60 protein-coding genes and 1 tRNA gene (1 of these 61 cut by a window edge) are annotated in these 54310 nt (G+C 67.3%); 27 read left to right on the forward strand and 34 right to left on the reverse strand.

The genetic code is table 11. The features are described from left to right. Positions 1-74: 74 nt before the first annotated feature. Complete coding sequence (locus IFT63_RS13540) at positions 75-827, reverse strand: SDR family NAD(P)-dependent oxidoreductase (protein WP_192084623.1); 753 nt, start codon at positions 825-827, stop codon at positions 75-77. 79 nt (positions 828-906) lie between these two features. Continuing rightward, the gene (locus IFT63_RS13545) at positions 907-1389 is read right to left on the reverse strand and encodes a hypothetical protein (RefSeq protein ID WP_192084624.1); all 483 of its coding nucleotides are present in this window, start codon (positions 1387-1389) and stop codon (positions 907-909) included. Positions 1390-1513: 124 nt separating this feature from the next. Here IFT63_RS13545 and IFT63_RS13550 point away from each other — a divergent pair, with 124 nt between their 5' ends. After that, on the forward strand, positions 1514-1996 hold the full coding sequence (locus IFT63_RS13550; RefSeq protein WP_042613327.1) for a DUF1456 family protein: 483 nt from the start codon (positions 1514-1516) through the stop codon (positions 1994-1996). Positions 1997-2216: 220 nt separating this feature from the next. Here the strand turns inward: IFT63_RS13550 and IFT63_RS13555 are convergent, their stop codons facing one another. After that, complete coding sequence (locus tag IFT63_RS13555) at positions 2217-2915, reverse strand: TorF family putative porin (RefSeq protein WP_342450498.1); 699 nt, start codon at positions 2913-2915, stop codon at positions 2217-2219. 177 nt (positions 2916-3092) lie between these two features. Here IFT63_RS13555 and IFT63_RS13560 point away from each other — a divergent pair, with 177 nt between their 5' ends. Beyond that, positions 3093-3482 carry a DUF6165 family protein gene (locus IFT63_RS13560; protein WP_042613325.1) on the forward strand — a complete coding sequence of 130 codons (390 nt, stop codon included), beginning with the start codon at positions 3093-3095 and terminating at the stop codon, positions 3480-3482. A 101-nt stretch (positions 3483-3583) separates the two neighbouring features. Here the strand turns inward: IFT63_RS13560 and IFT63_RS13565 are convergent, their stop codons facing one another. After that, positions 3584-4156, reverse strand: a complete 573-nt coding sequence (locus tag IFT63_RS13565) for an Ax21 family protein (protein WP_192084626.1) — start codon at positions 4154-4156, stop codon at positions 3584-3586. A gap of 317 nt (positions 4157-4473) precedes the next feature. On the opposite strand from IFT63_RS13565, the gene IFT63_RS13570 reads away from it, so the two are divergent. Further along, on the forward strand, positions 4474-4830 hold the full coding sequence (locus IFT63_RS13570; RefSeq protein ID WP_192084628.1) for a DUF1428 domain-containing protein: 357 nt from the start codon (positions 4474-4476) through the stop codon (positions 4828-4830). Between the two features lie 4 nt (positions 4831-4834). Here the strand turns inward: IFT63_RS13570 and IFT63_RS13575 are convergent, their stop codons facing one another. Next, positions 4835-5512 (reverse strand): hypothetical protein, encoded by a 678-nt coding sequence (locus IFT63_RS13575; protein WP_192084630.1) that lies wholly within the window; start codon positions 5510-5512, stop codon positions 4835-4837. A gap of 108 nt (positions 5513-5620) precedes the next feature. Beyond that, entirely contained in the window at positions 5621-6544 is a 924-nt protein-coding gene (locus IFT63_RS13580) for a histone (RefSeq protein ID WP_192084632.1), read from the reverse strand. 424 nt (positions 6545-6968) lie between these two features. Between IFT63_RS13580 and IFT63_RS13585 the strand changes: the two genes are divergently transcribed. The 9 genes from IFT63_RS13585 to IFT63_RS13625 all read left to right on the forward strand — a co-directional run bounded on the left by IFT63_RS13585 (position 6969) and on the right by IFT63_RS13625 (position 14937). Then, entirely contained in the window at positions 6969-8396 is a 1428-nt protein-coding gene (locus tag IFT63_RS13585) for a Do family serine endopeptidase (protein ID WP_042613321.1), read from the forward strand. Positions 8397-8509: 113 nt separating this feature from the next. Further along, positions 8510-8875 (forward strand): hypothetical protein, encoded by a 366-nt coding sequence (locus tag IFT63_RS13590; RefSeq protein WP_191770559.1) that lies wholly within the window; start codon positions 8510-8512, stop codon positions 8873-8875. 8 nt (positions 8876-8883) lie between these two features. Then, a complete protein-coding gene (locus IFT63_RS13595) occupies positions 8884-9363 on the forward strand; it encodes a phage holin family protein (protein ID WP_042613319.1) in 480 nt (159 codons plus the stop codon). Further along, the gene (locus tag IFT63_RS13600) at positions 9360-9872 is read left to right on the forward strand and encodes a protein sip-5 (RefSeq protein ID WP_192084634.1); all 513 of its coding nucleotides are present in this window, start codon (positions 9360-9362) and stop codon (positions 9870-9872) included. Before IFT63_RS13595 ends, IFT63_RS13600 begins: the two co-directional genes overlap by 4 nt. A gap of 68 nt (positions 9873-9940) precedes the next feature. Next, positions 9941-11038, forward strand: coding sequence for an AI-2E family transporter (locus IFT63_RS13605; protein ID WP_042613317.1), 1098 nt, complete (start codon positions 9941-9943; stop codon positions 11036-11038). A 31-nt stretch (positions 11039-11069) separates the two neighbouring features. Next, positions 11070-11789 (forward strand): HAD-IA family hydrolase, encoded by a 720-nt coding sequence (locus IFT63_RS13610; protein ID WP_192084636.1) that lies wholly within the window; start codon positions 11070-11072, stop codon positions 11787-11789. A gap of 4 nt (positions 11790-11793) precedes the next feature. Then, the gene (locus tag IFT63_RS13615; protein WP_192084638.1) at positions 11794-13161 is read left to right on the forward strand and encodes a leucyl aminopeptidase family protein; all 1368 of its coding nucleotides are present in this window, start codon (positions 11794-11796) and stop codon (positions 13159-13161) included. A 133-nt stretch (positions 13162-13294) separates the two neighbouring features. Beyond that, the gene (locus tag IFT63_RS13620; protein ID WP_042613314.1) at positions 13295-14401 is read left to right on the forward strand and encodes a catalase family peroxidase; all 1107 of its coding nucleotides are present in this window, start codon (positions 13295-13297) and stop codon (positions 14399-14401) included. Further along, positions 14398-14937, forward strand: coding sequence for a cytochrome b (locus tag IFT63_RS13625; RefSeq protein WP_192084640.1), 540 nt, complete (start codon positions 14398-14400; stop codon positions 14935-14937). Before IFT63_RS13620 ends, IFT63_RS13625 begins: the two co-directional genes overlap by 4 nt. Positions 14938-14943: 6 nt before the next feature. On the opposite strand, the gene IFT63_RS13630 is transcribed toward IFT63_RS13625, so the two are convergent. The 4 genes from IFT63_RS13630 to IFT63_RS13645 are packed head-to-tail and all read right to left on the reverse strand — an operon-like array spanning position 14944 to position 18446. Continuing rightward, entirely contained in the window at positions 14944-15546 is a 603-nt protein-coding gene (locus IFT63_RS13630; protein WP_042613312.1) for a response regulator transcription factor, read from the reverse strand. Then, a complete protein-coding gene (locus IFT63_RS13635) occupies positions 15543-16772 on the reverse strand; it encodes a sensor histidine kinase (protein WP_192084642.1) in 1230 nt (409 codons plus the stop codon). The genes IFT63_RS13630 and IFT63_RS13635 overlap by 4 nt, the downstream gene beginning before the upstream one ends. 4 nt (positions 16773-16776) lie before the next feature. After that, on the reverse strand, positions 16777-17553 hold the full coding sequence (locus tag IFT63_RS13640) for an ABC transporter permease (RefSeq protein WP_042613310.1): 777 nt from the start codon (positions 17551-17553) through the stop codon (positions 16777-16779). Next, positions 17550-18446, reverse strand: coding sequence for an ABC transporter ATP-binding protein (locus IFT63_RS13645; protein WP_192084644.1), 897 nt, complete (start codon positions 18444-18446; stop codon positions 17550-17552). Before IFT63_RS13645 ends, IFT63_RS13640 begins: the two co-directional genes overlap by 4 nt. Positions 18447-18644: 198 nt before the next feature. Here IFT63_RS13645 and IFT63_RS13650 point away from each other — a divergent pair, with 198 nt between their 5' ends. The 4 genes from IFT63_RS13650 (at position 18645) to IFT63_RS13665 (ending at position 23136) form a co-directional block, all read left to right on the forward strand. After that, a complete protein-coding gene (locus tag IFT63_RS13650; protein WP_192084646.1) occupies positions 18645-19868 on the forward strand; it encodes an efflux RND transporter periplasmic adaptor subunit in 1224 nt (407 codons plus the stop codon). A 76-nt stretch (positions 19869-19944) separates the two neighbouring features. Next, positions 19945-20634: an ABC transporter ATP-binding protein gene (locus IFT63_RS13655; RefSeq protein WP_042613307.1), complete on the forward strand. Its 690-nt coding sequence runs from the start codon at positions 19945-19947 to the stop codon at positions 20632-20634. Positions 20635-20648: 14 nt separating this feature from the next. Then, entirely contained in the window at positions 20649-21806 is a 1158-nt protein-coding gene (locus IFT63_RS13660; protein ID WP_042613306.1) for an ABC transporter permease, read from the forward strand. Between the two features lie 10 nt (positions 21807-21816). Continuing rightward, positions 21817-23136 (forward strand): ABC transporter permease, encoded by a 1320-nt coding sequence (locus IFT63_RS13665; protein WP_042613305.1) that lies wholly within the window; start codon positions 21817-21819, stop codon positions 23134-23136. Here the strand turns inward: IFT63_RS13665 and rarD are convergent, their stop codons facing one another. Together rarD and yedA are read right to left on the reverse strand one after the other, a co-directional pair. Then, complete coding sequence (rarD, locus tag IFT63_RS13670) at positions 23137-24042, reverse strand: EamA family transporter RarD (protein WP_042613304.1); 906 nt, start codon at positions 24040-24042, stop codon at positions 23137-23139. It abuts the gene before it with no gap. Further along, on the reverse strand, positions 24039-24938 hold the full coding sequence (gene yedA / locus IFT63_RS13675; RefSeq protein WP_192084648.1) for a drug/metabolite exporter YedA: 900 nt from the start codon (positions 24936-24938) through the stop codon (positions 24039-24041). Before yedA ends, rarD begins: the two co-directional genes overlap by 4 nt. Before the next feature lie 196 nt (positions 24939-25134). Here yedA and IFT63_RS13680 point away from each other — a divergent pair, with 196 nt between their 5' ends. Beyond that, a complete protein-coding gene (locus tag IFT63_RS13680; protein WP_192084650.1) occupies positions 25135-26403 on the forward strand; it encodes a uracil-xanthine permease family protein in 1269 nt (422 codons plus the stop codon). A gap of 45 nt (positions 26404-26448) precedes the next feature. Here the strand turns inward: IFT63_RS13680 and IFT63_RS13685 are convergent, their stop codons facing one another. From IFT63_RS13685 to IFT63_RS13700, 4 genes are all read right to left on the reverse strand, one after another. Then, the gene (locus IFT63_RS13685) at positions 26449-28101 is read right to left on the reverse strand and encodes a M28 family metallopeptidase (protein ID WP_192084950.1); all 1653 of its coding nucleotides are present in this window, start codon (positions 28099-28101) and stop codon (positions 26449-26451) included. Positions 28102-28178: 77 nt separating this feature from the next. Further along, complete coding sequence (locus IFT63_RS13690) at positions 28179-29111, reverse strand: MBL fold metallo-hydrolase (RefSeq protein ID WP_192084652.1); 933 nt, start codon at positions 29109-29111, stop codon at positions 28179-28181. Between the two features lie 87 nt (positions 29112-29198). Next, positions 29199-29501: a hypothetical protein gene (locus IFT63_RS13695; RefSeq protein WP_042613297.1), complete on the reverse strand. Its 303-nt coding sequence runs from the start codon at positions 29499-29501 to the stop codon at positions 29199-29201. Positions 29502-29601: 100 nt separating this feature from the next. Then, positions 29602-30891: a tryptophan--tRNA ligase gene (locus tag IFT63_RS13700; RefSeq protein WP_192084654.1), complete on the reverse strand. Its 1290-nt coding sequence runs from the start codon at positions 30889-30891 to the stop codon at positions 29602-29604. A gap of 111 nt (positions 30892-31002) precedes the next feature. Here IFT63_RS13700 and IFT63_RS13705 point away from each other — a divergent pair, with 111 nt between their 5' ends. Then, complete coding sequence (locus IFT63_RS13705) at positions 31003-31821, forward strand: hypothetical protein (protein WP_192084655.1); 819 nt, start codon at positions 31003-31005, stop codon at positions 31819-31821. A 65-nt stretch (positions 31822-31886) separates the two neighbouring features. On the opposite strand, the gene IFT63_RS13710 is transcribed toward IFT63_RS13705, so the two are convergent. The 4 genes from IFT63_RS13710 to rocF form a co-directional block, all read right to left on the reverse strand. Then, entirely contained in the window at positions 31887-32108 is a 222-nt protein-coding gene (locus IFT63_RS13710) for a CsbD family protein (protein ID WP_042613761.1), read from the reverse strand. A gap of 185 nt (positions 32109-32293) precedes the next feature. After that, a complete protein-coding gene (locus IFT63_RS13715) occupies positions 32294-32431 on the reverse strand; it encodes an entericidin A/B family lipoprotein (RefSeq protein WP_042613760.1) in 138 nt (45 codons plus the stop codon). A gap of 66 nt (positions 32432-32497) precedes the next feature. Continuing rightward, a complete protein-coding gene (locus IFT63_RS13720; RefSeq protein ID WP_192084657.1) occupies positions 32498-32650 on the reverse strand; it encodes an entericidin A/B family lipoprotein in 153 nt (50 codons plus the stop codon). 141 nt (positions 32651-32791) lie between these two features. Beyond that, positions 32792-33709, reverse strand: coding sequence for an arginase (gene rocF / locus IFT63_RS13725; protein WP_042613758.1), 918 nt, complete (start codon positions 33707-33709; stop codon positions 32792-32794). Positions 33710-33981: 272 nt separating this feature from the next. On the opposite strand from rocF, the gene IFT63_RS13730 reads away from it, so the two are divergent. The 5 genes from IFT63_RS13730 to IFT63_RS13750 all read left to right on the forward strand — a co-directional run bounded on the left by IFT63_RS13730 (position 33982) and on the right by IFT63_RS13750 (position 38446). Then, positions 33982-34434: a roadblock/LC7 domain-containing protein gene (locus tag IFT63_RS13730; protein WP_152620633.1), complete on the forward strand. Its 453-nt coding sequence runs from the start codon at positions 33982-33984 to the stop codon at positions 34432-34434. 75 nt (positions 34435-34509) lie between these two features. Further along, positions 34510-34869, forward strand: a complete 360-nt coding sequence (locus IFT63_RS13735) for a roadblock/LC7 domain-containing protein (RefSeq protein ID WP_042613756.1) — start codon at positions 34510-34512, stop codon at positions 34867-34869. 69 nt (positions 34870-34938) lie between these two features. Continuing rightward, the gene (locus tag IFT63_RS13740) at positions 34939-35904 is read left to right on the forward strand and encodes a hypothetical protein (protein ID WP_192084659.1); all 966 of its coding nucleotides are present in this window, start codon (positions 34939-34941) and stop codon (positions 35902-35904) included. After that, positions 35901-36437, forward strand: coding sequence for a GTPase (locus tag IFT63_RS13745; RefSeq protein WP_192084661.1), 537 nt, complete (start codon positions 35901-35903; stop codon positions 36435-36437). The genes IFT63_RS13740 and IFT63_RS13745 overlap by 4 nt, the downstream gene beginning before the upstream one ends. 164 nt (positions 36438-36601) lie before the next feature. Next, positions 36602-38446: a peptidase gene (locus IFT63_RS13750; protein WP_192084663.1), complete on the forward strand. Its 1845-nt coding sequence runs from the start codon at positions 36602-36604 to the stop codon at positions 38444-38446. A gap of 32 nt (positions 38447-38478) precedes the next feature. On the opposite strand, the gene IFT63_RS13755 is transcribed toward IFT63_RS13750, so the two are convergent. The 4 genes from IFT63_RS13755 to birA form a co-directional block, all read right to left on the reverse strand. Beyond that, positions 38479-38554, reverse strand: a tRNA-Thr gene (locus IFT63_RS13755). 45 nt (positions 38555-38599) lie between these two features. Further along, complete coding sequence (locus IFT63_RS13760) at positions 38600-39406, reverse strand: SPOR domain-containing protein (protein WP_192084665.1); 807 nt, start codon at positions 39404-39406, stop codon at positions 38600-38602. A 9-nt stretch (positions 39407-39415) separates the two neighbouring features. Next, the gene (locus IFT63_RS13765) at positions 39416-40156 is read right to left on the reverse strand and encodes a type III pantothenate kinase (protein WP_192084666.1); all 741 of its coding nucleotides are present in this window, start codon (positions 40154-40156) and stop codon (positions 39416-39418) included. Next, positions 40153-41118 (reverse strand): bifunctional biotin--[acetyl-CoA-carboxylase] ligase/biotin operon repressor BirA, encoded by a 966-nt coding sequence (birA, locus tag IFT63_RS13770; protein ID WP_192084668.1) that lies wholly within the window; start codon positions 41116-41118, stop codon positions 40153-40155. Before birA ends, IFT63_RS13765 begins: the two co-directional genes overlap by 4 nt. Positions 41119-41249: 131 nt before the next feature. On the opposite strand from birA, the gene IFT63_RS13775 reads away from it, so the two are divergent. Next, on the forward strand, positions 41250-41528 hold the full coding sequence (locus tag IFT63_RS13775; RefSeq protein WP_192084670.1) for a hypothetical protein: 279 nt from the start codon (positions 41250-41252) through the stop codon (positions 41526-41528). Beyond that, entirely contained in the window at positions 41495-42301 is an 807-nt protein-coding gene (locus IFT63_RS13780; RefSeq protein WP_192084672.1) for a zinc-dependent peptidase, read from the forward strand. The genes IFT63_RS13775 and IFT63_RS13780 overlap by 34 nt, the downstream gene beginning before the upstream one ends. Positions 42302-42378: 77 nt before the next feature. Here the strand turns inward: IFT63_RS13780 and IFT63_RS13785 are convergent, their stop codons facing one another. From IFT63_RS13785 to IFT63_RS13805, 5 genes are all read right to left on the reverse strand, one after another. Next, positions 42379-43803, reverse strand: coding sequence for a sensor histidine kinase (locus IFT63_RS13785; RefSeq protein ID WP_192084951.1), 1425 nt, complete (start codon positions 43801-43803; stop codon positions 42379-42381). 22 nt (positions 43804-43825) lie between these two features. Further along, positions 43826-44509 (reverse strand): response regulator transcription factor, encoded by a 684-nt coding sequence (locus IFT63_RS13790; protein WP_004136763.1) that lies wholly within the window; start codon positions 44507-44509, stop codon positions 43826-43828. A 74-nt stretch (positions 44510-44583) separates the two neighbouring features. Continuing rightward, the gene (locus tag IFT63_RS13795) at positions 44584-44985 is read right to left on the reverse strand and encodes a hypothetical protein (RefSeq protein WP_042613748.1); all 402 of its coding nucleotides are present in this window, start codon (positions 44983-44985) and stop codon (positions 44584-44586) included. A gap of 210 nt (positions 44986-45195) precedes the next feature. Then, positions 45196-46212 (reverse strand): tRNA dihydrouridine(20/20a) synthase DusA, encoded by a 1017-nt coding sequence (gene dusA / locus IFT63_RS13800; protein ID WP_042613747.1) that lies wholly within the window; start codon positions 46210-46212, stop codon positions 45196-45198. 154 nt (positions 46213-46366) lie between these two features. Continuing rightward, positions 46367-47830, reverse strand: a complete 1464-nt coding sequence (locus IFT63_RS13805) for a SulP family inorganic anion transporter (protein ID WP_042613746.1) — start codon at positions 47828-47830, stop codon at positions 46367-46369. Between the two features lie 282 nt (positions 47831-48112). Here IFT63_RS13805 and IFT63_RS13810 point away from each other — a divergent pair, with 282 nt between their 5' ends. After that, positions 48113-49069 (forward strand): cation transporter, encoded by a 957-nt coding sequence (locus IFT63_RS13810; protein WP_235306051.1) that lies wholly within the window; start codon positions 48113-48115, stop codon positions 49067-49069. Positions 49070-49212: 143 nt separating this feature from the next. Here the strand turns inward: IFT63_RS13810 and IFT63_RS13815 are convergent, their stop codons facing one another. Next, positions 49213-50037, reverse strand: a complete 825-nt coding sequence (locus tag IFT63_RS13815) for an AraC family transcriptional regulator (RefSeq protein WP_042613744.1) — start codon at positions 50035-50037, stop codon at positions 49213-49215. 109 nt (positions 50038-50146) lie between these two features. On the opposite strand from IFT63_RS13815, the gene IFT63_RS13820 reads away from it, so the two are divergent. Beyond that, positions 50147-50572, forward strand: coding sequence for an organic hydroperoxide resistance protein (locus IFT63_RS13820; RefSeq protein ID WP_192084674.1), 426 nt, complete (start codon positions 50147-50149; stop codon positions 50570-50572). A 62-nt stretch (positions 50573-50634) separates the two neighbouring features. Here IFT63_RS13820 and mmsB read toward each other — a convergent pair whose 3' ends face one another. The 4 genes in view from mmsB to IFT63_RS13840 are tightly spaced (each overlapping or abutting the next) and all read right to left on the reverse strand, a layout consistent with a single transcriptional unit that may run on beyond the window. Beyond that, positions 50635-51525, reverse strand: coding sequence for a 3-hydroxyisobutyrate dehydrogenase (mmsB, locus tag IFT63_RS13825; RefSeq protein ID WP_192084676.1), 891 nt, complete (start codon positions 51523-51525; stop codon positions 50635-50637). After that, positions 51522-52703: an enoyl-CoA hydratase/isomerase family protein gene (locus IFT63_RS13830; protein WP_192084678.1), complete on the reverse strand. Its 1182-nt coding sequence runs from the start codon at positions 52701-52703 to the stop codon at positions 51522-51524. The genes mmsB and IFT63_RS13830 overlap by 4 nt, the downstream gene beginning before the upstream one ends. Continuing rightward, on the reverse strand, positions 52700-53497 hold the full coding sequence (locus tag IFT63_RS13835) for an enoyl-CoA hydratase (RefSeq protein WP_192084680.1): 798 nt from the start codon (positions 53495-53497) through the stop codon (positions 52700-52702). The genes IFT63_RS13830 and IFT63_RS13835 overlap by 4 nt, the downstream gene beginning before the upstream one ends. After that, positions 53494-54310: the 3' portion of an acyl-CoA dehydrogenase family protein gene (locus IFT63_RS13840; protein ID WP_042613739.1), read on the reverse strand. 350 nt of this gene lie beyond the right edge of the window; only the last 817 of its 1167 coding nucleotides appear in the window; its start codon lies off the right edge, out of view; it ends in the stop codon at positions 53494-53496. The genes IFT63_RS13835 and IFT63_RS13840 overlap by 4 nt, the downstream gene beginning before the upstream one ends.

Genomic DNA, 54310 nt, shown 5'->3' on the forward strand with positions numbered 1-54310 from the left:
GACGACGGCCGGATCATCCACCCCATAGGTGTCAACCTATGGCAGGACGGGTCAGCCAGCGGTGACCGCCCGCCTCAGCCTTCGCGTGCCACCTGGAAACCGGCATACGACTGGCTGACCGGCATCAGTTCGAGGCGATTGATGTTCAGGTGCGCAGGCAGGCTGGCCACCCAGTAGATCTGCTCGGCGATATCTTCGGCAGTCATCGGGTTGGCGCCGGTGTACAGCTTGTTCGACGCGGCCTGGTCGCCATGTGTACGCACCACGGTGAATTCGGTTTCAGCCATGCCCGGTTCGATGGTGGTCACCCGCACGCCGGTACCGTGCAGGTCCGAACGCAGCCCCAGCGAGAACTGGCTGACGAAGGCCTTGGTGCCGCCGTAGGCATTGCCGCCCGGATACGGGTAGACGCCGGCCACCGAAGAAATGTTGATGATCGCTCCCTTGCGCTCCACCAACTGCGGCAGCAGGCGGTGGGTGAGCGTGACCAGCGCGGTGACGTTGGTGTCGATCATCGTGCGCCAATCCTCCAGCTTGGCGTGCTGGGCCGGCAGCGTGCCCTGCGCAAGGCCAGCATTGTTGACCAGCAGGTCGATCTGCCCGAACGCCGGCGGCAACGCCAGCAGTGCCGCTTCCATGGCAACCGCATCACGGACATCGAACACCGCCGCGTGCACCTGGCCGGCACCATAGGCGTCCACCAGGGACTGCAGGCGCTCACCGCGACGGCCGGTGGCGATCACCTTCCAGCCCGCTTTGGCGAAGCGGTGGACGGCGGCAGCGCCGAAGCCGGAGGTGGCGCCGGTGATCAGGACGGTACGGGTCATCAGGCAACTCCAGAAAGATCCAGGCCGATATTCTGGCACTGTCAGCGTCCACCTGCCTTGCCGGATCGGTCGCCCGCGATCAGCGCACGCGGAACACGCGCGCCTTCGGCAGGTCCGGATCCACCTGCAGGAACCAGCGGCCGGCGATGCCGGGCACCACCTCGATGGGCGGATCCTGCAGCGGTCGGCGCAGGGTCATTTCGCCCTTCAGCACCTGCCATTGCTGGCCGTTGTCGAGGGTGAACAGCATGCCCGGCTGCCAGCCGCTGATGGTGCCGGTGGCATGCGCCTTGATCGGGCCGTCGTCGAAGCCGATGAACATCGGCGCGGCGGCGGTCGCCGTGGCGCGGTCGGTGGACGGCGGCGCGTCGGCTGCCGTCGGCGCCGGTGGCTGGGTTTCGCGCAGCAGGCGGTTCAGTTGCTGCAGCTGGTCCGGGGTCAGGCCGACGTCGGCCAGCCGCGCCGCGTCGATGCGCTGCTCCAGCGGCACATAGCGGTCCTGCGCCACCGCCGGGTAGGCGACCGGCAAGACGGCCAGCAGCAAGGGAATCCAGGGACGCATGGCGGGCAATCCTGCTTCAGGGGTCGAGGGGCGCACTGTGCTGCAGTTCGATGACCGCAGGATGACAGCGGCGCGGGCGGTACAATACGGGTCCCGGCGCTCCCTGCCGGCGGTGTGGAAGACAATGATCAACAACGATGTGCTGCGCAGCCTGCGCTTTGCCCTGGACCTGAGCGACAACCACATAGTGGTGCTGTGCGAGCTGGCCGACCCTGCCTTCCCGGTCACCGCCGAGCAGGTCAATGCCTGGCTGAAGCCGGACAACGAAGCCGGTGCCGAGCCCTGCAGCGACGAGGCGCTGGCCCATGTGCTGGATGGCCTGATCGTGCACCTGCGCGGTCGCGATGAGAGCCAGCCGCAGCGCGCGATCGAGACGCGCATCGACAACAACCTGATCCTGAAGAAGCTGCGCGTGGCCTTCCAGCTGCGTGACGTGGACCTGCAGGAGATCTTCCAGGCGGCGGGCTTCGCAGTCTCCAAGCCGGAGCTGAGCGCGGTGTTCCGCCAGCGCGACCACAAGCACTTCCGCAAGGCGGGTGACCAGTTGATGCGTTACTTCCTGAAGGGCCTGGTGCTGCGCGTGCGCGGTTCGTCTTCGAACGGCTGATTCGCTCGCTTCTGGTTCCAGAGCGACAGCTGCATACGGCGCAGGGGTCGGGCGGGATGGGCTTGGCGGGACACGCCGCAAGTACGTCCTTGTAGGCTGCGTCGCCGCATCCATGCGGCTCAGCGTCCCGCCAAGCCCACCCCGCCCGACCCCCGGACGGTTTCCCGGCGGCCTGCAGAGGTGCGGTAGCGCCGAGCCATGCTCGGCGGCTGTGCCGGGATCAGAAGCTGGCCTGCAGGGCCACCTCCAGCCGGGTGCCGGCGTTGCCGGGGAACAGCTGGCGGGCGGCGCTGTCAGTGGCGTGGCCGGTGGCACGCAGTTCCCACTTCGGGGCGATGGCGTGGATCACGCTGAGCTGCACGTGTTGGTAATCGCGGGCCTGTGCGCTGGCCAGCCGGTAATGGCCGTAGGCCGCTTCCAGACGCGTCGCCTCTGACAAGGGCAGGCGCATGCCCATCTGCACGTAGGTGCCGGGGTGGCCGCCAGCCAGCGCGTCGCGCGAGTGCGCCAACTGCAGCCAGGCGCGCTGCTTGAAGGTCGCAGTGGCCGACAGCTCGGTCCAGTCCAGGGCGCGTCCCGTTCCCGGATACAGATAGCGCGCGGCGTTGGCATCCAGGCTCCAGTCCGGCACCAGCTCGCCACTCCAGCCGAGCACCGCATCGAACTCGCTGCGTGCGCCGCTGTCCGGTTCGAACGATACGTTGGATCCCCACAGGCTGGCATACAGCCGGCTGCCATGCGTGGCACGCACGCCTGCCTGCACGGCGGCCTCTTCGCCGGTCTGGGAGCTGCCACGCCAGAGGTAATCGCTGGCAAGCGCGAGGGTGCCGGTGACATCGGCCTTGGCCTCCCCCACAGCCACCAGGTTCATTGCCATCACGCCGGCCATGCCCACGCCGCCCATTGCTTGCCACTTCATCCCATCACCATTGTCTGCTGGGTGGCCCTGCCACCGGAGCTGCGCAGTGTGGGAGCCGGCGGCGTAAACGATCGAGGGCGGCGGCGGCGGTTGCGCGCAAAACCCGCGTAAAGCGTGGCGTCGCATCGGCATGGCGGGTGCGCGCTATCATGCAGGCCTGTTGAACGGAGCACCTGCGTGGACGCGATCCTGACCCCTGTATCGATCGGTGAGCTGATCGACAAGATCACCATCCTGGAAATCAAGGCCGAGCGTATCGACGATGCGGCCAAGCTGGCCAACGTGCGCACCGAACTGGACGGCCTGCTGCCGCTGTACGCGACGCAGCGCAGCAACCAGCCGGCGTTGGAGGCACTCAAGCAGCAGTTGAAGGTGATCAACGAACGCATGTGGGACATCCAGGACCAGCTGCGCGACAAGGAAGCAGCGCAGGTGTTCGACGATGCCTTCGTGCAGCTGGCGCGCGGGGTGTACCGCACCAACGGCGAGCGCGTGCAGGTCAAGAACGAGATCAACCGGTTGGCCGGCTCGGCGCTGGTGGAAGAGAAGCAGTACCAGGGCCAGTAACCTGGCGTACGCGCCGGGCGGTATCGGAAACCAGACAGGCCCGGCAATGCCGGGCCTGTCTGTTCAAGCAGGCTGCATGCGCGGGGCATGCGGCGACGGTATTACCAGCTGAAGCGCGGGCCGACCGACCATTCCTTGTCGCCATCACGGTTCATCTTGATGTCGCCGTTGATGCCCCAGTTCTGGTTCAACTTGACCTGCGCACCCAGGCGACCGTACCACTCGCCTTCCGGATTGACGCCGTGCTTCTTGCTGTAGTCTTCGTAGCCGGCCAGTGCGTAGACTTCGGCGTGCTGGCCGAATGCGGTGCGGACACCGGCTTCAGCGCTGTAGCCGTTGAAATCCAGGCCGTGCTTGGCGTCGAACTTGTTGTATGCAGCGCGCGCGACGAAGTCGGTCGACGGTGCGATCTCAACGTTGTAGCCCACGCCCACGCGCCACTGGTCGACGTCCTGCTTGGTCGCGTCCACTTCCTGCTGGTTGAACTCACCGAACACGTGCATGTTCGGCAGCACGCCGTAGGAACCCTTGACGCCCCAACCGTCTGCCTTGCCACCATCGGCATCGGTCTTTACATAGTTGCCTTCGGCGTAGTTGTAGGACAGGTTTTCGGCGGCCGAAGCAGCGAACGGCAGCGCGGAAGCCAGGGCCAGGGCAATCAGGGACATCTTCATGGGTACAACCTCTTGTCTTTCTGGTTTGTTGCAGCAGCGCCGGAACGCCGCCGCATCGGGGGATGTAAAGTTTCCGTTTTTTGACCTAACCCCATCCTGAAAGCAGGAAAGCGATTTTTGGCTGCTATTCAGCTCTTTTCAGGCATACGCGCGCGCTTTTCATCTTCTGGTGTGCAAGTGGTGTTCACGCGCAGGCACGGGGTGCGGGCGTAAACAGCCGGGACGAGGGCGGATGGGTTGGAGGATGTCGTTCTGGGCCCCACTCGTTCGTCATACCCATGAAGGTCCTGCATCCGCAGGCCATCCGGAGCACAGGCATGAGCTACATCGACGGATTCGTTCTGGCCGTACCCACCGCCAACAAGCAGTCCTTCATCGACCACGCGCGCAGCATGGATCCGGTATTCCTGGAGCTGGGCGCGACGCGGGTGGTCGAGTGCTGGGCCGACGACGTACCGCACGGCAAGACCACGGATTTCTACGGGGCAGTGAAAGCCAAGGACGACGAAACCGTGGTGTTTTCATGGGTGGAGTGGCCGGACAAAGCCACCCGCGACAGCGGCATGGCCAGGATGATGGACGATCCACGGATGGATCCAACCAACAATCCCATGCCGTTCGACGGACAACGGATGATCTTCGGCGGCTTTGCCCCCATCGTCGAACTGCCGTAACCGGTCAGAGCGATTCCGGCGCCTCGCTGGCGCCCTGGGTGCCGACCGCCATGCCGGCGCCCAGTCCGCCCATCGCGCCCATGCCGGCGCCACCGCCTCCGCCACCACCGGCCTTGCCGCCGCGCTCGCCTGCATCGGCGCGGCCCTTGGCAGCGCCGCCGGATGCGGGACGTGTCGGGCCTTGGTGCGGAATCTCCAATCCGCTGGGAATGGGCGCCAGGTCCAGCGCGCCACGGATGAAGTCGCGCAGCGAAACCACCAGTGCATGGGTGTGCACGGGCCGCCCCTGGGACAGTTCGGTGGCGGCATGCGCAGCCAACCGCACCTGGTCGTCGGTGCCCAGCAGCAGGATGTCCGACAACGCCGCTTCCACGGCATCGCGGATGCGCCGCGCCCGATCCGAACCGGGCTCGCTGATGCCGTGCTGGTGTGCGCGTTCGCGCAGCTGGCGCAGGTGCGAAGGATCGACATCGAGATCGCCGGTGAACGATCCGCCCAGCACCTTGTAGGCCGCCATCAAGGTGCGCAGCCGTTCATTGATCTGGCGGTTTTCGCGCTCGCGTCGCGCTTGCAGGGTCTGCATCACCAGCAGGCGGATACCCACACCCAGCAGGGTGATGATGGCCAGTCCACCGAGAGTGGACAGCACGGCCTGCCATGAACTGAAATCGAGACCACGCATGAGGGGGCACTCCTTGGCGAGGCCTCCATGATGCCCTGCCACGTGTGTGCAGGCGCATCATCATCGACATCCCCTGCCGCCCGTCGGCGACAGGGGCGCCCGGCGCGCTTACTTGCCGCGCTTGGTCACAGCCTTGCGGGTGGCGACCTTCTTGGCCGGCGCCTTGCGGGCGGCCTTCTTCACCGGCGCTGCCTTCCTGGCAACGGCCTTGCGGGCGACAGCGGTCTTCTTGCCGACGGCCTTCTTGCCGACGGCCTTCTTGCCGACGGCCTTCTTGGCGACAGCCTTCTTGGTAACGGCGGTCTTCTTGCCGACGGTCTTCTTGGCGACAGCCTTCTTGGTAACGGCGGTCTTCTTGCCGACGGTCTTCCTGGCGACAGCCTTCTTGGCAACGGCGGTCTTCTTGCCGACGGTCTTCTTGGCAACGGCGGTCTTCTTGCCGACGGTCTTCTTGGCAACCGCGGTCTTCTTGCCGACGGTCTTCCTGGCAACGGCGATCTTCTTGCCGACGGTCTTCTTGGCAACCGCGGTCTTCCTGCCGACGGCCTTCTTGGCAACGGCGGCCTTCTTGCCGACGGTCTTCTTGGCAACCGCAGCCTTCTTGGTAGCGGGCTTCTTGGCCACGGCAGCTTTCTTGGTTGTGGTCTTCTTCACTGCGGCAGCCTTCTTGGCAACGGTCTTGGTGGCGGCGGCCTTCTTCTTGGCGACGACCTTCTTCAGCGCGGCCGATTCGGCCTGTGCGTTCTGCTTGGCGGCTTCCAGCTTCTGCTTGGCCTTGGAGATCGACTTGCCCACCGACTTGGCGGCCTTGTCAGCCTGCTTGGCGACGGTCTTCTCGACGTTGGCAACGGCCTTCTTGGCGGCATCCACGCGGGTGGTGGCAGCCTTGCGCACGCGCTTGGCGGTGGTCTTGACCGCAGCCACCGCGTCTTCGGCGGTGTGGGCGATGGTCTCGCCAACGTTGGTTGCAGCTTCCTTTACAGTCTCGACGGTCTCGCTCAATGTCGTCGTCACACCATTACCGTTGCTCATGATTTGCCCTCCTGAGGGGCTGGAATGTCAAAACGGAGGCGATGCTATACCGGCAAGGTGCATCGTGGAACGGGAAACTGCGCAGGCGCAAGCGCGCGCCACCACGATGGCTGCGACCAGGCACGACCATCGATGCGCACGGCAACTGGAAAACCCGCGTTTTCAAGTGGTTTGGCGTCAGGCGTCCTGCACGGCCGGCATCACCGTGGGCAGCCGCCGCGATCCTGCAGGACCGCTTGCCGATACGACACCGGCAGCGGAGTTTGCGCGGAACTGCGCAAGTTCCCATGTGCCGGACCGCATCTTTCATGGCATGTTTATCCAGCGCGGGAGACACTTCTGCGGCCCTGCCGCAGCTCCCTGCAGGCCTCGCCTGCAGCATCGAGCGCGCTCTACTCCACTTCCTGCCCGGACACCGATTCCCATGCGACCGATTCCGACCCTGCTTACGCTCGCACTGGCCGCAGCCTTCGGCGGCTTTGTCGCCAGCGGCATCAATGCACACCTGGACAACCGCGCCGAAGCAGCGCCGGCGCCGATCACCATCCCGGCCACCAGCGCGCTGCCCGCTGCGGTCGCCGGGCAGCCGGTTCCCTCGCTGGCACCGATGCTGGAGAAGGTCACCCCGGCCGTGGTCAGCGTCAACACCAAGCAGGTGGTGCGCGTGCGCAATCCGTTTTTCGAAGACCCGTTCTTCCGCCGCCTGTTCCCGGACGTGCCGCAGGAACGCATCAACGAATCGCTGGGTTCGGGCGTGATCATCGATGCCGCCGAGGGCCTGGTACTGACCAACCACCACGTCATCGACAACGCCGACGACGTGCAGGTCACCCTGTCCGATGGACGCACGGTGAAGGCCGAATTCCTCGGCTCGGATGCGGACACCGACATCGCGCTGATCCGCATCCCCGCGCAGGGCCTGACCGGTATCACCCTGGGCAACAGCGACCAGTTGCGCGTCGGTGACTTCGTGGTCGCCATCGGCAATCCATTCGGTTTCACCCAGACCGTGACCTCGGGCATCGTGTCGGCCGTGGGCCGCAGCGGCATCCGCGGGCTGGGCTACCAGAACTTCATCCAGACCGATGCGTCGATCAACCCCGGCAACTCCGGCGGCGCGCTGGTCAACCTGCAGGGGCAGCTGGTGGGCATCAACACCGCCAGCTTCAACCCGCAGGGCAGCATGGCCGGCAACATCGGCCTGGGCCTGGCCATTCCGTCCAACCTGGCGCGCAACGTGGTCGACCAGCTGGTCAAGCATGGGGTGGTGGTGCGCGGCACGCTGGGCATCGAAAGCCAGAACCTGACCCCGCAGCTGGCGCAGGGCCTGGGGCTGAGCGAAGCGCGCGGTGCGCTGGTCACCCGGGTATTGGCCGGATCGGCCGCAGCGGCGGCCGGCGTGCGTGCCGGCGACGTGGTGGTGACCGCCAACGGCCAGCGCGTGGACAGCGCGCAGGCGCTGCACAACATCGAAGGGCTCGCGGCGGTCGGCAGCACGATGACCCTGGAACTGCGTCGCGATGGCAAGCCGGTGCAGGTCAGGGCCACACTGAAGGAGCAGGCGCGCGCGATCAGCGGCGACACGCTGGATCCGCGCCTGGGCGGTGCCACCTTCGTTGACCTGCCCGAGTCGCTGCGCCAGTCAGGGCTCAGCGGCGTGCTGGTCAACGAGGTCACCCGCGGCAGCCGCGCTGCCGCTTCCGGCCTTGCCAAGGGCGACATCGTGACCGAGGCCAGCGCAGGTGAATTCGCCGACCTCGCCAGCTGGCGGGCCAACTTCCAGCAGCCTCCCCAGCAATTGGTGCTGCGCATCGTGCGGGGCAATGCCAGGGGGCAGTTGGTCATGCGCTGATGGCGTGACGTACCGTAACGCCCCCTATACCCGGGCGATGGTATCCATGTCGTCCGTGGCCATCCCGCATGTCCGGATGGCGGCCGCCTTATTCACTGAAGCAGGAGATTGCGATGAGCCCCACCAATACCGAAAACCTGAAGGACCACCTGGGCGAAGCCTCCACCCACCTGAAGTCGGCCGCCAACGCGGCAGGCAGCGCCATCAAGGGCGCCACGGGTGCTGCTGGCGATGAACTTCGTATCGGCAAGGCCAACGTCAAGGCTGAACTGTCCGATACCGCCCTGTCCGGCCTGGCTGCTGCCGAGTTCGGCGGTGCCGCTGCCAAGGAACAGGTCGATGCGCTGATGGACAAGGGCAAGGACCTGGTCGACAGCGCCGCTGAGCTGATCCGCGAGCGTCCCCTGGCGTCGTTCGGCGTCGCCTTCGCTGCCGGCTGGCTGATTGCCAAGCTGGCCAATAGCGGCGGCGACAAGTAAGCCGCGGCGTGAGCGAAAGCGACAACACCGCCAACGGGCCTGATCCAGCGGCTACCCCGCCGCTGGATGAGAGCATCCGTCAGGTCAGCCAGGCCAGCCGTGCAACGGTGGATGCGGCAAAGCATTCGTTCCGTTCGCTGCGTCGCCTGGCATCGGCGGATTTTGCCCTGGCACGCAGTGCCTTCGGCCGTGCCTTGGCGTGGGCGGGGGTGGCGATCGTGTTCGGCGCATCGGCGTGGTTGCTGATGGCCGCCACGTTGATCGCCCTGTTGCAGAGTTGGGGCATGTCCTGGCTGCATGCGCTGCTGATCACCTCGCTGCTGAGCCTGGCGATAACCGGCTTGGCTGCGTGGCGGGTGTCCTACTTCTTCCACCACACCGGCATGCATTCCACCCGCCGGCAGCTGTCCAAGCTGGGCCTGTTCGATGAGCCCGGTGATGAAGAAGACCCCGACGCCAGCGTCAAGATCCCGGAGGGCAAGCCATGAAGTTCAGTGTATTGCGCAGCCGGGTGAAGCGCTGCGAGCAGGTGGTTGCGGTACGGCTGGCCGATACCCAGGACAACTGGGGAGTGCTGAGCCAGGTGTGGCGCAGTGGCTGGTCGCCGCTGCGCATCATCATCGCCGGCGTGGCCAGTGGCTTCGTGGTTGGCAAGCTGGAAATGCCCGGCAAGGTCAATGGTGCACGCTGGCTGCAGATGATCGGCTCGATATCCAACCTGCTGGCGAGTGGCCAGGCCGCGTTCGCTTCGGCGATGGCCGCCCATGCGGCCGGTGCGGCCGACGATGCCGCCGAGCAGGCCGATGCTGCCGCCGACAAAGTCGATGATGCGGTCAATCCCGGTGCAGCCGCCGCTGCAGGTGCGGCCGCTGGCGCGGCGGCCGCGGCATCCGTGCAGCGGTCCCCTGCGCCGCAGGCCAGCCCCGGCCGCCAGGACCGGCAGCAGGACAATGGTCCCCGCCCGGCCGAAGCCGCCACGGAATTGTCCGAGCGTTGACACGGTGAACCCGCCGCGTTGATCGCGGCGGGCGGATAATGGGGAACTTTTCCCCTGTCGGTGCGACGATGAGCGAGTCCCTTTCCAGCGTCCCCGTCGATCCGACAGCGCCCGCGCCACTGCCCGCTCGGCCTCGCGCGCCGGTGTCATTGATCGTGCTGGCAACGCTCGCGGTGGCGTTCACGCTGTGGGCGGCGCAGCCGGTGGTGCTGCCGATCCTGCTGGCGATGTTCTTCGCGTTGGTGGGCAACCCCATCCTTCGCATGCTGGAACGCATCTGGGTACCGCGCGCGCTCGGTGCCATCCTGGTGATCGTGGTCGGCCTGGGCGCCACCACCGCTCTGGCGGTGCAACTGGTCGTGCCGACCATGGAGTGGGCGCAGGAAGCCCCGCAGCAGCTGCGCAAGATCGGTCGCCAGGTACAGAACCTGACCAAACCGGTACAGCAGGCCAATCAGGCCGCCGAGAATTTCGCACGCGTGGCCGCCGGTGAAGGCAACCGCCGCGTACAGGTGGTGCGCACCCAGCTGGATGACCCGTACCGGGCGATCACCCAGGCCCCGCGCCTGCTCGCCTCGGTGCTGGCGGTGGTGCTGCTGACCCTGTTCTTCATGATCTACGGCCAGGACCTGCAGCGGCATGCCATCGCCTTGTTCCCCAGCCGCCAGCAACAGCGCTTCACCACCGATATCCTGCGGTCGATAGAACGCGAAGTGTCGCGCTATGTGCTGACCATCACCGTGATCAACAGCCTGGTGGGCCTGGTGTTCGCCGGCACGCTGATGCTGCTGGGCCTGGAAATGCAGGATGCCCTGCTGTGGGGCACGATGGCCGCACTGCTCAACTTTGCTCCGTACGTGGGTCCGCTGATCGGCGTGGCGCTGATGCTGCTGGTCGGCTTCGTCGAATTCCCGGATCCGCTCAAGGCGATCCTGCCGGCCGCCTGCTACCTCGCCCTGCACGCGCTGGAGGGCCAGCTGATCACCCCGATCGTGCTGGGCCGACGGATGAAACTTTCGCCGCTGGTGCTGATCCTGGCGCTGATGATCTTCGGCTGGCTGTGGGGCTTCGTCGGCCTGCTGCTGGCGGTGCCGCTGCTGGTCTGCGTCAAGCTGGTGCTGGCACGGCTGGAGGGCATGCAGGGCTGGTCGCGGCTGCTGGAATGAAAGCCGATAGCGACGGGCGTAGAATGGCGGGGTGAACTTCCCCATCCAAGCCATCACCCTCGACCTCGACGACACCCTGTGGCCCTTCGCTCCGATCGGCGCACGCATCGACAAGGTCCTGCACGACTGGATGCTGCAGCACAGTCCTGCCACGGCCGCGATGTTTCCGCAGGCCGCGATGCGTGAACTGCGCGAGCGCGCCTACGTCGACAATCCCCACCTGCACCATGACCTGAGTGCGCTGCGCCGGCTGGCACTGCAGCAGGCGCTGCAGGACAGCGGCGCCGACGCGGCCCTGCTGGAGCCCGCTTACGAAGCCTTCTTCGCCGCGCGCAACCAGGTGGAGTACTACCCGGATGCGCTGGATGCCCTGCAGCGCATCGCCGCCCGGGTGCCGGTGGCGGCGCTGAGCAATGGCAACGCCGACCTGGAACGCATCGGCGTGGCGCACTTGTTCGCCTTCCAGCTGGGTGCCCGCGAACACGGTGCCGCCAAACCGGTCGCCAGCATCTTCCATGCCGCCTGCGAGCGCCTCGGTGTTGCACCGGAGCACGTGCTGCACGTGGGCGACCACATTGAAATGGACGTGGCCGGGGCGATGTCCGCCGGCCTGCGCGGCTGCTGGATCAACCGCGAAGCGGCCCGCTGGAACCATCCTTCGCTGCAGCCCGACCTGCAGTTCGACACCCTCACCGGGCTGGCCGACTGGCTTGATGCCAACCCCGCCGCCAGCGCAACCAGGAGCACCTGACCCCATGACCGAGATCACCGGCTTCGTTGCCACCTCCGACCAGGCGCTGCCGCTGCACGTGCTGGACCGGGCACAGTTCAAGGCATGGAATGCCGCCCAGTCGCCCGCGCTGCAGGCGTGGCTGCAGTCGCAGAATTTCACCGCCAGCGGCCACAGCGTGGCACTGCTGCCGGGCGAACACGGCATTGCCGGTGCGGTGATCGGGATCGGTGATGCAGGCGATGCGTACAGCTATGCCCATGCGCCGCACGCGCTGCCCGAAGGCACCGTGTGGAAGTTGGCCACCGCATTGGAACCGGCGCAGCAGGACCTGCTGCAGCTGGGCTGGGGACTGGGCAGTTACCGCTTCGACCGCTACAAGGCGCGCAATCGTGCACCGGCCCAGCTGCTGGCCAGCCCGTCGGCCGAGGTGGCCGCGCTGGTCGCCGCCAGCCTGCGCGTGCGCGACTGGGTCAACACGCCCACTGAAGACATGGGGCCGCAGCAGCTGGAAGACGCCGCGCGCGCACTGGCGGACGCACATGGCGCGCAGCTCGAGGCGATCACCGGTGAGGCACTGCTGGAGCAGGATTTCCCGGCCATCCACGCAGTGGGCCGTGCCTCGCACCGGGCGCCGCGGCTGATCGTGCTGCGCTGGGGCAAGGACACCGATCCGTCTCTCGTGCTGGTCGGCAAGGGCGTGTGCTTCGATACCGGCGGGCTGGACATCAAGCCGGCCGACGGCATGCGCAACATGAAGAAGGACATGGGCGGTGCGGCACATGCGCTGGCGCTGGCCGGGCTGGTGATGGCCCAGGCCCTGCCGGTGCGGCTGACGCTGCTGGTGCCAGCAGTGGAAAACGCGATCGGCCCGGATGCATTCCGTCCGGGCGAAGTGATCGCCACCCGCAAGGGCCTGAGCGTGGAGATCGACAACACCGACGCCGAAGGCCGGGTGATCCTGGGTGATGCCCTGACCTTCGCCAGTGAACAGCAGCCGGACCTGGTGCTGGACTTCGCCACCCTCACCGGCGCGGCACGCATCGCGCTGGGTCCGGACCTGCCGGCGCTGTTCAGCAACGATGACACGGTGGCCCAGCAGTGGCTGCAGGCGGGCGAACAGACCCGTGACCCGGTGTGGCGGATGCCGCTGTGGCGGCCGTACCTGCGTTACCTGCACAGCGGCATCGCCGACCTGGCCAATGCCGGTTCGCGGATGGGTGGCGCGGTCACCGCCGCGCTGTACCTGGAACGCTTCCTGGCCGACGGCCAGCGCTGGGCCCACCTGGACGTGTACGCCTGGAACGACGGCGAACGCCCCGGCCGCCCCGCCGGCGGCGAAGCCCTGGCCCTGCGCTCGGCCTGGGCCATGCTGAAAGCCCGCTACGCCTGACTCCTGAAAAAGGGGACGGAGGGGATTAAGTCGCGAGTGGCCAGACAGGGCCGTATGCGACTTAATCCCCTCCGTCCCCTTTTTTGCTTAGGATGTGGGCACCGCGCATTTTCATGCCAGGCAGGAACCGTCGATGCCCTTGTTCCGCTTCACCCGTAAAGGCGGCTTATCGCGCGGCCCACGGCCGCATTCGCCGCTGCCCTGGATCGCGCTGATTGCGTTGATCGTCGGCCTGATCGCGCTGGCCTTTGCATGGCTGGCCGGCTGGATTGGTCGTGATCGGCCCACGGCGCAGCGCTTCACCGACACCATCGAAGCCACCGGCCCGGCGCACCCTGGCTTCCGCCGCGCGCACAGCAAGGGCGTGTGTGTGAGTGGCTGGTTCGAACCCACGCCGCAGGGTGCGGCGCTGTCACGCGCCCAGGTGTTCCACCAGGCACGCGTGCCGGTGCTGGGGCGGCTGTCGATCGGTGGCGGCGATCCGCACGGGGCCGATGCGCAGGCACGGGTGCGCAGCATCGCCCTGCAGCTGGTCAGCGACAACGGGCAGGAGTGGCGGATGGCGATGAACAGCTTCCCCTTCTTCGCCGTGCCCAGCCCCGAGGCCTTCCTGGAACAGACCCAGGCGCAGCTGCCGGACCCGTCGACCGGAAAGCCGGACCCGGCGAAGATGGCCGCCGTGCTGGAGAAGTATCCCAGCGCGCGCGCCTTCCAGCAGTGGGCGAAGACCGCCCCGTGGACCACCAGCTGGGCCAACACGCAGTTCAACAGCGTCAACAGCTTCTGGTTCACCGCCGCCGACGGCACCCGCCAGGCGGTGCGCTGGAGCTGGGAGCCGCAGGCTGCGGTCGAGGTGCTGGACGAAACGGCGCGCGCCGATGCCGGACTGGACTACCTGGCCGACGAGTTCGCCACGCGGCTGGCCAGCGGGCCGGTGCGCTGGAACCTGGTGGTGACCCTGGCAGGACCCGGCGACGTGGTCGAAGACCCTTCGACCCCCTGGCCGGCCGGACGCGCCCGCGTGCAGGCCGGCGTGCTGTCGCTGGCGCATATGCAGCCGCAGGCCGGGGGGCCCTGCAATGACCTGAACTTCGATCCACTGATCCTGCCCGATGGAATCAGCGGCAGTGACGATGCGGTGCTGGCGGCACGCTCGGCGGTGTACTCGCATTCATTCAACCGCCGCGAACGCGAGACCGCGCGCGGCGAAGCCGGCGATGCGGCAGGGGTATCGAAATGAACGCGCCCAATCAAACGCCCGGCCATTTCAACCTGCTGGCCCGCGTGCTGCACTGGACGATGGCCGTGATGATCCTGGCGATGCTGTTCATCGGCGTGACCATGATGGCCTCGCTGCACCTGCGGCCGATCCTGGTGGACATCCACCGTCCGCTGGGCATCGCGATCGGGCTGCTGGTGCTGCTGCGCCTGTACAACCGCCTGCGCCACCGGCCACCGCCGCTGCCGGCCGACCTGCCATGGTGGCAGGCCCTGGCCGCGAAGGCGTCGCACTGGCTGCTGTATGCGTTGATGCTGGCGATGCCGCTGCTGGGCTGGTCGATGCTGTCCGCCGGCGGCTATCCGATCGTGCTGTGGAGCGGCTTCAACCTGCCCCCGATCGCACCGCATTCGGCAGCGCTGTATACCGCGCTGCGCAGTGCCCACAGCCTGCTGGCCTATGTGCTGTTCGCCACCGTGCTGATGCACCTGGGTGCTGCGCTGTACCACGCCTGGGTGCGCCGCGATGGCGTGTTCGAGTCGATGGCGAAGAAGTAACAGGCGCTACAGCCAGCCCTTCTGGCGGGCCAGCCGATAGGCTTCGATTCGGTTGGCCACGCCCAGCTTGCCGATGCATTCGGACAGGTAATTGCGCACCGTGCCGTGCGACAGGCCAAGCTCGGTGGCGATCTCGCCGGCCGTCTTTCCTTCGCCTGCCAGGCGCAGCACGCGGCGCTCGCGGTCGGTCAACGGATCGGCCTGCGACCAAGCGTCCAGTGCCAGTTGCGGGTCGATGGCGCGGGCACCCTGTTGCACGCGGCGCAGGGCATCGGCCAGATGGTCGGCCGGCGCGTCCTTCAGCAGGTAACCGAGCACGCCCGCGTCCAGGGCGCGGCGCAGGAAGCCGGTACGCGCGAAGGTAGTGACGATCACCACTTTGATCGGCAGTTGCTGCCGCGCGATCCGCTGCGCCAGTTCCAGCCCGGTCAGGCCGGGCATTTCGATGTCGGTGACCAGGATGTCCGGCCGCACCTGCTGCAGCAGTCGCCACGCCGCTTCGCCATCGGCTGCGGTGCCCAGCACCTCGATGTCCGGCTCCAGCCCCAGCAGCGCCGACAACGCGCCGCGCACCATGGCCTGGTCTTCGGCCAGTACGATCCGGATCATGGGGTTGCCTTCAACAGGCTCGCAGGCAATGGCTCCGGCGCCGGGTCCATCGGCGTCGATACGGCCGGCATCGGCACGCGCACCGTGATGCAGGTGCCGCCCTGTGGCAGCGGTTCCAGCTGCAGCGTACCGCGCAGTGCGGCGATGCGTTCGCGCATTCCGGCCAGGCCGTTGCCTTCGGTGATCACCCCGCCACGGCCGTTGTCGCGGACCTGCATCAGCAGGGTTTGGCCGTCGCGTTCGAAGTGCACCTGGGCGTTGCCCGCAAGCGCGTGGCGGGCGATGTTGGTCACCGCCTCCCGCAGCACCAGGGCCAGCGCGCGCTCGATCTCCAGCGGCATCGGCGGCGGTGGCTGGTAGTCCAGGTGGACCTGCTGGCATTCCAGCAGCAGCCGCGCCGAGGCAAGCTCACCGGCAAGGTCGCTGGAGCGGAAGCCGGTGACCGCACTGCGGACCTGCGCCAGCGCCTGCCGCGCGATGTCTTCGGCTTCGCCGATCTCCAGCCGTGCACGCGCATCGCCGCGGTCGTACAGCTTGCGCGACAGCTCCAGCTTCAACGTGATCAGCGACAGCGTGTGCCCGAGCAGGTCATGCAGGTCGCGGCCGATGCGCTCGCGCTCGGCCGTGGCCGCCAGCCGGCGCACCTCATCCTGTGACAGCTGCAGCTGCGCATCGCGGTCCTTGTTGACCGCCTCCATGTTCGATATCAGGCCGATCACCACCGACATGAAGGGAATCCAGACCAGATTCTGCCAGGCCCAGCCCGCAAGCCACGCGGTGCCGACATACACCGCGTTGAGCAGCAGCAACTGCAACAGATAGCGCCAGATGCTGCCGTTGCGGCACACGCGCAGCATCACGCAGCCGAACACGAAGTAGCTGATGCCGGACGGATACCACGGCACCAGCACCAGGCTCAGCGCGACCATCGCCAGCGCATAGCGCGGTGCATGGTGGCGCGGCGCCAGCATCGCGCGCGCGTACAGGAACAGGAAGGTGGGATAGCTGAGCAGTGTCAGCAGCGCCCAGCGCGCGGTATACCCGCCACCGAAGAGAGGGGTCAGGAACACCCACGACGTCCACAGCAGGTGGATGTAATCACTCCAGCCGGACTGGCCGCGCCGCCGATGGTCGGCCGCTGCCGAATCCGGGGCGGGGCGCAGCAGGGTGGCGAACCTGTGGGCGGAGGCGTTGGACTGCAGCAGGCGGCGAGCGCGGGCGATCATGGATTCAGCCGATGCGGCGCAGGCGACGGGTCGCCAGCAGCGCGCCGATCACCGTCACCAGGACCAGCACCCCCACGTGCACCGGCATGCTGCCGCTGGCCGGCTCGTCGATGGTGTGCAACGCCAGCTGGGCCGCATGCCAGGTCGGCCAGAGCGGAGCGAGCCGGGTGAACACGTCCGGGAGCATCGACAGCGGTACCCACAGGCCCGACAGCAGCGCCAAGGGCAGATAGAACAGGTTCACCATCGCCGGCGCCGCATCGGCGCCGACATGGCTGCCGATCAGCAGGCCGACCGCGCCCAGCGGCAGTGCGACCAGCGCCGAAACGCCGATCAGGCCAGCCATCTGCGGTGGGGTCAGCACGACCTCGCCCACCACGTGCGCGGCGATGATCAGCAAGGCCGCCACGACCACGGCGAAGATCAGGGCCATCAGCAGCCGGGCCAGCATGGGGGCCAGCGGCGGAACCGGCAGGGCGCGCTTGAGGGTCAGCAGGCCACTGGCCCGGTCCATGGCCAGCTGTACGCCGAAACCGAACAGGGCAGGCCCCATGGCGCCGAAGATGCAGTAGGTAGCGAGCAGGTAGCGCCCCGCCTCGCCACGCCCCAGCAGCACGCCGAACATCAGGTAGAACAGCACCGGGAACAGCAGACAGGGCAGCACGAAGGCCGGCGTGCGCCAGGTGCGCCGCAGTTCGGCCTTCAACTCGGCGACGTACGGTGCGAGCCGCCGCGCCACCGGACGCCGCACTACTTCGCTGTCGGCCCGGGGCAGGCTCATGCGGCCTCCCGGGTCATTTCAACGAACGCTTCGGCCAGTCCCCCACCGCGCACGTCCAGCTCGCGCAGCAGGGGATCTTCGGCAAGCAGGCGGGCCACCACCGCCTCGGCCGGTTCGGCCAGCAGCTGCAGGTGGTCGCCTTCGCGGCGGGCATCGATGACGCCCTCCCAACCGCGCACGTGGGCCACGTCCAGCCGGCTGCGGCATCGGATCCGCCGCGGAGCCAACTGCGGCCGGAACGTCGCCAGCGGGCCATCGGCCAGTACCTGCCCCCGTTCCATGACCACCACGCGCCCGGCGAGCGCTTCGGCTTCTTCCAGGTAATGGGTGGTCAGCACGATGCCGCATCCTTCCTGGCGCAGCGTCGCGATGGCGTCCCAGATGCCCTGCCGGGCCTCGATGTCCAGGCCGGTGGTCGGCTCATCAAGGAACAGCAGGCGCGGACCGCCGCACAAGGCGATGGCGAACTGCACGCGCCGCTGCTGGCCGCCAGACAGCGCGCCGTAGGGCCGCTCCCGCAGGTCCTGGACACCTGCGATGGCAAGGCATTCGGCCAGCGGGCGAGGCCGCGGGTAGCTGGCCTGGAACTGCTCCACCAGCTCACCGACCCGCAGTTTCGGCGGCAGCGCGGTGCTCTGCAGCATCACCCCGACCTGCTCGCGCTGGGCACGGTGTTGCGGGTCGCCACCGAGCAGCTGCACCTGTCCGCTGTCCGGCCGCCGCAGACCAAGCAGCACCGCGATGGCCGTGCTCTTGCCGGCGCCGTTGCGACCGAGCAGGGCCAGCACTTCGCTTCCCTGTACCTGCAGGCTGACTCCAGCCAGCGCCTGCACGTTGCGATATCGCACGTGCACCTGGTCAAGGACCGCAAGCGGAGGGGCATCGAGGTGCATCGCGGAACTCCCGGGAAAGAGGTGGCCAGTGTGCGGCAGGTCGCAGCGTACACGCACTGGCGCACGTCAGCTGCAGAGGGTGACACCTGTCACTGCCCGTTTCCGGTACCGGGCGTGCATCCTTGCCGAAGCCGGCACCCGGTTTGCCCCCGGTCGGTGTTGGGGTCACACTCCGCTCGATCCATCGTCATGGTCCCTATGAACGCCTCTGCTGAACTGTTGAAGGAACTTCGCATCGACCGCAAGACGCCGCCGCCCGCGCCGGGCAGCCGCCGCTGGCTGTGGATCGTCATCATCGTGGTGGTGCTGTTCGCCGCCGCCATCGCGGCATGGCGGCTGCGTCCGCAGGCCATCGAAGTGCAGACCGCGCCGGCGGTGGCACTGGGCGAGGCAGGCAGCAGCGCATCGGTGCTGGATGCCAGCGGCTACGTGGTGGCCCGGCGCATGGCGACCGTTTCGGCCAAGATCACCGGCAAGGTGCGCGAAGTCATGATCGAAGAAGGCATGCGGGTCGAAGAAGGCCAGGTCATGGCCACGCTGGACCCGATCGATGCCGGCGCCCAGCGCGATCTCTACGCTTCGCAGGTGCAGGCCGCGCGCAGCCAGGTCGCCGGCCTGCAGGCCCAGCTCACCCAGGCCGATGCCGAGGCCACCCGGCTGCAGGCGCTGGTCGGCCAGCAGCTGGTATCGCGCTCGCAGTTCGACCAGGCCGTGGCCCAGCGTGACAGCCTGCGGGCGCAGCTGGATACCGCCCGGCGCAACGTGCAGGTGGCCGGCAACCAACTCGCGATCGCCGACCTGGGCGTGGACAACAACATCGTCCGCGCCCCGTTCTCCGGCGTGGTCACCGCCAAGGCCGCACAGCCGGGCGAGATCGTCTCGCCGCTGTCGGCCGGCGGCGGCTTCACCCGCACCGGCATCGGCACCATCGTGGATATGGAGTCGCTGGAGATCGAAGTCGATGTCGGCGAGGCGTTCATCGGCCGTGTACAGCCGAAGATGCCGGTGGAAGCCACGCTCAACGCCTATCCCGACTGGAAAATCCCGGCCGAGGTGATCGCCATCGTTCCCACCGCCGACCGCGGCAAGGCCACGGTGAAGGTGCGCGTGGCGATCAAGACCCGCGACCCGCGCATCGTGCCGGAAATGGGCGTGCGGGTGAGCTTCCTGGAACAGGCCAAGGCCGATGCAGCGGCAAAGCCGCAGGGCGTGCGGGTGCCGGCCAATGCCGTGGTGGAACGCGAGGGTGGCCGCGTGGTGTTCGTGCTGGTGGACGATGCCGTGCAGCAGCGCAGCGTGACGCCCGGCCTGGCGTTGAATGCGGATCGCCAGCTGCTGCAGGGCGTCCGCCCGGGCGAGCTTGTGGTGACCAGCCCAGCGGATACGTTGCGTGATGGCAGCAAGGTGAAGGTAAAACCGTAGGTTTCCAGTCTGACGGCCAGCGGCCGTCACTACCGATGACGGCAGTCGCCGCCATTACCGCATTCGGAGAATCGGCATGTCGACCCTGGTTTCATTGCGCAGCATCACCAAGACCTACCAGCGGGGCCCGGAGCAGGTGAAGGTGCTGCACGGCATCGACCTGGACATCGAAAAAGGCGATTTCGTGGCGTTGATGGGGCCCTCCGGTTCCGGCAAGACCACCCTGCTGAACCTGATCGGTGGACTGGATTCGCCCAGCGGCGGCGAGATCACCATCGAAGGCGAGCGCATCGACCAGATGAGCGGCGGCCAGCTGTCCACCTGGCGCAGCCACCATGTCGGCTTCGTGTTCCAGTTCTACAACCTGATGCCGATGCTGACCGCGCAGAAGAACGTCGAACTGCCGCTGCTGTTGACCCACCTGGGTGCTGCGCAGCGCAAGCGCAACGCAGAGATCGCGCTGACCCTGGTCGGCCTGGCCGACCGCCGCAGCCACCGGCCCAACGAACTGTCCGGCGGCCAGCAGCAGCGCGTGGCAATCGCCCGCGCGATTGTTTCCGATCCCACCTTCCTGATCTGCGATGAACCGACCGGCGACCTGGACCGCCAGTCCGCCGAAGAGATCCTGCAGCTGTTGCAGCAGCTCAACCGTGAACACGGCAAGACCATCATCATGGTGACCCACGACCCGAAGGCCGCCGAGTACGCGACCCATACGGTGCACCTGGACAAGGGCGAACTTGCCGACGCGCCACTGGCGCACTGACCGAGGGCACGGCGATGAAATATTTCTCCCTGGTCTGGGCGCAGCTGTTCCGCAGCCGCACCCGCACCCTGCTGACCCTGCTGTCGGTGGTGGCGGCGTTCCTGCTGTTCGGCATGCTCGATTCGGTGCGCGTGGCGTTCATGTCCGGTGGCAGCGTGGAAGGCGCCAACCGGCTGATCACCGCCTCGCGGCTGTCGATCACCCAGTCGCTGCCGATCCGCCTGGAAGCGCAGATCCGCCAGGTGGCCGGCGTGCGCGACGTGACCTACGGCATGTGGTTCGGCGGCATCTACCGCGACCCCAAGGACTTCTTCCCGAACTTCTCGGTAGCACCGAACTACTTCGACGTCTACGGCGAACTCGAGGTCGCCCCGGACCAGCTCAAGCGCTGGCAGGACACCCGCACCGGTGCCATCGTCGGCGAATCGCTGGCCAAGGATTTCGGCTGGAAGATCGGCGACACCATCCCGTTGCAGGCCACCATCTTCCCGCGCGGGGGCAGCAACGACTGGCCGCTGGAAATGGTCGGCACGTTCCGCTCCAAGGACCGTGCAGTGGCCGGGAACGAGGAGCGGCAGTTGATGATGAACTGGAAGTACTTCGATGAGTCCAACGACTACATCAAGAACCGGGTCAGCTGGTACACCATCACCCTGGACAACCCTGACCATGCCTCGCGGGTGGCCCAGGCCATCGACGCGATATCGGCCAACTCCGACCACGAAACCAAGACCCAGACCGAATCGGCGTTCCAGCAGGCCTTCGTCAAGCAGTTCGCGGACATCGGCATGATCGTCACCTCGATCATGGGCGCGGTGTTCTTCACCCTGCTGCTGCTGACCGGCAACACCATGGCCCAGGCGGTGCGCGAACGCATCCCGGAACTGGCCACGCTGAAGACGCTCGGCTTCCAGGACCGTACCGTACTGGCCTTGGTGATGGTGGAATCGATCCTGCTGGTGGGGCTGGGTGGTGCGATCGGCATGGGCCTGGCGGCGACCATCCTGCCGGTGCTGGCACCGCAGACACGCGGCCTGCTGCCACCGCATGTGCCGACCACCACCTGGCTGGTGGGCATTGGACTGATCATCGTGATCGGCATCGTGGTCGGACTGCTGCCGGCGTTGCGCGCCAAGCGGCTGAAGATCGTCGACGCCCTGGCCGGACGCTGAGGACCCGCACATGAAGAACACACTGAAGAAGTGGCTGCTCAACGGCGCGATGCTGGTGGTGCTGGCGGTGGGCCTGGCGGGATGGATCTGGCTGCCGTGGCAGGGCGTGCTGATCGTGGCGGTGCTGGTCGCGCTGTGGCTGGTGCTGACCCGCGGCGGACGGCTGGCGTTGGCCGCCACCCGCATCGGTATCGCCAGCCTGCCGCAACGCTGGGGCGCCTCGTCGGTGATCGTGGTCGGCATCGCCGGCGTGGTGGGCGTGCTGGTGGCGATGCTGGCGATGGGCGCAGGTTTCCAGTCCACGCTCAACAGCACCGGCGATGACACCACCGCGATCGTGCTGCGCGGTGGCTCGCAGGCTGAGACCAACTCGGTGATCACCCGCGACCAGATTCCGTTGTTGTCCACCCTGCCCGGCGTGGCACGCGACGAAAGGGGCCGCGCGCTGCTGTCGGCCGAACTGTCGCAGGTGGTCAACCTGGTGTCCCGCTCCGACGGCACCGATGTCAACGCGCAGTTCCGGGGCGTCGGCGAAATGGCGTGGGCGGTGCATGATCGTGTACGCATCATCGAAGGCCGCAAGTTCGCCACCGGCAAGCGTGAGATGGTGGTGGGCCAGGGCGCGAAGACCCAGTTCCGCGACATGGACGTGGGCAGCACGCTGACCCTGGGCAACCAGGCATGGACGGTGGTCGGCGTGTTCGCTTCCGGCGATGCGCACGATTCGGAGCTGTGGACCGACGTGGATACGCTGGCCACCACCTACCAGCGCGACTCGCTGCAATCGGTGACGGTGCGCACCGACGGCAAGCCGGGCTTCGAGCAGTTCAAGGCTGCCGTCGCCGGCGACCCGCGCCTGAAGCTGGAGGTGGAAACAACGCGGCTGTACTACAGCAAGCAGGGTGGCGGGCTGACCACGCTGATCAACATCCTGGGCAAGGTCATCGGCACCATCATGGCCATCGGCGCCGTGTTCGGTGCGCTCAACACCATGTATGCCGCCGTGGCCACGCGGGCGCGCGAGATCGCCACGATGCGCGCGATCGGCTTCCGCGGATTGCCGGTGGTGACCGCGGTGATGCTGGAGACGATGCTGCTGGCGTTGCTGGGTGGGCTGCTGGGCTGCGCGATCGCCTGGCTGCTGTTCAACGGCTACAGCGTGTCCACCATCGGCAGCAATTTCAGCGCGGTGGTGTTCAAGTTCCACGTCTCCCCGGAACTGCTGTGGAGCGGGCTGAAGTGGGCGCTGGGCATCGGCCTGGTCGGTGGCCTGTTCCCCGCCCTGCGCGCCGCCCGCCTGCCGATCACCACCGCCCTGCGCGAGGTCTGACTAGCGGCGGGCGCGGCGCAGGCCGTCGAAGACGAACAGGCCCAGCCCGATCCAGATCGCGATGAAACCGGTGGCGCGCGCGCCATCGAAGGGTTCGTTGAAGAAAAACACGCCCAGCACCAGGCCCAGGCTGGGCGCGATGAACTGCAATACGCCCACGGTGGACAGGGCGATGCGCTTCACGCCGTAGGCGAAGCCGATCAACGGTGCGGCGGTGACCACGCCGCCGAAGATCAGTAGCAGGTCGTTGCGCCAGCCCCAGCCCCCGAAGAAGGCGCCGCCGTGGCCGTTCTCGCTCCACAGCGCGAAGCCCAGCGCGGGCAGGAACAGGTACAGGCTTTCCACCGCCAGGCCGGCCACCGGATCGACCGATACCAGTTTGCGCAACAGGCCGTACAACCCGAACGAGCCGGCCAGCCCCAGCGCGATCCACGGCGGTGCACCGGCCTGCCACGTGAGCCAGCCCACGCCGGCCGCCGCGCAGGCCACCGCCAGCCACTGCAGGCGACGCAGGCGTTCCTTCAGCACCACCACGCCCAGTACCACGCTGACCAGCGGATTGATGAAGTAGCCCAAGCTGGTATCGATCACGTGGCCGGCGTTGATCGCCCAGATGTACAGGCCCCAGTTGAACGCGATGGCCAGGCTGCTCACTGCCAGCGTGGCCAGCGCACGCGGCTGCGCGGCGATCGCTTTCCACCACTGCAGGCGGCTGCTCAGCAGCAGCCAGCCCACTACCAACACCGTGCTCCAGATGATGCGGTGGGCGATAATCTGGAACGAAGGCACTTCGCGCAGGAGGTGCCAGTAGACCGGCACCAGTCCCCACAGCACGAAGGTGAAGGCGGTGACGGCAAAGCCACGGCGCTGTTCCTGCTCCTGCTCGCTGGTGAGTACCGCGCTCACTTGCGCGTCCTCGCCAGAGCCAGCACCAGCACGCCGGCCAGGATCACCGCCATCGCCACCAGGTCGCGCCAGCCGAAGTGTTCGCCATTGAGCAGTACGCCGAGCAGCACGGCAATCACCGGATTGACGTAGGCATAGCTGCCGGCCAGCGCGGGGCGCACGTTGTGCAGCAGCCACACGTACGCGGTGAAGGCCACGATCGAGCCGAACACGCACAGGTAAGCCACCGCCAGCAGGCCGTCCAGGCTCGGCAGCGCGGTCGGCCGCTCGCCCACCGTCAGCCCGGTGATGACCAGCAGGATGCCGCCGCAGATCATCTGCCCGGCAGCGGTCATGAACGGTCCCGGCAAATCCTGGCCACGTACCCAGACCGAGCCGAACGCCCAGCCGACCGGTGCCACCAGCAACAGCACCAGACCGGTCGGCGAGGCCGCCAGGCTGCTGCCTGCGTTGAGCCAGACCACGCCGAGGAAGCCGATGGCAATGCCCAGCCATTCGCCGCGGCTGGCATGCTGGCCGCGCACCGCCGAGAACAGCGCCATCCACAACGGCACCGAGGCCACCGCGGTGGCGGCCAGGCCTGAGGACACGTCACGTTCGGCCAGTACCACCATGCCGTTGCCCAGCAGCAGCATGGTGAAGCCCATGATGGTCAGGTTGCGCCACTGCCGCAGGGTCGGCCGCGGCATCTTCCTGAACAGCCGAAGCACCGCGTACATCAGGCTGCCGGCGATGATGAAGCGCGCACCGGAGACCGAGGTCAGCGGCAGCACGCCGGCCTGCAGCGCCTTGGCGATGCCCAGGTAGGTAGAGCCCCAGACCACGTAGACCAGCAGCAACGCCAGGGCGACGGCACCGGGACGCGGTGCGGCGGGGGATTCAGGAACGACGGCCATGGGCCACCAGGGTGCGGGGGAACGAGGATTCTAGGCCTTTGCGGCGACCGGGAGCAGTCAGGAACGCGGCATGCTGTTTTCGGCGCGCGGCGCATGCTGGCGCCGCGTCTCCAGCGGAGCGCGGACAAGGCCTATATCATCCTCCCCGCCCCTGCCGACGAACTGCTTGCCGGCGCCTACCCAGGAACTCCCGACGATGCAGGATGAATTCAACGACCCGCTCTGGCGCCAGGTGCTGTCCGGCGCGCAGATGCTGTTCGTGGCCTTCGGCGCGCTGGTGCTGATGCCGCTGATCACCGGGCTGGACCCGAACGTGGCGCTGTTCACCGCCGGGCTGGGCACGCTGCTGTTCCAGTTGATGACCGGCCGCCAGGTGCCGGTGTTCCTGGCTTCCAGCTTCGCCTTCATCACCCCGATCATCCTCGCCAAGCAGCAGTTCGGCCTGGCTGAAACCATGGGCGGGGTGATGGCTGCTGGTTTCGTCTACACCTTCCTCGGCGCGGCGGTGAAGATCAAGGGCACCGGTTTCATCGACCGGCTGCTCCCGCCGGTGGTGATCGGCCCGGTGATAATCTCGATCGGCCTGGCGATGGCGCCGATCGCCGCCAACATGGCCATGGGCAAGGACGCCGATGGGGCGCAGCTGATTCCGTACCAGACAGCCATGCTGATTTCGATGCCGGCCCTGTTGACCACGCTGGTGGTGGCGGTGTTCGGCCGTGGCATGTTCCGGCTGCTGCCGATCATGTTCGGCGTGTTGGTGGGTTTCGGGCTGTCCTTCGCATTCGGCGTGGTCGATGTCGCGCGCATCGCGGCGGCACCGTGGTTTGCCTTGCCACAGTTCACCGCCCCGGCGTTCAACTGGCAGGCGATCCTGTTCATCGTGCCGGTCGCGCTGGCACCGGCGATCGAACACATCGGCGGGGTGATCGCCGTCGGCAGCGTCACCGGGCGCGACTACCTGAAAAAGCCCGGCCTGCACCGCACCCTGTTCGGCGATGGCGTGGCGACCACCGCGGCGGGACTGTTCGGTGGACCGCCCAACACCACCTATGCCGAAGTCACCGGCGCGGTGATGCTGACGAAGAACTACAACCCGAAGATCATGACCTGGGCGGCGGTCTTCGCCATCAGCCTGGCCTTCATCGGCAAGTTCGGTGCGCTGCTGCAGAGCATCCCGGTACCGGTGATGGGCGGCATCCTGTGCCTGCTGTTCGGCTCCATCGCCGCGGTCGGCATGAACACCCTGATCCGCCACCGGATCGATCTGGGCGAAGCCCGCAACCTGGTGATCGTGTCGGTAACGCTGGTGTTCGGTATCGGCGGCGTACTGGTCGGCACCGGCACCGGTCCGGACGACTTCGGCCTGAAGGGCATCGCGCTGTGCGCGGTGGTGGCGATCGCGTTGAACCTGCTGCTGCCGGGTAACGATCACTGGAAGCAGCCCGGTCCGCCGGTGGTCTGAGGCTGCAGGGAGAGGCGTGACGACCAACGGTCGTCACCCACCAGATCAGCGGCGTGCCGCTTCGCTGGCGTCGCGCGCCTTGCGGAACTCCGAGCCTTCTTCCCACTGCGGCCAGCTGCGGCCGTTGGCCAGCTCCAGGCCGAGGTCATAGACCAGCAATGTATCGGCAGCGTGGCCGGCCGGGTCCCAGCTCGGGGTCCACGCGTCGCAGGCCTGGTGGTAGCAGTCCTTGAAGTATTTCTCGCGCAGCGCACGGCCGGCTTCGATGCCACCGTCCAGCTTGTCCAGCCCCGGACCGATGGTGATCGCCGGTACGCCCAGGCGGGCGAACGCGAAGTGGTCGGCACGGTAGAAGAAGCCCGCTTCAAGGTTCGGATCCGGGCTGTAGCCGCGGCCCCGGGCCTTTGCCACACGTTCCAGGTCGCCTTCCAGCGATACCCGGCCCTTGCCCCACGAGGCGATGTCACGGGTCGCGCCATCCGGGCTGAACATCTCGATGTTCAGCACTGCGGCCGTCTTTTCCAGCGGTGCCAGCGGGTGCCTGGCGTAGTAGCTGGCGCCGAGCAGTCCCTTCTCTTCAGCGGTCAGCGCGACGAAATACAGCGAACGCTGCGGCTGCGGGCCGGCGGCGAAGACGCGGCCCAGTTCCAGCACCGTGGCCACGCCGGTGGCGTTGTCGATGGCGCCGCGTCGCACGCGGTCGCCCTTCGCATCAGGCTCGCCGATGCCGAACGCATCCCAGTGGGCAGAGAAGATCACCGCCTCGTCGCCGTGCTCGCCCCCGGGCAGCTTGGCCACCACGTTGCGGGTGACCACCTCTTCACGCTTGAGCTTGAAGGCGGCACTCAGGCGGGCGTTGTCCAGCGGCACCGGCTTGAAATCGGCGCGCTGCGCCTTGCGCTTTTCCGCCTCGAAATCCAGGCCGGCATCGGCGAAGATCGCCTCGGCCAGGGTGCGCTGCATCCAGCCACGCAGCGGCGTGTGCTGGGCCATGGCTTCGTCCTGGCTGCGCTGGATGTCGAACAACGGCGAGGTGCCCGAGCTCTTCACCGTGGCCCAGCCATAGGCCGCCGGTGCGGTCTCGTGCACGATCAGCACGCCTTCGGCACCACGGCGCGCGGCTTCCTCGAACTTGTAGGTCCAGCGGCCGTAGTAGGTCACCGCCTTGCCATCGAACGCGCCGGGCGCGTCGGTCTCGAAGTCGGCGTCGTTGATCAGCACCACCGCGATCTTGCCGCGCAGGTCGATGTCTTTGTAGTCGTTCCAGTTGCGCTCCGGCGCGTCGATGCCGTAGCCGATGAACACCAGCGGCGCATCCTTGATCTGTACCCGCGCACGCGGCTGCAGGCTCTGCAGGGTGACATCCTCGCCATTGGCCAACGCACGCTTGCCGCCCTTCAGCGACAGTGTGGCGGTGGCCGCGCCGTCCAGCTGCGCGCGCACCAGCGGCACCGGTTGCACCCAGCTGCCGTCCACGCCGCCAGGCTGCAGGCCATAACTGCGGAACTGCTCGATCAGGTACTGCACGGTGCGCTCTTCGCCCTCGCTGGCCGGTGCGCGGCCTTCGAATTCGTCCGAAGCCAGCACGCGTACGTGGCGCGACAGCGCCTGCGGATCGATGCCACCGCCGGGAAGATCATTGGCCGCATGTGCAAGGCCACCGACGAACAGGCAGGACGACAACAACAGCACGCGCATCGGGTTCACGGATCACCGGGGGGACAAGGAAACAGGGATGTCCCGAGTGTACGTGACAGCGCGATGACGCGGAATGATCAGCGCCGTTCGCGGTCCAGCCAGCACGCCAGGCCCTGCGCATTGAGCTCGATGTCCATCGCCAGCACCGCAGCTACCGCGTCCTGGTCCAGCGCACAGCCATGCGCCAGCGCGCGTTCCAGGTACAGCGCGCGCAGTGCCGCAAGCAGATGGCGATGACGGTCGGGGCGGCCGTCGCACTGGCGCCCGATCGCCACCATCGCATCGATCTGCTCGAACAGATCCGCCGCGCGCGCTTCCACCGCTTCCACCCGCCCGTAGTGGGTGAGGTACATGGCGGCGGGCTGGTAAGCGAGCATCCGGCGGATGGAATCTTTCAACGGTTCGGGATCGAACTGGACCGGCGAAGACGTGGGGATGATGAACGCCCCCTGCGCACTGTCCAGTTCGCGGTAGGACAGACCGAAGGTATCGCCGGTGAACCAGCTGCGGCTGCGCGCGTCCCACACGCAATAGTGGTGCTGCGCATGGCCGGGCGTGTGCATCAGCAACAGCTCGCGCCCGGCCAGGTCGATGCGCTGGCCATCTTCGGCCACCACCACGCGCTCGGCCGGGATCGGCTCGATGCGACCATAGCTGCGCGCGATTTCTTCCTCGCCATACACCGCCGTGGCGCCGGCGATCAGCCGTGCGGGATCGATCATGTGCGGCGCACCGCGCGGATGCAGTACCGCACGCGCATTGGGCAGGTGCTGCATCAGCGTGCCGGCGCCGCCGGCGTGATCCAGATGCACGTGGGTCAGCAGCAGCCAGTCCACCGCCTGTGGCTCCAGCCCGGCATCGGCCAAGGCCTGCAGCATCGCCGGTACCGCCAGCGAGGTGCCGCAGTCGATGAAGGCGCCACGGCCGTTCTCCACCACCAGGTAGGCCGCGTCGAAGTCGGCGCGCTGGAATCCGGTATCGATGGTGTGGATGCTGGGATCGGCGGTCATCGACGCGCACCTGGCAGGTTCAAGGACAGACGCCCATGGTAGGCGCGCGGGCGAAGGCGTTCGATGCGGCTTTGGTCGAGGGCCGCGTCAGGGCGCGCGCAGCAGCCAGCGCGGGCGGAGCAGCAGCGCGGCCACCATCACCGCCAGGAAGGCGCCGTAGGCATACAGCACCGCCAGCACCTGCGGCCAGATAGGGCCGGCATCGGGCTGGGCCTGGCCCAACTGGAAGCCCCAGTGCATGGAAAGCACGCTCAACACCAGGGCGAGCAGCAGCGCGGCCATATCGAAGGCACGCCGCCGCGGGCAACGCGGCTGGCGTGGGTAGCACCAGAACAGCCCGCCGAGCAGCATGAACCAAGGCAGGAACAGCAGCAGCGACAACCAGGCCATCAGTAGATCCTCGGTTGAAAAGGGGTCAGAGTCGGGGGTCAGAGTACTTTTCGTCTGCTGAAAAGTACTCTGACCCCCGACTCTGACCCCCGCGCGAGCGTTATCCGGCGTCGCGCAGGGTTGCCAGGGCGGCCAGCACGGCCTCCACTTCGGCTTCCAGCGTGAACAGTTCGCTCTGCAGCGCATCGCCCTGCTCGGCCTGCTTGAGCACGGCGATCAGCTGCCCGGCGTCGCGCGGTGAATCAAAACCCGCACTCTGCACCAGCAACGTGCCTTCGCCGTCGGTGAGCTTGAAGTAGAACCGGCCATCCTTCTCGCGGTACTGCTTGAACACCGGCGGCGCGCTGCGGGCCCGTTCGGCCGCGGCGGCCTTCGGCACGTCGGCCAGGTCGCGCAGGCCTACCGCATGGCGCAGCTCCTTCAGCAGCGGCACCGCGTACTGTTCGCGCAACTGCTGGCCACGCCGGCGCAGCAGCGCTTCGATCTTCTCCGGTTCGGCCATCAGCGCTTCGTAGCGCTCGCGCAGCGGCGACAGTTCGGCATCGATGCGCTCGAACAACTGCTTCTTGGCATCGCCCCAGCCGATGCCCTCGGCGAAGGCCCTGGCAAAGCCGGCGGTCTGTTCCGGCGTGGCGAACGCCTGGTACATCTGGAACAGGGCCGAGCCTTCGGTATCCTTCGGCTCACCCGGCGCACGCGAATCGGTCAGGATGGAGAACACCAGCTTTTTCAGCTCTTCGCGCGGGGCGAACAACGGAATGGTGTTGCTGTAGCTCTTGCTCATCTTGCGGCCATCCAGGCCTGCCAGCGTAGCGACCTGCTCGTCGATCACCACCTCCGGCAGCGGGAAGTACTCCTTGCCGTAGACATGATTGAAGCGCTGGCCGAAGTCGCGTGCCATCTCGATGTGCTGGATCTGGTCACGTCCCACCGGCACCCGGTTGGCCTTGAAGATCAGGATGTCGGCGGCCATCAGCACCGGGTACATGAACAGCCCGGCGCTCACGCCGGCGTCCGGGTCCAGCCCCTCGGCCTCGTTCTTGTCGATCGCCGCCTTGTAGGCATGCGCACGGTTGAGGATGCCCTTGCTGGCGACCACGGTCAGGAACCACATCAGTGCGTTGGTTTCCGGGATGTCGCTCTGCCGGTAGAACCACACCTGTTCCGGATCCAGCCCGCAGGCCAGCCAGCTGGCGGCGATTTCCAGCGTGGAACGCTGGGTGCGCGCCGGCTCCTGCGCCTTGATCAGGCTGTGCAGGTCGGCCAGGAAGAAGAAGCTCTCGATGCCCTGTGCACGGCTGGCCGCAATGGCGGGGCGGATGGCGCCGACATAGTTGCCCAGGTGCGGGGTGCCGGAGGGGGTGATGCCGGTAAGGACTCGGGTGGTCATGACTGCTCGATGGGAAACCTTCGGTGAACGGCTGCAGTTTACCCTTGCTGGCGCAACCCCGTCGGCCCTGTTCGGGCGTTTGAGCTGAGGACCCCGCCATGGAGAACCCGGATGAAGCGCCTGTTGCTGCCCCTGTTGAGCGTTGCCCTGCTGGCCGGCTTCAGGCCGGCGCCGCCGATGATCACCCCACCCTCCTCGCGGATAGCGGGTGGACCCGTGTTCCTGACCCTGCTGGACCGCGAGACCGGCGGGCTGCTGCCGCAGTACGCGCACGACGGCCAACGCTGGACACCGGGCGAGCGTGGACACCGGTACAGCGTGCGCCTGCGCAATGCCAGCCCACAGCGCGTGCTGGTGGTGCTGTCGGTGGATGGCATCAACGCGGTCAGCGGCGAGCAGGCCACTCCCGACCAGACCGGCTACGTGCTCAACCCCTGGCAGACCACCGACATCGCCGGCTGGCGGAAGTCCAACGATGAAGTGGCGCAGTTCGTCTTCAGCAGCCCGCGCGACAGTTATGCCGAACTTACCGGACGCGGTGACAACCTGGGCGTGGTCGGCATCGCGGTGTTCAACGAAGCCAATGCCGTGCGCTGGGAGCATCGGCCGGCCACGCCGCCGCGCCGCGCGGCGCCTGCCCCGGCCGCGACCCAGGATGCCGCCAAGAGTGAGTCACGGGTGATGGCCGAATCCACGCCGGCGCCGGCGCAACGGCTGGGCACGGGACATGGCGAACGCGAGGCCTCATCGGTCCGCAACACCGCCTTCGAGCGCGCCACGGCCGACCCGGCCCAGGTTACCCAGCTTCGCTACGACAGTGCGCGCAAGCTGCGCGCGCGTGGGATCGTTATCGATCGTCCCGCGCGGGTCACCGAGCGCGGGCCGCAGGCATTCCCCGATCAGTACGTGCCCGACCCACCGCGACGCTGAGCCTGGATCACCCATAAAAAAACGGGCCGCGAAGGCCCGTTTTCTACCGGTTTCAACCGCCCGACTTACTTGAAGTCCGGGTAGTCCTTGCGCAGCGAGGAATCGAACTCCTTGACCTGCCTGTCAGCTTCGTCGCGGGCGATGCCGTAACGTTCCTGCACGCGGCCGGCCAAGTACTCCGCGTTACCTTCGGCAACATCGAAGTCGTCATCGGTAAGCTTGCCCCACTGCACCTGGGCCTTGCCCTTGAGCTGGGTCCACTTGCCGGAAATGATGTCTTTGTTCATGTGCGTTGGCCTCTTGATGAAGTGCGTCATGTGTTACCGCACCTGCAGAATGCCGCATCGAACGTTGGGGGGCAGTCAAGCAAAGATGAAACGTATGCTCACCTCGTTGAACGGACTCCGTCGCCGCACCGAAACAAAAAAGGCCGGGAAATCCCGGCCTTTCATCACTGAAACGCTTGCGCGGATCAGTTGCCGCGGGCGGCGTCTTCGACCTTCTCGCCAGCACCCTGCACGTCCTTGCCGGCACCGGCAACGGTATTGCAGCCGGCCAGCATGGCGACCGAGAACATCGACAGCAGCATCAGGGAAATTACACGCTTCATAGGGACTCTCCAGTTTGATTTAAAAAACCACCGCGGCCGCGGTGCAGACGGCGGGAAAGCCGTTGATCAGCACTTGCCGTCTTTGCAGTCCTGCGCCGTGTCGTGGACGGCCTCGCCTGCTCCCTGCATGTCCTTGCCAGCTCCGGCAACGGTATTGCAGGCAGTCAGCGAACCAGCAGCACACAGCGCCAGCAACAGTACGGAAAGAATGCGTTTCATCGACTTCTCCTTCTCAGGTCACGGCGCCCGGAACGACCCGGGCGTGCCGCGTGAAGTGCAATCTGGCGCGCGGCGCGTGGAGCGAGTGTGAACGAGCAGTTGATCGGTTCATGTGGGCCAGCGGGACGCCGCAACTGGACCTCAATCGCGCATCAGCGTGGACTTCCCGAACAGGCTCTCCACCAGGTCCACCGCCAGCTTCGCAGTAGAGTTCTGGTTGTCCAGCAGCGGGTTGAGTTCGACGATGTCCAGCGACCCCATGCGCCCGCTGTCGGCGATCATCTCCATCACCAGCTGCGCCTCGCGGTAGTTCACCCCGCCCGGCACTGTCGTGCCCACCCCGGGGGCGATGCTGGGGTCGAGGAAATCGACGTCGAAGCTGACGTGCAGGTGGGTGTTGTCGTCGATTCCGGCGAGTGCGGCTTCCATGGTGCGCTTCATGCCGGCCTCGTCGATGTAGCGCATGTCATACACGTCCACGCGGTGGGTCTTGATCAGCCGTTTCTCTTCCGGATCCACCGAGCGGATGCCGATCTGGCGCACCTGCGAAGGCAGAATCGCCGGGGCATCACCGCCGAGCCGGGTCAGTGCATCCGGACCAAGCCCGCACAGGCAGGCCACCGGCATGCCGTGGACGTTGCCGGACGGAGTGACATCGCTGGTGTTGAAATCCGAGTGCGCGTCCAGCCACAACAGGCGCAGCTGCTTGCCCTGTTCGCGGCACCAGCGCGCCACGGCGGTAACCGAACCGACGCCCAGGCAATGGTCACCGCCGAGCATGATCGGCATGCGACCGGCGCGCAGCTCGGCCAGGCTGGCCTCCATCAGCACGCGGTTCCATTCCACCACCTCGTCCAGATGCCGGTAGCCCTGCACCGGCGCGGTCCACGGGTTGCGCGGTCCATCCAGGTTGCCCAGGTCACGCACGTCCACGCCGCGGGCAATCAATGCTTCGGCCAGGCCGGCAATGCGCAACGCTTCGGGGCCCAAGCGTGCACCGCGATCGCCGGCCCCGATATCGGTAGGCACGCCAATCAGCGAGACGGGTTGATGCGACATGGAAACCTCGTTCTGGACAAAAGAAGCAGTCTAGCCAGCGCGCCCCGGGTGTACTCGCGGCGGTGCAGCAGGCGCGATGCCCGACGTCTGCGGCCCACCGATCTGGTGCGATGGAATTCCATGGCCGTCAAACACTTGACACGCCCGCAAGGTGAAGATCCATTAGGAAAACGGTCAGATATACTGTGCTACGGTTCACACTTTCAACCCTCCGCGGTTGATAGAAAAGCATCGCCATGGGTCGTACCGACCCAGGTTCCAGGGGGAAACCAGTGCAGCGCAGTGCCATCAACCAGATCGTTCGCAGCGCGACCGGCGAAAGCCTGCCCGCGCGCCATCTTTACGATGCGTCCCGTATCGAACACATCTTTCGCCAGGCGCGCGAACGCGAGCCGGGCCTGACCCTGCTGCTGCTGTCCACCGCCGATGGCCGCGCGGTGGCCGAGGATTCGGTGCTGGGCGTAGACGGTCGTCGCTTGGCCGCGATGGCCAACTCCTTCCTCACGCTGGGTGAAACGGTATCGCGCGAGTTGTCGCTCAGCGAAGCCGAACACGCCACCGTGTGCACCCGCCAAGGCAACGTCGTGCTCATCCGCGTCAACGCGGACAAGCCGATGACGCTCACCGCCGTCGCGGCGGTGGAGGTCAACCTGGCCGTGCTGCTGTTCCATGCGCGCGAATGCGCCGCCAAGCTGGAAACCGCGCTGCGCACCCGCGCTGCCTGATCGTACCGCCTCCGTTTTTCACCTTGCAGGCCTTGCTGGCCTGTTTCCCTCTGCACGACCCAAGAAAGGACGACTGTGTCTAAGCTCAACCTGGAAAACCTCAATACGCTCGCCGGCTTCGTCGGTGCCGCGCTCGTCGACAGCGACAGCGGCATGGCGCTGGCCATGACCGGTGGCGGCGACATCAATCTGGAACTGGCTGCGGCCGGCAATACCGAAGTGGTACGCGCCAAACGTCGCGTCGCCCAGCAGCTGGGCCTGTCGGACACGCTGGAAGACATCCTGATCACGCTGAGCACGCAGTACCACCTGATCCGCCCGCTGGAAAGCAACCCGATGCTGTTCCTGTACGTGGCGCTGGACCGCAGCCGTTCGAACCTGGCGATGGCGCGTCACGAACTGAAGTCCTTCGAAAAGACGCTGGACTTCAGCTGAGCCGCGCTCGCCCCACGCCCGCCGTCGTTGCCTGACGCGGGCGTGGCGGGCGACCTGCACTGACCGCCCATGAACACACCGATACGACATTTCCGGGTCGCCCACGCCGGGCTGGACCTGCTGCACGCTACCCGGCTGAAACTGGCCTGCTCGCTGTTGCTGGCCGAACGCATGGATATCCATCTGCAGCCGTGGAACGGCGAGCAGGCCGAGCTGCTGGTAGTGGGTGGCGATCCGTCGGCCATGGCCGTCCTGCAGCAGCAGGCACGCACCCAGGGCGTGGCGACGCTGCGCATCGTGCGTGGCGCGACGGCTGCGACGGGCGTGCTGCCGCACGGCGCCAGCGTGCGTGACATCAACCAGGAACTGGCTGCGCTGCTGGGCGGCACGGCCGAGGTGGCTGACCAGGCGCCGGATCGCGCGACGCCGCAGGGCACGCCGCTGCTGCTGCGCGCGATGCAGTCGGCCGATGATGCCAGCCTGTACCTGCTGCAGCGCGGCGCTACGCGCGTGGTGGTGGATACCGCAACGCGCAGCCTTGCGTTGCCGGTTGGTGCGTCCCTGTCGGAGATCGTGCCGCTGCTGGATGACCTTACCTGGTCGTCGACGCCGCTGGACATGGAGACCTTCCAGCATCAGTACGTGTACCTGCTGCCGCGCCGCCATTCGTTCGAAGCGTTGTATTTCTGCATCGCGCGTCATCGCCCGCAGCTGCTGCCGGCGGTCGCCGCGGGCACTTCGATGCAGCTGCTGCACTGGCCCGACCTGGACCACCGCGACGTGCCCGCCAGCTGGCTGCTGCCCATCGCACGCCTGCACGCCGCGTCGTGGACCAGCACCGCGCTGGCCGCGGCGAGCGGTTTGCCGCACGATACCGTGCAATTCCTTTTCTCGGCTGCTGCCAGCAGCGGCCTTGCCAAGCACCAGGAGAACGCCGTGCCCCCATCAGCGCGCCTCGCGGGCCTTCGCGACTCACGGTTCCTGACCTGGGTCGCACGACGATTCGGGCTGGACCTGCAGGTGGGTCGCGCATGAGCGGTCCGGCCAACAAACTGGTGTTCGTCGGCGGCATGGGCGCGGGCAAGACGACCGCGGTGCGCGCGATTTCCGATGTCGAGCCGATCAGCACCGAAATGCCGCTGAGCGAGGACGCCACCGCCGACAAAGTGGAAACCACGGTGGCGCTGGATTACAGCTCGATCGAGCTGGATGACGGCGAACTGCTGCACCTGTACGGCGTACCCGGACAGCGCTACCTGGATTTCATGTGGCCGATGGTGTGCGAAGGCGCGCTCGGGGTGATCGTGCTGGTCAGCGCCGGATCACCCGATCCGGTAGCCACTACGCTGGAGCTGCTGCAGGAGTTCTCCCGGATCGCGCCCGATGCCAGCCTGGCGGTCGGCATCACCCGTACCGACGAGCATCCGCAGCTGTTGATTCCCACCGTGCGCGATGCGCTGTTCGCCGCTGGTTTCCGCGTTCCGGTGCTGCGCGTGGATGCGCGCTCGGCCGCGCAGGTGACCTTCCTGGTGCGCTCGCTGCTGTCCCACCGCTACGCCGATTCCTGATCACGGTGCGCCGTCGCCTGCGGGTGGCGGCGCAGGATGCGACGCGGCCATCGCCGCAGTCCAGGACGCGTGCACTCTGGCCGGAGCACGTGATCGCACAGGTACCCAACACGTGGCTGCCGGACTACGATGAATCCATCGCTGAAAAGGTCGTCAGGATGGCAATGCCGTACCCAAGCAAATCCCGCCTCGCGCGGAAGCCGAGTACCCGCCTGCTGCTGACGCTGGCCTGCCTGCTGGCGTCGTCCAGCGCCGCGCTGGCAACGACGGTCGCCTCGCACGGCGAGTCGCAATCGGTAGACCCGGCGCGTTACTTCGCCACGCCAGCCGCAGAGCGCACCGCGCGCGCCGCGATCAAGCAGCGCTTCGATGCACTCCGAACCAGCAACAGCACGCTCCACATCGAAACCGACTTCCACACGCTGGAAGCACTGTTCGGTGAATGCCTGGATCACTACGCCTACCACGAGCTGATTGCCGCCCAGGACGCCAGTGACCGCGTAGCCAGTGCCGCACGCGATGACGTGGAAGCGCTTTGCGGCGACATCGCCAGCACCGCAAAGGCGCTTGTGCGCACCGCACCCGCTGCTGCGCGCTGGGCACAGCCGTACGCCTATCTGGCAGCGCGTAGCGCGCGCGCCGAGGCTCACGCGCTGCCTGCGGTCGCCAAGCCGATGGCAGCGGCCGCAGACACGGCGCTGGGCCGCTTCGAGCATGCGCACCGGCTGGCCACGCAGGGCACAGGCTTCCCCACGATGACAGTGGGCAGCCGCGTCATGAATGTCGCCGATGACTTCCACACCCTGATGGCCCTCCCGGACGAAGCCGCGCGCAAGCAGGCGTGGACGCTGCACCACGATGCGATGCTGCAGCGGAAGCCCGCGCTGGCGGATGCCTTGATCGGTATCGCCGCCCTGCGCGACGGACTGGCGGTGACGCGTGGCTATACCAGTGCCCCGGAGCAGGCCTATGCCGGCATGGGCCTTGGCGTCACCGAGGTGGACACCGCCCTCCATGCCCTGCAGTCACATGCGTCGTCGTTCGCCGCGTACCAAGCGCTATCGGAGACGTCTGGCAACAGCGACCCGGCCCCGTGGAATGACGAAGCGCCTCGCGCTGGCTTCAGCCCACCGGCGATGTCCATGGAGCAGGTACGGCAGATCGCGATGCGTGCCGCCGCCCGCCTGGGTCCTGAGCATGTCGCGCAGATCGGCGCGGTGCTGGACCCGGCCGGCGGCCGCATGGATTTCGCCAGCCAGCTGGGCCGCCGCAAGCGCGATGCGTTTTCCATCACCGCACCGCACTCCACGTCGGTGCTGTACGTGGGCCACCGGCGCGGCGACACCGAAAGCGATGTCGAGGTCGTGCACGAAGGCGCACATGCCGTGCATGGGCAGCTGATGAATGCCCATGGCACCTCGCCGCTGTTTCGCCATGGCACGTCATGGCTGGAGGAAACGTTCGCGCTCCTGGATGAGTTCCTCTACCGCGACCAGCTTGTAAGCGAAGCCACGACCCTCGGTGCCCGCGACTATTATCAACGCGGGCTGCTGCGCGATTTGGCCCTGCAGCTTTTCATCTCCGCCGAAGAGGCGCAGCTGGAAGCAGCGATCCACCAAGGTGTACACGACGGCACGGTGCGCGGGCCGGATGATCTTGACGCCCTCGCGGTGCAGATGCGCACGCTGCACGAAGGCGGCTTCAGCGGGCACGCCGGCCAGAACACCACCTGGGCGGGCAAGCGGCTGTTCTACCAGGACCCGCTGTACCTCACCAACTACCTGTTCGCCGGCCTGGTAGCGGTGAAGCTGTACGCGCTGAGCGCCGAAGATCCCGGCTTCGCCGCTCGCTACGCACAGGTGCAGGCACGCGGCTTCGACCGCGAGCCCGGCGAAGTGGTTGAAGAACTGATCGGCCACCCCGTCGACTGGACCCAACTCGCAGACGACGACGTCACGCTCTTCAACGCACGCGTAGCGGCGCTGAACCACCCCGACCCTGGCCAATAAAGCCCATGAGTGGATGCCAGTGGATCAAGGGATGGTGCCGCTTATCCGAATCGAACGGATGACCTACTGTTTACAAGACAGTTGCTCTACCAACTGAGCTAAAGCGGCACGGGGTACGACGCGTTCGTGGCCAGGCCGCGAAGCACGGCGATTCTACCGCAGACCAGCGCAGTCCAGCGAGCGTTGCTGCGCCGCCCCGCTACGCTGGCGCAGGCCGGGATCGGTCTTGCCATCGGCCAGCGCGCCCTGCAGCCACCACGTGGAGGCGCCTTCGCCACCACTGAGCTGGGCCTGGAATCCGGCCGCGCGCAGTGCCGCCAGCCGGCGCTCGGCCCCTTCGCGATTGCGGTACTGGCCCAGCGCGATGGCGTTGGCGTCAGGTCCCTGGCCAATCACGTAGTAGTCGCTCAGGCCGGCGGCGACGATCCGCTGCACGGTCACCTGGGCGGCTTCGCGGTTCTCTGCCGGCGGCATCATCACCCGGTAGCGCGAGGTGGCCCCGGGCGTCGATTGTTCGCGCAGGCGCGTTCGTGTCAGCGCCGCACCGGCCTTGACCAAGGCGCCTTGGGCGGCGGCCTGGTCCGCGAACGGACCCAGCGCGACGCAACGCTCGGGCGCTGCGAGGGTAGGCGCGGGTTCCGCTGCTGGGGCAGGCGTTGCCACCACTGCGGCAGCAACCGGAGCCGGACGCGCTTCGGCTGCGACGGGCGCTCCGGTGGACGGTGAAGCGGCCACCGCTGCGGCAGGTTCGGCAGCGGCGGGCGTGGTATCGGTCAGCGGCGCGGTGGACGCCGTTGGCGAGGGCGCCGTCACCGGGGCGGCCGCATCCACCAACTGCAGTTCGGCCACGCCGGAAGGCAGCTTCACGTCCGGCACAACCGGCTCACCGCGCAGCATCCACCACAGGGCGACGCTCACGTTGAGCAACACGAGGAACACGATCAGGGCACGGGTCAGCATCTGCCGATCCTAGCCTGTCGCCGACGGCAGGTGAACGGCCCAGCGTGCCAGCCCATCGAGCACCAGCAGCGGCTGGTGGCCCGCATCGGCCGGCAGCTGCGGCAACAGCGCCGGTGCGCCGCCGCCGTGCAGCAGCAGGTCCACCGGTGCCTGCAGCCGCTGCCGTGCCTGCTCGCGGCTGCGTTCGATCAGCGCGATCGCCGCGCCGTCGCAGCCGGATGCCAGCGCATCATCGGTGTCATCGGCGAACTCGCGGTAGTGCCCGCCACTGGCCGGCAACTGCGCCGCGCGCGCATGCAGGGCTTCGCGCATGGTGGTCGGAGAGGCCGCGATGCGACCCCCGTGGTGCTGGCCGTGGGCGTCCAGCAGGTCGATGGTCAACGCGGTGCCGACACCAGCCACCAGCACGTGGCGCTGCGTGCGCGCCGCCGCCAGCAGGGCCAGGAAACGATCCACGCCGAAGCGCGCGGGCGTGGCATAGACGATGCGCACATCGGCGAACGCCGCTTCGGTGCGGGCCACGTGCACGTGCTGGAAGCGCATGCGCAGGATCTCCAGCATGGTGGCGGTCATTCCGGTGGCGGCCACGCTGGCCACGTAGGCGGTACCGCCCTGCGGCAGCGTGCGCAGCGCTTCGCCGCGCAGGTCCTCGGCGCCGTGGGTCCACGCCTGCACCTCGCCGGCGCGGTCGCCGAGCAGCGGGGCGTACTTGAAACGGGAATTTCCCAGGTCGAACAACCAGTCGCTCATCGTGCCCTCACGCTGACTTCGCCGGCGTGCACAGGCTGCTCGCGGCCGTCGATTTCCACTCGCAACGCGCCATCATCGGCCAGGCCCAGCGCGCGGCCGTCCTGCCAGGCGCCAGCCAGTTCCACCCGTATCTCGCGCCCGGCCAGGCTGTCCAGCGCGGCATAGCGCGGCAGGAACGGGGCCAGGCCCTCGGCTTCGAATTGTTCCAGCGCTGGCAGCAGCGCGGCCAGCACCGCGGTTGCCACCTCGTTGCGCTGCACCGGCTCGCCCGCCACCTGGTCCAGGTCGGTCCACGGCTGGTCGATGCGTTCAGCGAACGCTGGCGGCATGTGTACGTTGAGGCCGATGCCGATCACCGCGCGCGCCGGGCCGGCGAACTCACCGCCGCCTTCCACCAGCAGGCCGCCCAGCTTGTGGCCATCCACCACCAGATCGTTGGGCCATTTCAACTGCACCTGGGCATGACCGAGCCCGCGCAGGGCCTCGGCCACCGCCACGCCCGCCACCAGGCTCAGCCCGCCCAGCTGGGCCAACCCACCGGCGAAGCCGCGCAGCACCGAAAGGTAGATATGCGCGGCCAGCGGCGAGGCCCAGTCGCGCCCACGACGGCCGCGGCCACCGGTCTGGCGCTCGGCCAGCATGACGCGACTGCCGCGCTCAGGAGCGCTGCAGCGCAGCAATTCGGTGTTGGTGGACACCGTGCTCCAGACCACCTGCAGATCGTCCAGCAGCGCATCGGCGGTGGCAGGCAGCGCGGCGCGGATGCGGCCCGCATCCAGCAGGTCGACCGCCTGGGACAGCGTGTAGCCATCCCCGGCGCGGCCTTCGATCGCCACGCCGGCTGTCCTAAGTCCTTGAATGCGTTTCCAGATGGCCGCCCGGGTCTGGCCCAGCTCGCGCGCCAGGGCATCACCGGACAGGGGTCCGGCGGCCAGTTTTGCCAGCAGTTCGCGGTCGTCCACGGCAGCTTCCGTCAGATAAACAGGGAAAGTATGCGGCAAAGGAATTGCCCCTGCCCGGCGGGGCTTCCAATAGGCGGCCTGATTCGGGCTAGAATCGGGAACTCACTCGCCCTTAACCACGGATGTCGTCGATGCGCTGTTCTGCCCATTGCCTGGTCCTGTTGATGGCCCCGCTGCTTGCCACCGCGTCTACCGTGATGGCCAGTGAAGGGCGCGGTGACTGTGTCTATTCCACGCCCGATGCCGAACGCCCGCCGACCGCACGCAGTGCTGCCGCCGGGGTGCCCAGCACGCCCAAGCCGGTGCCTGCCCAGGCCACCAGCAGTGGCGGCGGCGGGGGCGAGGATGACGTGCTGCAGCGACTGCGCGCGCCGAAGTGGCACAGCTTCCTGCCGGGTATGTTCCGCTGATCCAGGAGTTGTCGCGCTGGCTGCGGCCAGCCCCCCGTCCCATTCCCGAACCGCTGTGGCAGCAGGCCTGCCGGGATATTCCGTGGCTGCAGGGCCTGCCCGCCGATCGACTGGATGCGCTGCGCACGCTGGCGACCCGCTTCCTGCACGAAAAGACCATCAGCCCGCTGGGCGACCTGGTGCTGCGCGACGAAGACATCGTGCTGCTGGCGGCGGTGTGCTGCCTGCCGCTGCTGGGGCTGGGCGAAGCCGGCCTGCGTGGCTGGTCGCAGCTGATCCTGTACCCGGACGCGTTCCGGGTACAGCGCAGCCATGTGGATGCTGCCGGCGTGCTGCACGAGTGGGACGACGAGCTGATCGGCGAGAGCTGGGACAGCGGCCCGTTGATCCTGTCCTGGGCGGATATCCAGGCCGACCTGCAGGCGCCGTTCGATGGCTATTGCGTGGCGGTGCACGAGATGGCGCACAAGATCGATGCGCTGGATGGCGCAATCGACGGCACGCCGCCGTTGCCGCGTGCCTGGCAGCGCGAGTGGGCGGCCGATTTCCAGCGCGCCTACGATGCGTTCTGCGTGCAGGTGGATGCGGGCGAGGAAACGCTGATCGATCCGTATGCGGCCGAGGCGCCGGAAGAGTTCTTCGCGGTGGTCAGTGAATACCATTTCTCCGCACCGGACGTGTTGGCCGAGGCGCTGCCCAGCGTGGCCGGGCACCTGCGGCGGTTTTACGGTGAGCCGCCGGTACTGTCGGCGCTGGAGCACGTGGCGCGGTGATGGCTTCCGCCGAGCATGGCTCGGCGCTACCGGAAGATCATGCGGCGATGCCGCCGTGGTAGCGCCCCGCGCGGCGCTTACGGGCCGGCCGGCAGCCGCACTTCGAAGCGCGCGCCACCCAGTTCGGAAGAGCGCGTCACCAGCAGCTCACCGCGGTAATCCTTGATCAGGTCCTGCACGATCGACAGGCCGATGCCGTGGCCCTGCACGCGCTCATCGCCACGCACGCCGCGCTGCAGCACCTTGGCGATGTCTTCCGGAGCGATACCGGGGCCGTCGTCGTCCACCGCCAGCAGCAGGCCCGGACGGCGCGTGTTCGGCGCCGGCTGCGGCTGCGCGGTCAGCAGCACGCGACGGTTGGCCCACTTGAACGCGTTCTCCAGCAGGTTGCCGAGCAGCTCCTGCAGGTCGCCGGGTTCACCGTGGAAGCGCGATCCCGGATCGATGTCGAACTCGCACAGCACACCCTTGGCGGCGTAGACCTTTTCCAGCCCGCGCACGATTTCTTCGGCATTGGATTCGATCGGCAGCGGCGCGGAGAACAGCTTGTGTCCGGACGAGGCAGCGCGTGCCAGCTGGTAGGACACCAGGTTGTTCATGCGCTGCAGCTGCACGTCCAGTTCCTCGCGCAGCGCATCGTTGCTCGATCCGCTGTCCATCTGCGTGCGCAGCACGGCGATCGGGGTCTTCAGGCTGTGCGCCAGGTCGGCCAGCGTGTTGCGCTGGCGCTCCAGGTTTTCGCGCTCGCTTTCAATGAAGGCGTTGATGCTGTCGGTCAGCGGTTCCAGCTCGCGCGGATGGCGTTCGCTCATGCGCTCGCTTTCTCCGCGTTGCACGCGGGTCAGCTCGGTGATCACCCGGCGCATCGGGCGCAGGCTCCACTGCAGGATGACCGTCTGCAACAACAGCAGGATCAGGCCGATGCCGCCCAGGTAGAACCATACCCGGCCGCGGAACACGCGCAGCTGCGCGCCCAGTGCACCGGAGTCCTCCATCACGTAGATGGTGTACGGAAATTCGGTCGCCGGGTCCGCGTCGGCATCCCACACCAGGCCCAAGCCGTAGCGGTAGACCGAGCCCTCGCTGCCGTCGATCTGGATGATCGGCAGCGGACCTTCGAAGACCTCCTGGCGCGGTGCCAGCAGGCCGCCGCCGCGGTTGGGCAGCATCGGGCCTTCGGCGGACATCGAATTGACCTTGCCGTCCGGTGTGACCACCTGCAGGTACAGGCCGCTGCCGGGCACGTCGAAGCGTGGATCCGGCGGATGCTCGCGCAGGTACAGCGAACGGTCGCGGGTGAAGTCACTGCCCGCAGCGTAGGCCGTGGCGTAGTTCTTCAGGCGTTCGCGCAGGTTGGCGCGCGCGGTATCGGCGAACGCCGCGTCCAGCGCGTAGCCGGCCAGTGCCAGGAAGGCCACCAGACCCACGGACGCAGCCAGCAGCTGGCGCGCCTGCAGGGAGCGCGGCCGCCAGCGTCGGAAGAACCACAGACGGCCGGACATCATCTTCTAGCCTGCAGCAGGCTCAGCCCTCGTTGCGCGGGATCGCGAAACGGTAGCCGCGGCCGCGCACGGTCTCGATCGGCTTCAGTTCACCGTCCGGATCCAGCTTCTTGCGCAGGCGGCCGATGAACACTTCCAGCACGTTCGAGTCGCGGTCGAAATCCTGCTGGTAGATGTGCTCGGTGAGGTCGGCCTTGGAGACCAGTTCACCGGCATGCATCATCAGGTATTCCAGCACCTTGTATTCATAGCTGGTGAGGTCGACGTTGCTGCCGGCCACGCTGACCGTCTGTGCCGCCAGGTCCAGTGCCACCGGACCGCATTCCAGGGTCGGCTTGCTCCAGCCCGCAGCGCGGCGCAACAGCGCATTGACGCGTGCCAGAAGCTCTTCGACATGGAACGGCTTGACCAGGTAATCGTCGGCGCCCTGCTTGAGCCCTTCGACCTTGTCCTGCCAGCTGGAACGGGCGGTGAGGATCAGGACCGGGAACTTCTTGCCCTCGTCGCGCAGCGCCTTGATCAGCTCCATGCCGGACATCTTCGGCAGGCCCAGATCGATGATGCCAACGTCGAACGGCACTTCGCGGCCCATGTACAGACCTTCCTCGCCATCCTGCGCCGCGTCGACGGCAAAGCCTTCGCGCTTGAGCCGGGCTGCAAGGGTCTCGCGCAGCGGGGCTTCGTCTTCGACCAGAAGGATACGCATGAACTCTCCCTAGTGTGCTGGGGTCGGCCGGTTGGGCCGGTGGAAATCGGGTGTGATGCGACAATAATCCCCGTTCAGGGGTTATCGCCGCGTAGTGAAGACATATCCGATCGGGGCGGGCGAGCCTGTGAACGCTGCTGCACGGGATCATCCATGTAGCGGACGCGGCCACGCTCATCCATGTATTTCACGCGGTTGATGTCGCGCCCATCAAACGGCACCCGCTCGGCGCCCAGGATGTGTCCACCGGTGGATCGCTGCACCCGCCGCACGGCGTCGGACAGGGAGCGCTCATCACCGCGTTGGGACCCCCGCATGACCACTTCCGGACGTTCCCGCATCTGCGCCCGCTGCGCCATGGTCTGCTGCATCTGGCCCTGCATCGGTGCCTGCGCGACGGCGTGCAGCGGCGCGAACGCCACCAGCACCACGACCGTGGCGAGGGCAAGTTGGCAGGGGGAAGAACGGGAGGACATCGTTGGATCCTAGCCGAGGCCGGCAATTCGTTCAAAAATTGTGAAGTCCGCGTCCGGACGCGAGGTCCGGGGCTTTACAAATCTTTTGCAAATTTCGGCTTTTGCCAGTGAATCCGGTCTGAACTTTCCTGAAGATCGGATGTCTATATTCAGGTAAGTGAACATACTAACAGCGTTCGGGGCCGTCTGCGGCCCCTTGCGCGCATCGCGTCAGGCCGCTTCGCGCCCACCATCACGTTCGGTGGCTGACAGGGCCTGCTCCACCAGGCTCCAGTCCGCGCCCGGGCGATGTGCGCCCTCGCTGAGGATCTGGCGGAACGCGCGGCCCCCCGGTTGCCCGTGGAACAAGCCCAGGATGTGCCGGGTGATGTGCTTGAGCGCCGACCCTTCAGCCAGCCGCGCTTCCACGTAGGGACGCAGCGCGCGCAGCAGCGCCTGCCGTGCCTGCAACGGGGCGCCGGTCTGCAGCGCCTCCAGCTGATGCAGAAGGTAGGGATCGTGGTAGGCCGCACGGCCCAGCATCACCCCGTCCACCTTGCCGCCCTGGGCCTGCACCGCCTCGATGCTGGCCAATCCACCGTTGAGCACCACCGGCAGCTCCGGACGCTCCTGCTTGAGCCGGTAGGCCCAGTCGTAACGCAGCGGTGGCACTTCGCGGTTTTCCTTCGGCGACAGGCCCTTCAGCCAGGCATTGCGCGCGTGCACCACCAGCATCGGTGCACCGGCGGCGACCTGCTGGTCGACAAACGCAGCGAAGGCCTCGTAGTCGTTGTCATCGTCCACCCCGAGCCGGCATTTGACCGTGACCGGGATATCCACCGCGGCCACCATCGCCGCTACGCAGTCGGCCACCAGGGCCGGTTCGCGCATCAGGCAGGCGCCGAAGCGGCCGGCCTGGACACGGTCGGATGGGCAGCCGCAGTTGAGGTTGACCTCGTCATAGCCCCAGTCCTGGGCAATGCGCGCGGCCTGCGCCAGCAGGGCCGGATCGCTGCCGCCCAACTGCAGGGCCAGCGGCGTTTCGGCCGGATCGAAGCCGAGCAGGCGCTGGCGATCACCGTGGATCACCGCATTGGCGTGCACCATTTCCGTGTACAGGCGCGCGCCGGGCGCCAGCAGCCGGTGGAACACGCGGCAATGGCGGTCCGTCCAATCCATCATCGGGGCGACGGAAAGGCGCAGGGAGTCGGCGTAGCGGGACGCGGCGGTGGCGGTTGGCTGGGTCATGGGGACGCTGGAGAATCAGGGGCGGCAGGCAATGCCTGCATGATCAATAGTTTACACCGGTCGGCTGAATGGTCCGGGTGGGCACGGGCGTGACGACCAACGGGCGTCGCCGACCACCTGCTTGACGGCCAGCGGCCGTCACTACCGGCAGGGATCAATGCGCGCTGCCGGTAGGGCCCTTGCGCCCTACCCGCTCGATCAGCGTTTCGCTGGCGGCGTTCAGACCCACCACCTCCACCACCGCGCCATGCGCGCGCAGCTTTTCCACCGTGCGCTCCAGCGCACCCACCGCGGTGAGGTCCCACAGATGGGCGTGCTGCAGGTCGATCTCAACGCGCGGCGCTACGTGCTGGTAATCGAAGGCCGCGCCGAACTGCCCGGCCGATGCGAAGAATACTTGTCCACGCACCACATACCGTTGCGCGCCCTCGTGGTCATCACGCTGCACGTCCAGCATGCCGCCGACCTTGCGCGCGAAGAACAACGCCGACAGCAGTACGCCGCTGAGCACGCCCTTGGCCAGGTCATGGGTGGCCACGGTCACCACCACGGTCAGCAGCATCACCGCCGAGGAACTGCGTGGATGCGTGCGCAGGTCGCGCAGCGAGCGCCAACTGAAAGTGCCGATGCTGACCATGATCATCACCGCCACCAGGGCGGCCATCGGGATCTGCCGTACCAGGTCGCTGCCGTACACCACCAGCACCAGCAGCAGCGCGCCGGCGATCAGGCAGGACAGGCGCCCACGCCCGCCACTGGTGACGTTGATCACCGACTGGCCGATCATCGCGCAGCCGGCCATGCCGCCGAAGAAACCGGTCACCGTATTGGCCAGGCCCTGGCCGGCGCACTCGCGGTTGCGTTCGCTCGGCGTTTCGGTGATGTCCTCCACGATCTGCAGGGTCATCATCGATTCCAGCAGCCCCACCACCGCCAGGGTGGCCGACACCGGCAGCAGGATGCGCAGCGTCTCCCAGTTCAGCGGCACGTCCGGCAGGAAGAAGGACGGCAGGCTGTCCGGCAGTTGGCCCATGTCGCCCACGGTCCGTACCTCGATGCCGAAGCCGATCACCACCGCAGTGAGGATGCCGATCGCGACCAACGGCGAAGGCACCGCGCGGGTGATCCGCGGCAGCAGATAGATGATCGCCAGCGCCGCCGCACACAGCAGGTAGACCATCGGGCCGCGGCCGACCAGCTCCGGCAGCTGGGCCATGAAGATCAGGATGGCCAGTGCGTTGACGAAGCCGGTGATGACCGAGCGCGAGACGAAGCGCATCAGCGAACCGAGCTTCAGCGCGCCGGCGGTCATCTGCAGCAGGCCGGTCAGGATGGTGGCGGCGAACAGGTACTGCAGGCCGTGGTCCTTGACCAGGTCGACCATCACCAGCGCCATCGCACCGGTGGCGGCCGAGATCATGCCGGGGCGGCCGCCGGCGATGGCGGTGATGACCGCGATCGAGAACGAGGCGTACAGGCCGACCTTGGGGTCGACCCCGGCGATCAGCGAGAACGCGATCGCTTCGGGGATCAGCGCCAGGGCGACGACGATGCCGGACAGCACGTCGCCACGGACGTTGCCGAGCCACTGCTGGCGCAGCGGGTAATGGGTCTGCATGGGATTTCCTTGGCGCACGTGGTCACGGCCACGCAGCGCTGCAATGGGTACGCGGGTTCCTGATGCCGGACAGGTCCGGCTGCCATGCGGCAGGGTTCAGGGTGGCGTGGTCACTGCGTACGGGCTTCGCGGAGGGCGGGAAGCGCGGAAGTCTACGGCAGCCAAGGCCAGCGCGGTAGCGCCGCGCCGTGCTCGGCCGAAGAACGAGGCTGCCGCGCTGCGCGCTCGCCGAGCGTGGCTCGGCGCTACGGGCGGGTCATGGTCCCGGCCTACAATCACGGGATGGCCATCATTCCCCCACGTTTCTTCGATACCCGCACCGAGCAGGGGGTGTTACGCCTTTCGATCGCCGGCACCCTGGTGATGGCGGCCATGGCCGTGGGCTTCGGGCTGTACGCCAACTCCTCGCTGATCATCTTCGACGGCATCTACGGCCTGATCGACGTGGTCATGACCTGGCTGTCGCTGCTGGTCGCCCGGCTCATCGCCCAATCGACCAATACCGATACGCTGCAGTCGCGGCTCAACCAGCGTTTTTCGATGGGCTTCTGGCACCTGGAACCGATCGTACTGGGGGTCAGCGGGACGCTGATGATCGGCGCGGCGCTGTATGCCTTCGTCAACGCCGTGGATGCGCTCACCTCGGGCGGGCGCTTGATCGCGCTCGGCCCGGCCATCACCTTCGGGGTGATCTCGCTGCTGGCCGAAGGGGCGCTGGCCGCGTTCGTGCTGCGTGCCAACCGGCACATCGGCTCGGACTTCATCGCCCTGGATGCGAAGAACTGGATCATCGCCGCCAGCATGTCGGCCTGCTACCTGCTGGCCTTTGTCGCTGGCGTGCTGGTGCGCGGCACCCCTCTGGACTGGATCGGCCCGTACATCGATCCGGGCATCCTGGCGGTGGTCTGCCTGTTCGTGATGGTGGCCCCGCTGGGAACCGTACGCCAGGCGCTTGCGGGCATCCTGCTGGTCGCACCGCAGGAGCTGCGCAGCCACGTGGATACGGTGGCGCGCGATGTGGTGGCGCGGCACGGTTTCCTGGACTACCGCAGCTACGTGGCGCAGGTGGGCCGCGGCGAGCAGATCGAACTGTTCTTCGTGGTGCGCGCCGACGATCCGCCACGCGCGCTGGCCGAATGGGACCGGCTGCGCGATGAGATCGGCGACCTGCTGGGCGAGGAATCGCCGGATCGCTGGCTGACCATCATGTTCACCACCGACCTGGAATGGGCGGTGTGACCCGGTAGCGCCGAAGGCAGCGGCTGGAGCCGCTGCCAACGTCGCTCGCGGCGGCCCGCAGGGTGCCGGTCAGGACGACCGGCATAGCCGTGCGCGGCGGACAAACTGCACCGCGCGGGGCGCTCGCCGAGCATGGCTCGGCGCTACCTTGCAGCCTGCTTCCACTCGCGCGGCGACTGCCCGGTCTGCGCCTTGAACGCCCGCGACAACGCCGCTTCGCTGCCGTAGCCCACGTCACCGGCGATGCGCTTCAGCGGCTGGCCACGACGCAGCGCCTGCTGCACCAGCCTGGTCCGCCACGCCTGCAGGTACTGCCCGGGGGTACTGCCGATCACCTCGCGGAAGCCTTCGGCAAAAGCGCTGCGTGACATCCCGGCACGTTCGGCCAGCGCGTGCAGCGACCATTCTTCCGCCGGCTGCTCATGCATGGCCACCAGCGCATGGCGCAGCCGTGGATGGCCCATGCCGGCCAGCAGCCCGACCTGGATCTGGCCGTTTTCCATCAGCGTGCGCAGCACCTGGATGATCACCAGTTCGAACAGACGATCGAGCATCGCCTGGCGGCCGCAGCGCTGCGCGAACGCTTCTTCGAACAGCACGCCGAGCACCGCGTTGCTGCCCAGCAGGTCGGCCAGCGGCAGGCAGACCGGGCTCGGCAACGCATCGGCCACCGGGCTGCCTTCGCCGGCTTCGAAACGCAGCCCGGCGGTCACCAGCGGCACCCGCAATCCGTCATCGACGTTGAAATGATGTTCGCGCGGGCGGGCGTACAACAGCACGCTGGGCTGGTCGATGCGCAGGCGGGTGCCATCGCGGTCCACCACTTCGACACCGCCCTGGCTGAGCAGGTGTAGCAGCGGTTGGCTGGCGGCCTGTGCCGGCGCCCAGTGGCCACTGATCTGGCCGCCCTGCAGCAGGCGCGCACTGACGGGGAAGCGGTCGAGCAGGGATTCAAGTCGATCGAGCATGGCTGGACGATCCATCAAGTTTTCCGGACTCCATGTTGCCACACGTCCAGCCAAGGCGCGCAAAGTACACCTCACCGGCCAACCGGCCATCCCAACAAGGAACTCCGCCATGTCGATCGAAAAGGTTCTCTACACCGCCCAGGCCACCGCAACCGGCGGCCGCGAAGGCCGCGCTGTGTCCTCCGACAACGTGCTGGACATCCAGCTGTCGACTCCGCGCGAACTCGGCGGTGCCGGCGGCCCGGGCACCAACCCGGAGCAGCTGTTCGCTGCCGGCTATTCGGCCTGCTTCCTGGGCGCGCTGAAGTACGTCGCCGGCCAGGCCAAGGTCGCGCTGCCGGCTGACACCACCGTTGCCGGCAAGGTCGGCATCGGCCAGATCCCGACCGGTTTCGGCATCGAGGCCGAGCTGACCATCACCGCGCCGGGCGTGCCGCGCGAGCAGCTGGAAGAACTGGTGCAGAAGGCCCACGTCGTCTGCCCATACTCCAATGCGACCCAGGGCAACATCGACGTCAAGCTGATCGTGGCCTGATCTGACCGAGGCGCTGGGAGTAAGGCCCTTTCGCATGGCGACAGGGCCTTGCTCCGTTCTGGTTACTTTTCGTTGCTCACCAGCTGCACCACGCTGGAGAAATCCAGCTTGCCGCGGCCTGCCTGGTGGTTCATCGAATACAGGTTGCGCGCCAGCTCGCCGAGCGGAATCGAGGCACCCACGCTCATCGCCGCTTCGACCGCCAGGCCCATGTCCTTGAGCATCAGGTCGCTGCCGAAACCGCCGCTGTAACCGCGCGAAGCCGGTGCGTTTTCAAGCACCCCCGGCCACGGGTTGCACACTTCAGTGGCCCAGCTGCGGCCGGTGCTGACCGCCATCATCTGCGACAGCACCTTCGGGTCCAGCCCGTGTGCCACGCCCAGCGCGATGGATTCACCGGTGACCGCCATGATCACGCCCAGCGCCATGTTGTTGCACAGCTTGGCGACCTGGCCGGCGCCGCTGGCACCCACGTGGAAGATGTTCTTGCCCATCGCCTGCAGGTAGGGACGCGCGCGTTCCAGCGCGTCTTCTTCGCCGCCGACGATGAAGGTCAGCGTACCGGCGCTGGCGCCGGCCGTACCGCCGGAAACCGGCGCGTCCAGCATCTGCAGTCCGCGCGCGGCGGCGGCTTCGGCGACCTTGCGCGCAGTGGCCGGGGCGATGGTGCTGCAGTCGATCACCAGCGCACCGCCCGGGATATCGGCCAGCAGACCGTCATCACCGAGGTACACGCCTTCGACGTGGCGGCTGGCCGGCAGCATCGAAATCACCACTTCGGCATCGGCCAGCGTATCCAGTGCGGAGCTGGCTGCGGTGGCGCCTGCGTCGACCGCGGCCTGCACGGCGGCCGGCACCAGGTCGAACACCCGCACGGCGTGGCCGGCCTTGGCGAGGTTGGCGGCCATCGGCCCGCCCATGTTGCCCAGACCAATGAAAGCGATGCGACTCATGCGGGGGTCCTTTCAGGAGGGGTGGCTTCCAGATCGGCCAGCGGATGCTGGTCGGCCGGCCACGGGGAAATGAAGAAATCTTCGGCCCACGTCGCGCTGGCGTCGGACAGCGTGGCCGGGTTCCAATGCGGGGTGCGGTCCTTGTCGACCAGCAGCGCGCGGATGCCTTCAGCGAAATCGCCGTGTGCCGCGCAGTGCAGTGCCGCTACGTACTCCAGTCGATACACATCGGCCAGCGGTTCGTCCGCGCAGCGTGCCTGCAGGGCGAACGCAAGTCGCGCCGAGCCGGGAGCCCCGGCTGCCAGGGTCTTCTGCGCGGCCTGCAGCCAGGCATCCTCGCTTTCCATGGCGGTGATACGGTCTACGATCTTCTGCAGATCTTCGCCGTCACACAGCACGTCCACCAACCCGGCGTTGCGCTGCAGGGGCCCGGGCGCAGCCTCACTAGCGAAGCGTTGCAGCACGGTGGTGAGGTGGTGATGGTTGGCATTGCAGTCGGCTTCCCAGCCTGCCGCCAGCAACGCATCCAGCACATCGCCCCGGTGTGATTCGGCGACGTGCAGGTCCGCCAGCCCCGCAAAGAGAGCATCGCCGGGGTTGAGCAGCGCGCCAGTCAGCGCCAGGAAACGACCGCCGTTACCGGGCACGCGCGGCAGCAGCCAGCTGCCTCCCACGTCCGGGAACAAGCCCACGGTGATTTCCGGGAACGCCAACTTGGAGCGCTCGGTGACCACACGATGGCTGGCCCCGGACATCAGGCCGATGCCCCCGCCCATCACGATGCCATGACCCCAGCACAGGATCGGTTTGGCATAGGCATGGATCAGGTAATCGACGCGATACTCGACGTCGAAAAACTCAGCAGCGTAGGCGTTCTGGCGGATGTCGGCGTGGCCTGCCTGACGGTACGCCAGCATGCTCCGATACAGGCTGTGCAGGTCGCCACCGGCGCAGAACGCCTTCTCTCCGGCACCCTGCAGCACCACCATCGCAACGCCGTCGTCATTTGCCCACGTGCGCAGTTTCTCAAGCAGCAGGTGCGCCATCGGCAGCGAGAACCCGTTCAATGTCCGCGGCGCGTTGAGCGTGGCGATGCCGATGCGCATGCCGTTGGCCGCCACGCGCTCTTCGAACAGCACCGGCGCTTCGTCGACCACGATGTCGGTTTCCCGGCTCATGCGTTCTTCCACTGCGCGCTGCGCTTCTCCAGGAAAGCGCTCACGCCTTCAACCTGATCGGCGCTGTCGAACAGATCGACGAAGGCTTCGCGTTCTGCCACCAGCGCGGCGGCATGGGTGCCGGTGCGCGTGGACTGCACCAGGGTCTTGCAGGCGGCGATGCTGGTCGGGCTCTGCTTGCCGGCCTTCTTCGCCCATTCCAGCGCCAGTGCCTTGGCTTCGCCCTTGCCGGCCTTCTGCTCGGCCAGGCCGATGCGCACGGCAGTGTCGGCGTCGATCCGTTCACCGAGCAGGATCATCCGCTTGGCCCAGCCTTCACCGACCAGGCGCGGCAGGTTCTGGGTGCCACCGGCGCACGGCAGCAGGCCGACGGTGGCCTCCGGCAGCGCCACCTGGGCATGTTCTTCGATGATGCGCAGGTCACAGGCCAGCGCGCATTCCAGCCCGCCGCCCATCGCATAGCCGTTGATCGCAGCGATGGACACGCCTCGGAAGCCGGACAGCGCCTCGAAAGCTTCACCGAAACGACGCGCCGCTTCACGGGCAGCGCCCTTGTCACCCGATGCGAACTGGTTGAGATCGGCGCCGGCGGAGAAGAACTTCTCGCCCTCGCCACTGATCACCAGCGCATAGATGGAACGGTCCGCGTTCAACGCAGCGACCAGGTCGCGCAGTGCCGCCAGGCTGTGCACGGTCCAGGTATGCGCCGGCGGGTTGTGCAGGGTGATGACCGCGACGTGGCCATCGGCCTCGACCTTCAGGCCGACATGATCGTGGGTGCGCCAATCGTTCATCGCAGTTCCTCTTCGGTGTTGAGCAGGTGGCGGGCGACGATCACCCGCATGATTTCGTTGGTGCCTTCCAGGATCTGGTGCACGCGGCTGTCGCGCAGCAGGCGCTCGATCGGGTACTCGCGGATGTAACCGTAGCCGCCGTGGATCTGCAGCGCTTCGTTGCAGATGGTGAAGCCAGCATCGGTGGCGAACCGCTTGGCCATCGCACACCAGATATTGGCATCGCTGGCGCCGGCGTCGAGCTTGCGCGCCGCCGTGTGCACCATCTGGCGGGCCGCCACCAGTTCGATCGCCATGTCGGCCAGCTTGAACTGCAGGGCCTGGAATTCGGCCAGCGCCTTGCCGAACTGGCGGCGTTCGCCCATGTAGCGGCGGGCAGCATCCAGCGCTCCCTGGGCGGCGCCCAGCGAGCAGGCGGCGATGTTGATGCGGCCACCGTCCAGGCCCTTCATCGCCAGCTTGAAGCCGCCGCCTTCTTCGCCCAGCAGGTTGCCGACCGGCACCCGCACGTTCTCGAAGGTGATGCCGCGGGTCGGCTGGCTGTTCCAGCCCATCTTCTCTTCCTTGCGGCCGTAACTGATACCCGGCAGGTCGGCTGGCACGGCGATCGCACTGATCCCGCCCGCGCCCGCGCCGCCGGTACGCGCCATCACCACCAGCAGCTCGGTGGCACCAGCCCCGGAGATGAAAGCCTTGGAACCGTTGAGCACGTAGTCATCGCCATCGCGCACCGCGGTGGTCTTCAGCGACGCCGCATCGGAGCCGGCGCCGGGTTCGGTCAGGCAGTAGGAGGCCAGCTTGATGCCGGCCGCC

Origin of the sequence: Stenotrophomonas sp. CFBP 13724 (genome assembly GCF_014841975.1) — a bacterium.
Classification (GTDB): domain Bacteria; phylum Pseudomonadota; class Gammaproteobacteria; order Xanthomonadales; family Xanthomonadaceae; genus Stenotrophomonas; species Stenotrophomonas lacuserhaii.

Excerpts from the sequence above, each read along its gene's own strand:
- IFT63_RS13685 (WP_192084950.1), bottom strand. The coding sequence starts at position 28,101 with ATGCGCGTGCTGTTGTTGTCGTCCTGCCTGTTCGTCGGTGGCCTTGCA.
- IFT63_RS13745 (WP_192084661.1), top strand. The coding sequence starts at position 35,901 with ATGAGCGGTCCGGCCAACAAACTGGTGTTCGTCGGCGGCATGGGCGCG.
- IFT63_RS13710 (WP_042613761.1), bottom strand. The coding sequence starts at position 32,108 with ATGAACAAAGACATCATTTCCGGCAAGTGGACCCAGCTCAAGGGCAAG.
- IFT63_RS13715 (WP_042613760.1), bottom strand. The coding sequence starts at position 32,431 with ATGAAGCGTGTAATTTCCCTGATGCTGCTGTCGATGTTCTCGGTCGCC.
- IFT63_RS13695 (WP_042613297.1), bottom strand. The coding sequence starts at position 29,501 with ATGGCCTGGTTGTCGCTGCTGCTGTTCCTGCCTTGGTTCATGCTGCTC.
- IFT63_RS13705 (WP_192084655.1), top strand. The coding sequence starts at position 31,003 with ATGAAGCGCCTGTTGCTGCCCCTGTTGAGCGTTGCCCTGCTGGCCGGC.
- IFT63_RS13805 (WP_042613746.1), bottom strand. The coding sequence starts at position 47,830 with ATGCAGACCCATTACCCGCTGCGCCAGCAGTGGCTCGGCAACGTCCGT.
- IFT63_RS13645 (WP_192084644.1), bottom strand. The coding sequence starts at position 18,446 with ATGCACCTCGATGCCCCTCCGCTTGCGGTCCTTGACCAGGTGCACGTG.
- IFT63_RS13700 (WP_192084654.1), bottom strand. The coding sequence starts at position 30,891 with ATGACCACCCGAGTCCTTACCGGCATCACCCCCTCCGGCACCCCGCAC.
- yedA (WP_192084648.1), bottom strand. The coding sequence starts at position 24,938 with ATGGCCGTCGTTCCTGAATCCCCCGCCGCACCGCGTCCCGGTGCCGTC.
- IFT63_RS13565 (WP_192084626.1), bottom strand. The coding sequence starts at position 4,156 with ATGAAGATGTCCCTGATTGCCCTGGCCCTGGCTTCCGCGCTGCCGTTC.
- IFT63_RS13540 (WP_192084623.1), bottom strand. The coding sequence starts at position 827 with ATGACCCGTACCGTCCTGATCACCGGCGCCACCTCCGGCTTCGGCGCT.
- IFT63_RS13690 (WP_192084652.1), bottom strand. The coding sequence starts at position 29,111 with ATGACCGCCGATCCCAGCATCCACACCATCGATACCGGATTCCAGCGC.
- IFT63_RS13790 (WP_004136763.1), bottom strand. The coding sequence starts at position 44,509 with ATGCGTATCCTTCTGGTCGAAGACGAAGCCCCGCTGCGCGAGACCCTT.
- IFT63_RS13555 (WP_342450498.1), bottom strand. The coding sequence starts at position 2,915 with ATGAAGTGGCAAGCAATGGGCGGCGTGGGCATGGCCGGCGTGATGGCA.
- IFT63_RS13640 (WP_042613310.1), bottom strand. The coding sequence starts at position 17,553 with ATGAGCCTGCCCCGGGCCGACAGCGAAGTAGTGCGGCGTCCGGTGGCG.
- IFT63_RS13585 (WP_042613321.1), top strand. The coding sequence starts at position 6,969 with ATGCGACCGATTCCGACCCTGCTTACGCTCGCACTGGCCGCAGCCTTC.
- IFT63_RS13765 (WP_192084666.1), bottom strand. The coding sequence starts at position 40,156 with ATGAGCGACTGGTTGTTCGACCTGGGAAATTCCCGTTTCAAGTACGCC.
- IFT63_RS13760 (WP_192084665.1), bottom strand. The coding sequence starts at position 39,406 with ATGCTGACCCGTGCCCTGATCGTGTTCCTCGTGTTGCTCAACGTGAGC.
- IFT63_RS13830 (WP_192084678.1), bottom strand. The coding sequence starts at position 52,703 with ATGAGCCGGGAAACCGACATCGTGGTCGACGAAGCGCCGGTGCTGTTC.
- IFT63_RS13600 (WP_192084634.1), top strand. The coding sequence starts at position 9,360 with ATGAAGTTCAGTGTATTGCGCAGCCGGGTGAAGCGCTGCGAGCAGGTG.
- IFT63_RS13655 (WP_042613307.1), top strand. The coding sequence starts at position 19,945 with ATGTCGACCCTGGTTTCATTGCGCAGCATCACCAAGACCTACCAGCGG.
- IFT63_RS13615 (WP_192084638.1), top strand. The coding sequence starts at position 11,794 with ATGACCGAGATCACCGGCTTCGTTGCCACCTCCGACCAGGCGCTGCCG.
- IFT63_RS13605 (WP_042613317.1), top strand. The coding sequence starts at position 9,941 with ATGAGCGAGTCCCTTTCCAGCGTCCCCGTCGATCCGACAGCGCCCGCG.
- dusA (WP_042613747.1), bottom strand. The coding sequence starts at position 46,212 with ATGACCCAGCCAACCGCCACCGCCGCGTCCCGCTACGCCGACTCCCTG.
- IFT63_RS13810 (WP_235306051.1), top strand. The coding sequence starts at position 48,113 with ATGGCCATCATTCCCCCACGTTTCTTCGATACCCGCACCGAGCAGGGG.
- rocF (WP_042613758.1), bottom strand. The coding sequence starts at position 33,709 with ATGTCGCATCAACCCGTCTCGCTGATTGGCGTGCCTACCGATATCGGG.
- IFT63_RS13650 (WP_192084646.1), top strand. The coding sequence starts at position 18,645 with ATGAACGCCTCTGCTGAACTGTTGAAGGAACTTCGCATCGACCGCAAG.
- IFT63_RS13815 (WP_042613744.1), bottom strand. The coding sequence starts at position 50,037 with ATGCTCGATCGACTTGAATCCCTGCTCGACCGCTTCCCCGTCAGTGCG.
- IFT63_RS13545 (WP_192084624.1), bottom strand. The coding sequence starts at position 1,389 with ATGCGTCCCTGGATTCCCTTGCTGCTGGCCGTCTTGCCGGTCGCCTAC.
- IFT63_RS13580 (WP_192084632.1), bottom strand. The coding sequence starts at position 6,544 with ATGAGCAACGGTAATGGTGTGACGACGACATTGAGCGAGACCGTCGAG.
- IFT63_RS13590 (WP_191770559.1), top strand. The coding sequence starts at position 8,510 with ATGAGCCCCACCAATACCGAAAACCTGAAGGACCACCTGGGCGAAGCC.
- IFT63_RS13620 (WP_042613314.1), top strand. The coding sequence starts at position 13,295 with ATGCCCTTGTTCCGCTTCACCCGTAAAGGCGGCTTATCGCGCGGCCCA.
- IFT63_RS13795 (WP_042613748.1), bottom strand. The coding sequence starts at position 44,985 with ATGTCCTCCCGTTCTTCCCCCTGCCAACTTGCCCTCGCCACGGTCGTG.
- IFT63_RS13720 (WP_192084657.1), bottom strand. The coding sequence starts at position 32,650 with ATGAAACGCATTCTTTCCGTACTGTTGCTGGCGCTGTGTGCTGCTGGT.
- IFT63_RS13835 (WP_192084680.1), bottom strand. The coding sequence starts at position 53,497 with ATGAACGATTGGCGCACCCACGATCATGTCGGCCTGAAGGTCGAGGCC.
- IFT63_RS13740 (WP_192084659.1), top strand. The coding sequence starts at position 34,939 with ATGAACACACCGATACGACATTTCCGGGTCGCCCACGCCGGGCTGGAC.
- IFT63_RS13660 (WP_042613306.1), top strand. The coding sequence starts at position 20,649 with ATGAAATATTTCTCCCTGGTCTGGGCGCAGCTGTTCCGCAGCCGCACC.
- IFT63_RS13635 (WP_192084642.1), bottom strand. The coding sequence starts at position 16,772 with ATGATCGCCCGCGCTCGCCGCCTGCTGCAGTCCAACGCCTCCGCCCAC.
- IFT63_RS13680 (WP_192084650.1), top strand. The coding sequence starts at position 25,135 with ATGCAGGATGAATTCAACGACCCGCTCTGGCGCCAGGTGCTGTCCGGC.
- IFT63_RS13665 (WP_042613305.1), top strand. The coding sequence starts at position 21,817 with ATGAAGAACACACTGAAGAAGTGGCTGCTCAACGGCGCGATGCTGGTG.
- IFT63_RS13625 (WP_192084640.1), top strand. The coding sequence starts at position 14,398 with ATGAACGCGCCCAATCAAACGCCCGGCCATTTCAACCTGCTGGCCCGC.
- IFT63_RS13570 (WP_192084628.1), top strand. The coding sequence starts at position 4,474 with ATGAGCTACATCGACGGATTCGTTCTGGCCGTACCCACCGCCAACAAG.
- IFT63_RS13775 (WP_192084670.1), top strand. The coding sequence starts at position 41,250 with ATGCGCTGTTCTGCCCATTGCCTGGTCCTGTTGATGGCCCCGCTGCTT.
- IFT63_RS13575 (WP_192084630.1), bottom strand. The coding sequence starts at position 5,512 with ATGCGTGGTCTCGATTTCAGTTCATGGCAGGCCGTGCTGTCCACTCTC.
- mmsB (WP_192084676.1), bottom strand. The coding sequence starts at position 51,525 with ATGAGTCGCATCGCTTTCATTGGTCTGGGCAACATGGGCGGGCCGATG.
- IFT63_RS13750 (WP_192084663.1), top strand. The coding sequence starts at position 36,602 with ATGCCGTACCCAAGCAAATCCCGCCTCGCGCGGAAGCCGAGTACCCGC.
- IFT63_RS13785 (WP_192084951.1), bottom strand. The coding sequence starts at position 43,803 with ATGTCCGGCCGTCTGTGGTTCTTCCGACGCTGGCGGCCGCGCTCCCTG.
- IFT63_RS13820 (WP_192084674.1), top strand. The coding sequence starts at position 50,147 with ATGTCGATCGAAAAGGTTCTCTACACCGCCCAGGCCACCGCAACCGGC.
- IFT63_RS13550 (WP_042613327.1), top strand. The coding sequence starts at position 1,514 with ATGATCAACAACGATGTGCTGCGCAGCCTGCGCTTTGCCCTGGACCTG.
- IFT63_RS13630 (WP_042613312.1), bottom strand. The coding sequence starts at position 15,546 with ATGATCCGGATCGTACTGGCCGAAGACCAGGCCATGGTGCGCGGCGCG.